Origin of the sequence: Vibrio sp. M260121 (assembly GCF_036533715.1) — a bacterium.
In the GTDB taxonomy this organism is placed as follows: domain Bacteria; phylum Pseudomonadota; class Gammaproteobacteria; order Enterobacterales; family Vibrionaceae; genus Vibrio.
Window position 1 is genome coordinate 115,343 of the sequence record NZ_JATABF010000006.1, and the last position, 47,919, is coordinate 163,261.

Annotated in this window: 47 protein-coding genes and 1 pseudogene (1 of these 48 running past the window's edge); 19 read left to right on the top strand and 29 right to left on the bottom strand. The window is 44.1% G+C overall.

Annotation, left to right across the window (positions count from 1 at the left end):
* The 6 genes from QTO06_RS05845 to QTO06_RS05870 form a co-directional block, all read right to left on the bottom strand.
* Nucleotides 1–110, bottom strand: partial view of a M48 metallopeptidase family protein gene (locus QTO06_RS05845; protein WP_005427832.1) — the start only. 406 nt of this gene lie to the left of the window's left edge; the window shows 110 of its 516 coding nt (coding positions 1–110); it begins with the start codon at nt 108–110; its stop codon lies off the left edge, out of view.
* Nucleotides 111–259: 149 nt separating this feature from the next.
* A complete protein-coding gene (locus QTO06_RS05850; RefSeq protein WP_331407143.1) occupies nt 260–1,069 on the bottom strand; it encodes a LicD family protein in 810 nt (269 codons plus the stop codon).
* Between the two features lie 6 nt (nt 1,070–1,075).
* Nucleotides 1,076–2,110, bottom strand: coding sequence for an NAD-dependent epimerase/dehydratase family protein (locus QTO06_RS05855; RefSeq protein ID WP_331407144.1), 1,035 nt, complete (start codon nt 2,108–2,110; stop codon nt 1,076–1,078).
* Nucleotides 2,111–2,114: 4 nt separating this feature from the next.
* Nucleotides 2,115–2,831, bottom strand: coding sequence for an IspD/TarI family cytidylyltransferase (locus QTO06_RS05860; protein ID WP_331407145.1), 717 nt, complete (start codon nt 2,829–2,831; stop codon nt 2,115–2,117).
* Between the two features lie 9 nt (nt 2,832–2,840).
* A complete protein-coding gene (locus QTO06_RS05865; protein WP_331407146.1) occupies nt 2,841–3,980 on the bottom strand; it encodes a polysaccharide pyruvyl transferase family protein in 1,140 nt (379 codons plus the stop codon).
* Between the two features lie 3 nt (nt 3,981–3,983).
* Nucleotides 3,984–5,474: a hypothetical protein gene (locus QTO06_RS05870; RefSeq protein WP_331407147.1), complete on the bottom strand. Its 1,491-nt coding sequence runs from the start codon at nt 5,472–5,474 to the stop codon at nt 3,984–3,986.
* Nucleotides 5,475–5,779: 305 nt separating this feature from the next.
* Between QTO06_RS05870 and QTO06_RS05875 the strand changes: the two genes are divergently transcribed.
* The 4 genes from QTO06_RS05875 to QTO06_RS05890 all read left to right on the top strand — a co-directional run bounded on the left by QTO06_RS05875 (nt 5,780) and on the right by QTO06_RS05890 (nt 9,542).
* The gene (locus tag QTO06_RS05875) at nt 5,780–6,007 is read left to right on the top strand and encodes a glutaredoxin family protein (RefSeq protein WP_005439862.1); all 228 of its coding nucleotides are present in this window, start codon (nt 5,780–5,782) and stop codon (nt 6,005–6,007) included.
* 284 nt (nt 6,008–6,291) lie between these two features.
* On the top strand, nt 6,292–7,398 hold the full coding sequence (locus QTO06_RS05880; RefSeq protein WP_331407148.1) for an HlyD family secretion protein: 1,107 nt from the start codon (nt 6,292–6,294) through the stop codon (nt 7,396–7,398).
* Nucleotides 7,388–8,389, top strand: coding sequence for a DUF2955 domain-containing protein (locus QTO06_RS05885; protein ID WP_331407149.1), 1,002 nt, complete (start codon nt 7,388–7,390; stop codon nt 8,387–8,389). Before QTO06_RS05880 ends, QTO06_RS05885 begins: the two co-directional genes overlap by 11 nt.
* A 133-nt stretch (nt 8,390–8,522) precedes the next feature.
* Nucleotides 8,523–9,542 carry an FUSC family protein gene (locus QTO06_RS05890; protein ID WP_331407150.1) on the top strand — a complete coding sequence of 340 codons (1,020 nt, stop codon included), beginning with the start codon at nt 8,523–8,525 and terminating at the stop codon, nt 9,540–9,542.
* 66 nt (nt 9,543–9,608) lie between these two features.
* On the opposite strand, the gene QTO06_RS05895 is transcribed toward QTO06_RS05890, so the two are convergent.
* Nucleotides 9,609–10,478 (bottom strand): LysR family transcriptional regulator, encoded by an 870-nt coding sequence (locus tag QTO06_RS05895; RefSeq protein ID WP_331407151.1) that lies wholly within the window; start codon nt 10,476–10,478, stop codon nt 9,609–9,611.
* 112 nt (nt 10,479–10,590) lie between these two features.
* On the opposite strand from QTO06_RS05895, the gene QTO06_RS05900 reads away from it, so the two are divergent.
* From QTO06_RS05900 to QTO06_RS05915, 4 genes are all read left to right on the top strand, one after another.
* The gene (locus QTO06_RS05900) at nt 10,591–11,802 is read left to right on the top strand and encodes an MFS transporter (RefSeq protein ID WP_331407152.1); all 1,212 of its coding nucleotides are present in this window, start codon (nt 10,591–10,593) and stop codon (nt 11,800–11,802) included.
* Between the two features lie 82 nt (nt 11,803–11,884).
* A complete protein-coding gene (locus tag QTO06_RS05905; protein ID WP_331407153.1) occupies nt 11,885–12,466 on the top strand; it encodes a DUF1415 domain-containing protein in 582 nt (193 codons plus the stop codon).
* A 108-nt stretch (nt 12,467–12,574) separates the two neighbouring features.
* Nucleotides 12,575–13,150: a nucleoside triphosphate pyrophosphohydrolase family protein gene (locus QTO06_RS05910; RefSeq protein WP_005445519.1), complete on the top strand. Its 576-nt coding sequence runs from the start codon at nt 12,575–12,577 to the stop codon at nt 13,148–13,150.
* Between the two features lie 235 nt (nt 13,151–13,385).
* Nucleotides 13,386–13,709: a hypothetical protein gene (locus QTO06_RS05915; protein ID WP_331407154.1), complete on the top strand. Its 324-nt coding sequence runs from the start codon at nt 13,386–13,388 to the stop codon at nt 13,707–13,709.
* A gap of 53 nt (nt 13,710–13,762) precedes the next feature.
* Here the strand turns inward: QTO06_RS05915 and btuD are convergent, their stop codons facing one another.
* The 9 genes from btuD to QTO06_RS05960 all read right to left on the bottom strand — a co-directional run bounded on the left by btuD (nt 13,763) and on the right by QTO06_RS05960 (nt 22,400).
* Nucleotides 13,763–14,530 carry a vitamin B12 ABC transporter ATP-binding protein BtuD gene (btuD, locus tag QTO06_RS05920; protein ID WP_331407155.1) on the bottom strand — a complete coding sequence of 256 codons (768 nt, stop codon included), beginning with the start codon at nt 14,528–14,530 and terminating at the stop codon, nt 13,763–13,765.
* On the bottom strand, nt 14,517–15,512 hold the full coding sequence (gene btuC, locus QTO06_RS05925; protein ID WP_020197786.1) for a vitamin B12 ABC transporter permease BtuC: 996 nt from the start codon (nt 15,510–15,512) through the stop codon (nt 14,517–14,519). The genes btuD and btuC overlap by 14 nt, the downstream gene beginning before the upstream one ends.
* Before the next feature lie 102 nt (nt 15,513–15,614).
* Nucleotides 15,615–16,643, bottom strand: a complete 1,029-nt coding sequence (locus QTO06_RS05930) for a succinylglutamate desuccinylase (RefSeq protein WP_105065211.1) — start codon at nt 16,641–16,643, stop codon at nt 15,615–15,617.
* A gap of 238 nt (nt 16,644–16,881) precedes the next feature.
* The gene (locus tag QTO06_RS05935) at nt 16,882–18,681 is read right to left on the bottom strand and encodes a M3 family oligoendopeptidase (protein WP_331407156.1); all 1,800 of its coding nucleotides are present in this window, start codon (nt 18,679–18,681) and stop codon (nt 16,882–16,884) included.
* An 82-nt stretch (nt 18,682–18,763) separates the two neighbouring features.
* Complete coding sequence (gene cobC / locus QTO06_RS05940; RefSeq protein ID WP_069218050.1) at nt 18,764–19,378, bottom strand: alpha-ribazole phosphatase family protein; 615 nt, start codon at nt 19,376–19,378, stop codon at nt 18,764–18,766.
* On the bottom strand, nt 19,375–19,923 hold the full coding sequence (gene cobU, locus QTO06_RS05945) for a bifunctional adenosylcobinamide kinase/adenosylcobinamide-phosphate guanylyltransferase (RefSeq protein WP_331407157.1): 549 nt from the start codon (nt 19,921–19,923) through the stop codon (nt 19,375–19,377). The genes cobC and cobU overlap by 4 nt, the downstream gene beginning before the upstream one ends.
* Nucleotides 19,920–20,726: an adenosylcobinamide-GDP ribazoletransferase gene (locus QTO06_RS05950; protein ID WP_331407158.1), complete on the bottom strand. Its 807-nt coding sequence runs from the start codon at nt 20,724–20,726 to the stop codon at nt 19,920–19,922. Before QTO06_RS05950 ends, cobU begins: the two co-directional genes overlap by 4 nt.
* Nucleotides 20,726–21,769, bottom strand: coding sequence for a nicotinate-nucleotide--dimethylbenzimidazole phosphoribosyltransferase (gene cobT, locus QTO06_RS05955; protein ID WP_331407159.1), 1,044 nt, complete (start codon nt 21,767–21,769; stop codon nt 20,726–20,728). Before cobT ends, QTO06_RS05950 begins: the two co-directional genes overlap by 1 nt.
* Before the next feature lie 19 nt (nt 21,770–21,788).
* Entirely contained in the window at nt 21,789–22,400 is a 612-nt protein-coding gene (locus QTO06_RS05960) for a flavin reductase family protein (protein WP_331407160.1), read from the bottom strand.
* Between the two features lie 646 nt (nt 22,401–23,046).
* Here QTO06_RS05960 and QTO06_RS05965 point away from each other — a divergent pair.
* The 7 genes from QTO06_RS05965 to purT all read left to right on the top strand — a co-directional run bounded on the left by QTO06_RS05965 (nt 23,047) and on the right by purT (nt 30,465).
* The gene (locus QTO06_RS05965; RefSeq protein WP_331407161.1) at nt 23,047–23,742 is read left to right on the top strand and encodes an NAD(P)H-binding protein; all 696 of its coding nucleotides are present in this window, start codon (nt 23,047–23,049) and stop codon (nt 23,740–23,742) included.
* A gap of 192 nt (nt 23,743–23,934) precedes the next feature.
* Entirely contained in the window at nt 23,935–25,308 is a 1,374-nt protein-coding gene (locus tag QTO06_RS05970) for an L-cystine transporter (RefSeq protein ID WP_331407162.1), read from the top strand.
* Between the two features lie 147 nt (nt 25,309–25,455).
* Nucleotides 25,456–26,877 carry an exodeoxyribonuclease I gene (gene sbcB / locus QTO06_RS05975; RefSeq protein WP_020194844.1) on the top strand — a complete coding sequence of 474 codons (1,422 nt, stop codon included), beginning with the start codon at nt 25,456–25,458 and terminating at the stop codon, nt 26,875–26,877.
* A 58-nt stretch (nt 26,878–26,935) separates the two neighbouring features.
* Nucleotides 26,936–27,310, top strand: coding sequence for a CidA/LrgA family protein (locus QTO06_RS05980; RefSeq protein ID WP_005439820.1), 375 nt, complete (start codon nt 26,936–26,938; stop codon nt 27,308–27,310).
* Between the two features lies 1 nt (nt 27,311).
* The gene (locus tag QTO06_RS05985; RefSeq protein ID WP_009705896.1) at nt 27,312–27,989 is read left to right on the top strand and encodes an LrgB family protein; all 678 of its coding nucleotides are present in this window, start codon (nt 27,312–27,314) and stop codon (nt 27,987–27,989) included.
* A gap of 265 nt (nt 27,990–28,254) precedes the next feature.
* Nucleotides 28,255–29,142, top strand: a complete 888-nt coding sequence (gene cdd, locus QTO06_RS05990; protein ID WP_005439818.1) for a cytidine deaminase — start codon at nt 28,255–28,257, stop codon at nt 29,140–29,142.
* A 147-nt stretch (nt 29,143–29,289) separates the two neighbouring features.
* A complete protein-coding gene (gene purT / locus QTO06_RS05995) occupies nt 29,290–30,465 on the top strand; it encodes a formate-dependent phosphoribosylglycinamide formyltransferase (RefSeq protein ID WP_331407163.1) in 1,176 nt (391 codons plus the stop codon).
* A 79-nt stretch (nt 30,466–30,544) separates the two neighbouring features.
* Here the strand turns inward: purT and QTO06_RS06000 are convergent, their stop codons facing one another.
* On the bottom strand, nt 30,545–31,195 hold the full coding sequence (locus QTO06_RS06000) for a thiopurine S-methyltransferase (protein WP_331407164.1): 651 nt from the start codon (nt 31,193–31,195) through the stop codon (nt 30,545–30,547).
* 336 nt (nt 31,196–31,531) lie between these two features.
* Between QTO06_RS06000 and QTO06_RS06005 the strand changes: the two genes are divergently transcribed.
* Nucleotides 31,532–32,308 carry a RelA/SpoT domain-containing protein gene (locus tag QTO06_RS06005; RefSeq protein WP_331407165.1) on the top strand — a complete coding sequence of 259 codons (777 nt, stop codon included), beginning with the start codon at nt 31,532–31,534 and terminating at the stop codon, nt 32,306–32,308.
* 144 nt (nt 32,309–32,452) lie between these two features.
* Here QTO06_RS06005 and ihfA read toward each other — a convergent pair whose 3' ends face one another.
* Nucleotides 32,453–32,749 carry an integration host factor subunit alpha gene (gene ihfA / locus QTO06_RS06010; RefSeq protein ID WP_005427969.1) on the bottom strand — a complete coding sequence of 99 codons (297 nt, stop codon included), beginning with the start codon at nt 32,747–32,749 and terminating at the stop codon, nt 32,453–32,455.
* A 526-nt stretch (nt 32,750–33,275) separates the two neighbouring features.
* Here ihfA and QTO06_RS06015 point away from each other — a divergent pair.
* Nucleotides 33,276–34,154 carry an AEC family transporter gene (locus QTO06_RS06015; protein ID WP_331407166.1) on the top strand — a complete coding sequence of 293 codons (879 nt, stop codon included), beginning with the start codon at nt 33,276–33,278 and terminating at the stop codon, nt 34,152–34,154.
* 11 nt (nt 34,155–34,165) lie between these two features.
* Here the strand turns inward: QTO06_RS06015 and QTO06_RS06020 are convergent, their stop codons facing one another.
* On the bottom strand, nt 34,166–35,161 hold the full coding sequence (locus QTO06_RS06020; protein ID WP_009705891.1) for a LacI family DNA-binding transcriptional regulator: 996 nt from the start codon (nt 35,159–35,161) through the stop codon (nt 34,166–34,168).
* Nucleotides 35,162–35,397: 236 nt separating this feature from the next.
* On the opposite strand from QTO06_RS06020, the gene QTO06_RS06025 reads away from it, so the two are divergent.
* Nucleotides 35,398–36,315 (top strand): aminoimidazole riboside kinase, encoded by a 918-nt coding sequence (locus tag QTO06_RS06025; protein ID WP_331407167.1) that lies wholly within the window; start codon nt 35,398–35,400, stop codon nt 36,313–36,315.
* A gap of 86 nt (nt 36,316–36,401) precedes the next feature.
* Here QTO06_RS06025 and QTO06_RS06030 read toward each other — a convergent pair whose 3' ends face one another.
* The gene (locus QTO06_RS06030; RefSeq protein WP_331407168.1) at nt 36,402–38,033 is read right to left on the bottom strand and encodes a glycoside hydrolase family 32 protein; all 1,632 of its coding nucleotides are present in this window, start codon (nt 38,031–38,033) and stop codon (nt 36,402–36,404) included.
* A gap of 337 nt (nt 38,034–38,370) precedes the next feature.
* On the opposite strand from QTO06_RS06030, the pseudogene QTO06_RS06035 reads away from it, so the two are divergent.
* A pseudogene (locus QTO06_RS06035) lies at nt 38,371–39,094 on the top strand (metallophosphoesterase family protein).
* Between the two features lie 122 nt (nt 39,095–39,216).
* Here the strand turns inward: QTO06_RS06035 and pheT are convergent.
* From pheT to QTO06_RS06080, 9 genes are all read right to left on the bottom strand, one after another.
* A complete protein-coding gene (gene pheT, locus QTO06_RS06040) occupies nt 39,217–41,622 on the bottom strand; it encodes a phenylalanine--tRNA ligase subunit beta (RefSeq protein WP_331407169.1) in 2,406 nt (801 codons plus the stop codon).
* An 18-nt stretch (nt 41,623–41,640) separates the two neighbouring features.
* Complete coding sequence (gene pheS / locus QTO06_RS06045) at nt 41,641–42,624, bottom strand: phenylalanine--tRNA ligase subunit alpha (protein WP_005439802.1); 984 nt, start codon at nt 42,622–42,624, stop codon at nt 41,641–41,643.
* A 234-nt stretch (nt 42,625–42,858) separates the two neighbouring features.
* A complete protein-coding gene (locus QTO06_RS06050) occupies nt 42,859–43,977 on the bottom strand; it encodes a GGDEF domain-containing protein (protein WP_331407170.1) in 1,119 nt (372 codons plus the stop codon).
* A 337-nt stretch (nt 43,978–44,314) separates the two neighbouring features.
* Nucleotides 44,315–45,124, bottom strand: a complete 810-nt coding sequence (locus QTO06_RS06055) for a helix-turn-helix domain-containing protein (RefSeq protein WP_331407171.1) — start codon at nt 45,122–45,124, stop codon at nt 44,315–44,317.
* 551 nt (nt 45,125–45,675) lie between these two features.
* Complete coding sequence (locus QTO06_RS06060; protein WP_005443150.1) at nt 45,676–45,990, bottom strand: heavy metal-binding domain-containing protein; 315 nt, start codon at nt 45,988–45,990, stop codon at nt 45,676–45,678.
* Between the two features lies 1 nt (nt 45,991).
* The gene (locus QTO06_RS06065; RefSeq protein ID WP_331407172.1) at nt 45,992–46,381 is read right to left on the bottom strand and encodes a VOC family protein; all 390 of its coding nucleotides are present in this window, start codon (nt 46,379–46,381) and stop codon (nt 45,992–45,994) included.
* Between the two features lie 10 nt (nt 46,382–46,391).
* Nucleotides 46,392–46,772, bottom strand: a complete 381-nt coding sequence (locus QTO06_RS06070) for a RidA family protein (RefSeq protein ID WP_331407173.1) — start codon at nt 46,770–46,772, stop codon at nt 46,392–46,394.
* A gap of 15 nt (nt 46,773–46,787) precedes the next feature.
* Entirely contained in the window at nt 46,788–47,072 is a 285-nt protein-coding gene (locus tag QTO06_RS06075; RefSeq protein ID WP_050904487.1) for a MazG nucleotide pyrophosphohydrolase domain-containing protein, read from the bottom strand.
* Nucleotides 47,073–47,131: 59 nt separating this feature from the next.
* Entirely contained in the window at nt 47,132–47,677 is a 546-nt protein-coding gene (locus QTO06_RS06080; RefSeq protein WP_331407174.1) for a GNAT family N-acetyltransferase, read from the bottom strand.
* Nucleotides 47,678–47,919: the final 242 nt, after the last annotated feature.

The following is a 47,919-nucleotide window of genomic DNA, read 5'->3' on the forward strand; positions in this document are numbered from 1 at the left end:
GGGTAGCGTTTTTCGAACCAAGGCACCAGTTTACCGCTATCGATGAGTGAACTGACTTGCTCGACAATGTTCTGCGGATAACCTTGAATGTATCGAAGTGACGGATGCATGCGTATTAAGTCTGCTATGACAAAAGAAAGGCGCTAATTCTAGCTTTTATCAATCCGTAATACCAATAACAGCCAACTGTACGCAACTTTAACAAGGATAAATTGTTGTGTTATTGCCTAACCTTGTAGGAAAGTTAGGCATAACAAGACTAAATAGGAAGCAAGTGCTCTTTGATAAAACCTACGTTATCGTGGTTTTCTCTATCCTGTTCTTTTGGCAACTGCATGTAGTCACCATAAATCATAGATAGGTAATCATCATATCTAGCGATGCATCGGTATTGACGGTCTTCAAATGGGCACGACGTATAATCATGATAAAGCGATGACTCCGTAAACTCTTTAGCAAGGTAACTGCTGCCAATGCTCACGGCATAGCCATCATCATTAACTGAGCATGTTGAACACACCCCTTTGATTGCTGATAGAAACCATTTTTTAGGCAAGAGCTTTAAACACTTTTGAAACAACCGGAATGCAATATTTACTATTGGATTTACCCTATCATGTCTAGAGCGTTGAATACGAACGAAAAAATTGATCGCTTTCATTAATGAAAAGCGTAACTTTGCCGCGCCTTTCTCTTTGCCTAAGCTATCAATAGGAAATATATCAATATTGATCCCTACACCTTTAATGCGCCCGTTCGAAATAACCGAATCATTTAGAGATAGTTTGCTGAACAAAAACGGATAAGGGTTGCGCTTGGTATCCAAATTGAAAAACGTGAAATCAGGATACTCTTTGGCAAAATTTTGCAACAGATATTCGTAATCTTCCCTTGGCATCATAATATCGATGTCATCATCCCAAGGAATGTAACCTTGGTGGCGTATAGCCCCTAACAGTGTTCCACCCGCTAGTGAGTACTCCAAATCGTGGCGCTCACAAAACAGATGCACTCTATCTAAAATAGACATCTGTACGCTTCTGAGCTGCTCAAATGTTAGTTTCTTCAATTTAACTTACCTAATAAACTCGATAGTTTTCTCTAGACCAGATTTCAAATCAATCCTCGGTTGCCAGCTCAGAGCTTCAATTTTCTCCGTACACAACTTGGTTCTTTGATATTGGCAATACACATTGTCGTTAGATATTTCATGCTGGACAGAATGCGTGCCACCGCCGAGATCTGAAAGAAGGTTTGCCAGTTGTAATATAGAAACCTCTTCCGTTTCATTGGCAATGTTGTAAGCAGTATTTACCTCACCTTTTAACAACACCAACAGCATTGCTGAGACGGCATCTGTCACATAGCAAAATGAGCGCAACGCACTTCCATCGCTTTTCAGTACTATCGGTTGATTATCTATCACGTAACCAACTAAATCTGACATCACGCGTCCATCATTTAGGAGCATACCAGGCCCGTAAGAATGAGCGATTCGCACTGTAGTAAAAGGGATGTCATGCTGAATGGCGTAGCTTTGCAACAACGTTTCAGCCATTCTTTTGCTCTCTGGGTAACAAGATCTGGAGTCTAATGGGTCAAAGTTGCCAAAGTCGCCTTCTCGGATCAGTTCTTGTCCCTCTGTGTTTCCATACACTTCACGGGTGGACATAAACAAAAAATTTTTTACTCGTTTGTTTTTGACGAGCTCAAGCAAATTCATGGTTCCTACGACATTGGACTGAATAATCCCAACAGGATCATGTTTAATGTAATATGGGCTTGCATTGCTCGCCGCATGAATGACGAAATCGACTTCGTCATCAAACTCAAGCGGCTGGCATACATCTTGGTAATAACATTCAAATTCACAGGTAAGCTCACCAAATAAGTTTTGAACTTTTTGTTCACTGCGGGCTAACAGTAAAACCCTAATGTTAAGTTGCTCCTTTCTATTGAGATAAATAAAAAAGCGAACCATACAAGCAGCCAGCATTCCTGTCGCACCAGTAACGAGTACCGTTTTATTTTGCAACAAATCCCATGACTTTTGGCTCAAGTACAATTGCTCGTTGTCATCACTGATGATATTGTTCTGATCATTTTTCATATAATTAACCAAAAACCTGTAGATTTTCCTGAGTATCAATTATTGCCTTAAAAATAAAGAAATCGATGGGTGAAGTAATTTTGATATTTTCAGAAATGCCAGAGACCAGTCGAACATCGTATCCGTACTTTGTCATCAACGAACATGAATCGATCGCTTCGGTGTAACAGTCCTCACGAGCTTGACGATGTACCTTAAGAATATCACGTAAATAAAAGCTCTGGGGCGCTTTCGCTAATCGAGATAACGAACGATCGTGAACATCTTTCACTACATCTTCGCTGTCAACTAGGACAAAGGTCTCTACTGGAGGACACGTAGTGATAGCACTACCGTGACTTTTGACCGCTTCGATATTTCGGTTGATAATTTCATCATTGATTAAAGGTCGCACTCCATCATGAATCAAAACAACAGAGTTATGATCAAACTCTTCTTCTATCTTACATAAGCCGTTAAATATCGACTCCTGACCAGTTTCACCACCAGGAATAACAAACTTCACTTTCTGAATATCAAATTTGAACAACAGCTTGCTTAAATAATCGATCCAGGGTTCAACACAGACCACAACAATGGCATCAATATTTTTGTTCTCTTCAAACTTCTCAAGTGTATATATAATTACAGGCTTGTTATATAACTCTAAAAACTGCTTTGGTTTGGTGCTGTTTTGCATTCGGGTTCCGACACCGCCAGCAAAAATCAAGGCAACATTCATAACTCACTCCTAAATCATAGATATCATTTTTTTAATGCTCGTGTTCACCGTTTCTCTATATTGCTCATAGTGATTAGGTTCATAACCTTCCGAAATAGACAGGGTTAAGCGATCAATGATCTTATTTGCATCAAAATCTTGATGGGAAAAGAAACGCTCTGGATAACCTATACACTCACCGAACATTTTAACTTTGTTATTCCAAACAAGCCCTACAACAGGGACTAACAAAGAGTAGGAAATAATACAGGCATGAAGTCGAGCAGCGATTGTGCATTTAAATGTTGAAATAAGCTCAACCAACTCTTTTGGCGTTTGTGGCTCAACAACGTTTAGTTGCTTTCCTAAATAGACCTCCAGATCTTCAAGAATCTCTACGTCACTTTTCAAGCCATTAGTAAATAGCTGATAAGATTGCCCACGAGCTTCCAGTTCTGAAATAAGCGAGGCATAAAGCTCGATAACTTGCGATCTATCGAGATCAATACCGTTATCTTTGAAGATCCTTGCACGCACTAATCCAAGGCCGACAAGATCGCTCGATTTTTTCTGTATTCCATAAACTTCTGAGCTGAAAACTGCTGAATCTGCTACTTGAGCGGTTTTGATATGCCCCTTCTCTATGTAACCATCATTAAGTAGGCTCAAATCATCGCGCGTCGTAACCATTTTTATAGCGCTATGATTCAAGCTTTCTTTTAACAACCGACATTTGTAGTTACTTTGGTCATAACCTTCGACACCCACAGCGTTGAAAAAAATTGGACATGGCTTGTTCTCTACCGTATCAACCAAAGCAGAAATATGAGCCCAACAATCTTGGTACTTAAACTTAATCATTCCTCCACCTGCAAATACAATTGCAGACGCATCATTAAATTTATTTTTATAATCTCGTTTATAACAGCCAACTTTATAATTAAATGATAAATCAGAAGGGAGTCTGCTTAATATTTTGTTTATTACTTTTCTTTTTAACCCTTTAATACTCTTAAATTCGTTTGAATAATTTAGATTAAACCTTTTAACAGAAAAATTATTACCTCTAATATTTTTATTTATAAGGTATTCTGCACTGTCTGCTATCACTTGATCTCCAAGGTTTGTATCATGCGTATAGCCAACCATTACCAATTTTTTCACTGCCATGCTTTATACCTTTAGTCTCATTAATTTCTTTTCTTCTACACTTAACATCAGACAATACGTTAAAAAGCTAATCATCCCGAATGAAACCAAAGTGGTAGAAATAAACCTTAGAATACTTTTCTCGAAACTTATCGTTAGTAAAAACAATATGGCTATCGTTGGTATTAGCACTTGAAGCGCTTTATTGATGACAAAAATCATATATTTCTTAATGGATAATCCGGCTTTAGCCTTGAGAAAAGCGAGCCTCATTCCACAACAAACCACCTCCATAAAAATGGAAACAACGATAACCGTGTATGAAGGATATCCTAACGATAGGAAAATATAGGCCAATGGCAGTGTTAGCATCAGCACTGACCCAATAGTTGACTGGTAAGCCTTTACGTCTCCGGTTGCTTGTATGGCCGTTTGAAGACCAACTGTCGTAAGATTTACAAACGCAAGTAACAAAAATAGCTTGATAAAAGTCAGTACACCTTCAGGATAATCACCTAACCATATCGACAACATAAAATCTGTTTCAAAAAATATCGGCAGCGCAATGACTGAATAAAGCAACAAACTAAAACGGCTTGCTAACATGGATAGGTGGATCATTTCCTCCCTGTTACCATTGCTTTCTGCCTTTACGATTCTTGGGTTGAATGCCTTCATAATGTTAATGCTAAATTCCTTTAGTTTTCCGTTTACTTGAACAGCAATCGCATAAACAGCATTGATATAAACACCAAAGAAGTTATTGAGCAAAACAGCTAATCCTTGAACCCTAGCAACGCCGCAAATTGCACCAAACGAGTTCCAACTCGTGAAGCCAATCATTTCTTTAAATAAGGCAAAATCCAATTTGAAGTTTAGAAAGTTACATTCTTCATATTTAATTCGACAGTAAACCACCTTCGCAATAAACATCATCCAAGAAACTGAGATAAACAAAGTCCCCAGAGCGACTAGTTGATTTTCAAATAAAATAATCAGAAATGCCGAAATTAACTTAAATAGTGATTCAAAAACACTAAACATAGCATCAACACCTAAATCTTCATTAGCATTAATTTGTGCATTAAATGGAACGGTTACTACAGATGCTAATACGCCGAAAGCCATAATTTGGTATAACGATTGAGCGGAAGAAAAAAATGGCTCTGGTATTTTGATCAAACCCTTGAAAACAAAACTTTGCAGTAAAAATAAAAGTAAAAAAATAATTAGAGCAACAAAAACATGTAGCGCTTTAGTGGTAGCAAAGACGCTAACTCTTTTTTCTATATTTTGGGTGCTGTAAAAAGACAAATAGCGCTGACTTGATGTTGTCATGGCTCCATTTAAAAACAGCATTAACGCCAAGACACCAGCAATAAGGTTGAAAATACCGTATCCATCAACGCCTAGTTGTTGGAGTAAAACACGAACCATATACAGGTTAACTACGGTCGTAATTAGCATTTTGATGATCTGAAAAAGAGTATTTTTCGCGACCCGTCTACCTGACATTTTTTCTTCCGAACGTAAAATAAAACTCGACGTTTAAGTAAATTAGTCACAAAAATTCATAAAAACGCCATATCAATGCAATAACTAGCATTTGGATACTAAATAAAATAATATTTAAGTTCTATTGCTACACATACCAATCAAAGCGTTTGGTACTTTTTCCCAACCTTACGCCCTTTATTGGCATTACATTTTTATGACTTTCGCTTGTCAAACCTCATTCTTTTACTCAACAAATGAAGCTATGGAGAGTTTACAGAGCATATAGTAAACTTCGCCTCCCTACGATAATGGAGAGAAATTGAATGAAACGTGTCGTTCTTTACGTCAAAGACAAATGCCCGCACTGCAAAGATGCTCAACGTTATCTTGATTCGAAAAATATTAACTACCGCTTGTGCAATGCGAAAATGCAACGCGGACGCAAAGAGCTCGATGCACTGGGGGCTCGCTCTGTACCTGTACTGAAGATTGGCGATCGAGTCATGATTGGCTGGAATCCAAAGAACTTTGAAAAAATGTACAGCAACTAAGTGACATATTAGTCAATTTGTTTGATCACTTAGTCATGTTATCTCTACCCTAAAGAGCTTCTCCAAAGAGAGGCTCTTTTTCTATCCGCCCGCCCTATTTCTTTGTCTGTCGCTCTTATTCAAACCACTACTCTGCAAATTTTCGAATGTCGCATAAAGGCAATTTCCACTTCCTTACACATTGTATTTTAACGCTCAAACGAACTGGTCTCAGTTTAATTCGCGCCTAGCTTGCGTCGATGGAGAACTCTGGCCATCTTTCTTCATCATTAGTGAGTGTTTATATGTCAGAGACAGCAGCAGAAAACCAAGTAAGCCAGACGCCGCAACCGGTTAATAAGGTCAAGCGCACAACCAATGCATTATTGGCACTCACTATGGTGTCCATTGGTACAGCGATAGTGGCAGATCGCATCATTCCGACAACCGATAATGTCCGTGTGGAAGGCAATGCCGTCTCATTGATCCCACAAGTCTCTGGTCAAGTTGACAGCATCAGCATTAAACCAAATACCCAAGTCAAAAAAGGCGATGTGCTACTGCAAATCAATACCATCGATCACCAGATTGCGGTCAAGCAAGCGGAAGTAAAGCTCAAGATCGCAGGACAGAATGTTGGCTCGCAAATGGCAGGTGTGATGTCAGCACAAGCTCAATTGACCACCGCGCTCGTGGCACAAGAAAATGCTAAACGCCAAGGGCAGCGAGTTTTAGCCATGGCAGAAAAAGGCGTGGTTTCAAAATCAGATGCAGACACTACTCGCACAGCTATTGATAAAGCGAATGCCGATGTCGTTAACGCCAAAGCGAACCTCGAAAAAGCAAAAGCTCAGGTGGGAGCGGCAGGTGAAGAGAACGCTCAGATCCAATCGGCTTTACTGGAACTGCAACAAGCGCAACTGAACTTATCACGCACGACAATGCGAGCACCTTCTGATGGCGCTGTGACCAATTTTAATTTGTCGCAAGGCGCTTATGCCACAGCAGGTTCTCCTTTGATGACGTTTGTTGAAAGCGACGGTTTATGGCTTGAAGCCTTCTTCCGCGAAAACAGCATGGGCAATATTAATGCCGGAGATAAAGTTGAAATTGCACTCGATTATGCTCCCGGACAAACCTTCTCTGGCACAGTATCTTCCGTAGATTTAGGGGTTGCGTGGGGTGCGAATAATCAGCCGGGCACTTTAGCCACCGTAAAAAATCAAAATGGTTGGCTACGAGATACACAGCGTATGCCCGTGACCATTAAGCTCGATGATAAACATGCGGCTGATTTCATGCGCATCGGTGGACAAGCAGATGTGGTGATCTACACAGAGAGCAATGCTCTATTTAACTTTCTGGGCAAGATTTGGATCAACCTGGTGAGCGTGTTCTCTTATGTTAGATAGTCTGAGTCAAGCACAAGAACGTCGAATCCTGCGCTATGTTGTCACCGTAGGTTTGGCTACTTTTATCGCGTTATGGTTTAACTGGCCTTTGGCATTTTGTACGCCTCTGTTGACTGCAAAATTCATCGTCGATAAACCGCAGTTTCATATCCTGCATGTCAAACAACTTGGCTATGCGTTGATCTCCACCGCGGTCATTGGCTTTTTGGTATCGAGCGGCTTGCCAGAATACAAAATTGCCTTTCTGACTGTACTCTCGCTAGGCATGTTATGGAGCTATTACCTATTTACCGATCCGAAATGGGTAATGTTTGCCACTTTCTTAATGATTGCCCTGATTTTGATTCCATCGGTTACCATCATCGACAAGCAAGCTGCGTTAGACGTAGGCATCGGTTTTGCGTTTTCTGGTGTCGTTGCTGTAGCGCTTTACGGGGTGTCGCATATTTACTTCCCTGAAGAAGATGCGACTGAGTTTGCTGGCTTTCCACCTTCCCCCTTAAGCAAAGAAGTGCGTTGGAATGCTGCGATTCGAGCTTGGATGATGTCGTTTCCCTTGGTTTGTTTTTATTTCTATTTCCAACTGTCACAAATATTGCTCACCGTTGCGTTTGTCATGCTGCTTTCTCTGATGGCAACCAGCGATAAAGCGGGCAAAACATCACTGTTTTTCGTTATCAGTAATGTGTTAGGAGGACTACTGGCTTTCGCTGCCTTCGTTACTATTTCTCTGGTGCCAAATATGTACATCTACATGCTTGTGATGTTGGTGGTTATTACGTTACTTGGGACCAAGATTTACACCGAGCCCGCCAAAGCCCCAGTCTACGCCACTGCATTTACGGGTTTTATGGTGTTAATGGGCACCTCCATGAGCAGCGGGGCGCTAGACGATAAGTTTTACGTTCGGATATGGCAGTTAGTTTTGGTCGTTGCCTACATGGTATTTGTGACCTATTTCTTCGAATCTCGCGACAAAAAGACCGCGTAGTCACATTAAGCTTGGGCACTTTATGCTGCTCAAGCTTTCATCACTATTGTCGCAAACTGGCAATGAATATTTCATCAAATTGGTAATCTCATACCTTCTATATTGTTATTCACTGAAGGATGGGAAATACGCCATGCTCGATTCACTCGCTCAAAAATTCATCCCTCCAAAGCCTTACCTTGTGCTAGGCAACCGCATGTTTTTGCTTTCTATCGTGCTTCTTATCATCAGCGCGTATTTTTATGATGTCGGAGTAGCTTTTGTGGCGGTGGAAGTGGGAATCATCCACTACCTATACAATCTCAAATTCAGTACGACAAAAGACACCCTGCTAGGTAGCCTTCATCCTTTGGTCATGACATTAACTGCGGTACCACTTTCCATGGTGCCTATCACTTATGCGCCTTTTACTAGTGCGCAGTTTGCCTTCTTACTCGTCATAACAGAGCGCGATAAACACCACCAAGGAGTACCAAAGTACATTCTGCCGCTGACGTTTATGTTGTTATCGATGATGATGCCGGTAGATATCCCAGCCACAGAACTTATGCTTCAACGTTCAGTATCGGTTGTGCTTGGCATCACTGTGGCGATCATTGCTAGTACGCTGGTTTGGAAAAACGCCAACACCCAGAATGGCTCGATGAGCACCACACATAAAATTGGTCGTGTTGATCTCAAGTACTCCAGCCGCAAGGCACTAGGGATTGGCTTGGTGCTGTCGTTAGGTATATGGGGTGGCACAGGAGCCGTTTTAGGTGCTTACCTATTTATGATGATCCACAGCCCGTTCAGCAAAGATTTAGCACCGAAAGCTTGGCAACGTTTGAACGGAACCTTGCTTGGCGCATTAGTTTATTTGCCTGTGGGGTTGCTATTGGGCTCTTTCAACTCCGACATGGCAATGACAATAACCATGTGGGTTTTAGTCATCGCTTCGCTTTACGGCATCCTTGTGTATCTCGAACACAACTACACCATTGCCACGGCTTGTATCATGCTGCTTATTCTTACTGTATCGGTAGGTCCTTTTAATCCGGAAATGGCAGAATTGATCTTTTCGCAGCGAGTATTGTTCACCGTAATCGGTGGCGCTGCCATGGTGGCTCTTGGGGTATTGATACCACTTAATGAGAAAGAGATAACTGCATAAAAAAGAAAAGCCTCCCAATTAAAGGGAGGCTTTCCATTGAACAGTTTGGTTTTAATTGGATGCAAATCAAACATACCGCTTCACAAAATCAATAAAAGTACGGTCGGCAATGGATAGATAGCCTTGTTTTCGCCACGCGAGTGCAAGGTCGAGCTTAACGCTCGGTTCAAATGGAATACCCACCACACCCTGTTCATGTTGTGTCACCAGTTCTAGGAGAGCGGTAATAGCAAATTCTTGTTTAACGATACTCAGAATGAGCGGCAACAAGTTAGTTTCGAATGACGACTTCATCGTAAAGCCATGCTCTTCGCTGACGTGGTCTAAGAATTCTCGGTGGAAGTAGCCATGTTGGAACATCACCAAATCATGCTCGAAAAACTGATCAAATGTGATGGCACTGCGCTGAGCTAAGTCATGTTCCGGAGCCACAACGGCGACCATTTGGCTAGTAAACAAATGGTCAGTTTCTAAGTCTTCTGGTACATCGTCACAACTGATCACGCCAATATCGAGCTGTCCATTAAGTAACATTCGGCGGATAGACTGAGTACCCGCCTCCACCAGCGTCAGCTTTAAATCTGGATACTGGCTCTTAAACGCCATGACAATTCGAGGGAAAAAATAGCTGCCCATCATTGAAGGCGTACCAAGGCGCACTTCCCCTTTGGCTAAACCTTTGAGTTCATCAATTGCTAACTGCGCATCGTGTAACTGCTGAATTACTCGCTTAGCGTGAACCAACAGGGTTTCCCCTTCTTTGGTTAAGCTGATTTTCTTTTCTTCTCGGCGAAACAGCGTCACGCCAAGAGACTGTTCGAACTTCTTAATTGAAATACTTAACGCTGGCTGAGCAATGTGCAAAGCCTTAGCTGCATGAGTAATGTTGCCGTGTTTCGCGACCGCCAAAAAGTGTTTGAGTTGTTTCGATTCCATTAGATCAAAAATATATAGCAACCATATTTTTAATATATTTTTTCAATCCACAACTAACTGATAGATTGATCACAGTTTCTTTATATTTGCTCGCTCACATTAGGCAGGACTCATGGTCAGTTTCGGCACTCCGGAATACAAACGCATTACGCTATCTCTGGCGCTCGGCTCATTTTTGGTTTTCTCGAACCTTTATCTCCTTCAGCCGATGCTGCCAAGCTTTGCGGCGCACTTTCAGATCTCGGAAACGCAGGTCAACTGGCTATTCGCCGCCACCACACTGGCTCTCTCCTTTAGCTTGGTCCCGATGGCTGTGCTCTCTGAATCGATTGGGCGCAAACCTGTAATGATGTTTGGTCTGTTTTCGATCCCTGCTATCTCCGCATTAATGCTGCTTGGCGATTCGTTTTTGTTCTTAGTGGTTTGTCGCGCTTTGATCGGTGTTGCGCTTGCCGCGTTTGCTGCTGTTGCCGTTGCTTATATGGCGGAAGAGCTAGATAAACATGCATTTTCAATGGCGATCGGTACTTATATCGCAGCCAATTCATTGGGAGGAATCGCAGGACGTATCAGTGGAGGGTTGTTGGCAGACAACTTCAGCATCGATGTCGCCATCGAAGTTATGATGCTATTCACCCTTATTGGCGTGGTCAGCGTGCATTACTTGCTGCCAAAGCAGAAAAACTTCACCCCTTCTTCAAGCAGTTTAAGGCACCACAATAAAGCTATAATTGGACACTTCAAAAATCAACGTGTGTGGTTCGCTATGCTAATTGGCGGTTTGAACTTTGCCTTGTTCGTTAATCTTTATTCGGTAATGGGATTCCGCTTAGTCAGTGCGCCCCATAATGTGCCTGTTGGTTTAGCTTCTCTCATCTTTGTTTGCTATCTGGGTGGTACGTTTTCTTCCCGCTGTGCCGGGCATTGGAGTAAGCGCTTTTCGCCGATACTTGGCATGTTTTTGGGCTCTATCGTCAGCATGGCTGGCATGTGGATCGCGGTGATTGAAAGCATACCTGCGATGTTGACAGGTTTGTTATTGATCAGCTTCGGTGCGTTCTTCACTCACACGCTCGCCTACGGTTGGGTTGGACAAAACGCAACACAAGCAAAAGCAACGGCGACCGCATTGTATCTCGTGCATTACTATATTGGCGGCAGTTTAGGTGGATTCCTATTGCTCTATTGCTGGCAAAACGGCGGTTGGTCGAGTGTACTCATCGGCGGTAGCACACTGTACATCGCGATGTTCGCTGCTATCGCATTCTTAAAACACATCACAGAGCGAGTTGACGCTGGTGATAATGCAGACTTACCGGCTTAACGAGACGTTAAGTCCTATTGATTTTATGTTGAGGCGCTGGTCTGCTATGCTTGCGCCACACTCATAAAAGCAAGAAAGTCGTATGCCAACGCGCTCAACACAAGAATCACCAAACACCGATATCAATGCGATCACAGAGCAAGTCGAGCAATGGCTCAATGATGTCGTGATCGGGTTAAATCTCTGCCCGTTCGCCGCTAAGCCACAGCGAAATAAACAAATCAAAATCTTCGTTAGTGAAGCCTCGCAAGAAGAAGCTCTACTTGAAGACATTTTGCTGCAACTGATCGAACTCAGTAATACCGAGCCGGAAAAACTGGAGACAACCTTGGTTGTGGTTCCAAACATGCTGCAAGATTTCTGGGATTACAACTTCTTCATTGATTGGGTTGAAGGCTTGATCAAACAGCAAGATTGGGAAGGCATTTTCCAAGTTGCCACCTTCCATCCTGATTACTGCTTTGGCGGCGCAGAACCAGAAGATGATGAAAACCTGACGAATCGCTCTCCATACCCAGTGTTTCATTTGATCCGTGAAGAGAGTATGGAAAAAGTACTCAAGCACTACCCTGACCCAGAGTCCATTCCAGATACTAACATCGCACGTGTCTCAGCGCTTTCAGAGGAAGAACGTCAGAAGCTCTTCCCTTACCTATTCCGCTAAAACTCACTCCCCAAGAGACAGAATTCTAACCAGTTAGGATGGGATCGCTTGGGGATTAAAGTTCGGTTTGATATGATTGCGACTTCAATCGATTCAATGGACATTAGAATGCAACTGTCAAAGCTAACCCAAGAGATTTTTGATCACCTATACCGTGACATCACCGAGTTCCGTAGCACTTTCGACCTACCAGTGGCGGATGTTGCAAGCCTAGACGCACAAGCAGATACGCTACACACTTCTCTTGCGATCGAAGAGCTTACTGAACTAGCGGAAGCGGATTGCAAAACCGAGCAAGCAGACGCAATCATTGACAGCGTTTACGTTCTAATGGGTCGTCTAGTACACCTTGGTGACAGCAAAGTTGAAGATAACCTAGCGATCAGCTACCTGATCGATCTACTGCTTAACGTAGCGGTGAACCGTGGTATCGACTTTATCCCTTGCTGGGACGAAGTGCACTCAAGCAACATGAGCAAAGTGTGCCGTAACGAGCAAGAATATGCAGAAACAGAAGCGTTCTACGCTGAACAAGGCATCAAGCTGATGGCGGTTCAAAAAGGCGAATACATCATTGCAAAATGTGCAGAAGATTTTGTATCTGAAGGCAAAACGGTACGTAAAGGCAAGGTCCTAAAATCAGTTTACTACCGCCCTGCAGACCTTAAGCCACTTACACAGTAAGTCGTCGATTAGGCACTACAGATAAAATTCAGCGCCCACAATACTCGATATTGTGGGCGCTTTTTTATGTCTGCTCAGAGCCTCATTACTTAAAAGTTCAACCTCATCGAATCGCCGGTCAATGAAGCTAAATCCATGCTTTTAACGCCACTAAACACCTGTTCAGTATTTATTGATATTTCTGAGGTCTACCTCTCTGATAACCTAGCCTTAATTACCATATCGTGGATTACCTATGATTCATATATCTCAGGTGTTGCCGTTAGTCGAAAAGCAACTCAAAGAATTGCAGCCTAAAGAAGCGGTAGAGTTTAAGACTTACAAAAGAGATCGCGGCTTTCTGATTTACTGTCTAGCAGATAGTGAGTTCCAAGTTGTTGAAACGGGGTATCACAATCAAACGATGACAGGAGATTTGGTCAGTACGCGTAAACACGTTAAGAAAGCCCTACGACGAGAGTTTCCGAGAAGTAATAAAGTTTGGGTGGAGTACTTTCAGGGGGTCGATAACCCATTAGATATCAAGAAGTCCCATTCACATCAGATGCCTCTGTTTTAGTCTTTCAACAGACAAACGCTTGGCATCTGGATGCTCTGTATTTCTTTAGGATACTAATCAAAAATCAGATACGGCCTTTCTTCTACTACGACTTTTCGAACTTGAGTTTGGAAAACCTCTGCCAAGCCCTCTTCCGTTAGTACTTCATCGGCGTTACCTAAAGAATGCAATACGCCGTTATTGAGCAGCAGTACCTTGTCAGCATGCCTTAGCGTTCGATTTAAGTCGTGGTTTGCGACCAACACCCCGATGCCTTGCGCAGCGACTGCATTAATGAGCTGATATAGCAGTCCTTCTTGGGCAACATCCAACGGCGCTGCGGGTTCATCCAAAATCAATAGCTGAGAGTAAGGGTTAATTGTACGCCACACTTGCAAACAGACCCCAGCTAAACGGACACGCTGCCATTCACCGCCGGATAGTGTCTGAATGCTTCTATGAAGCTTGTCTTGCAGTTGGACCAGCTCAATAACGATATTGACGGCATCTCGTACTTTCTCATCGCCGATATGGGCGCCTGTTGGCAGTGAGAGCGCTAAGTATTGAAAGACATCAACATTGAATGCTGGCCTTGACTGTTGACACAAATACCCGCGGATATGCGCTTGTTCCGAAAGTGGCATTGTGAGCAGGTCGTCATTGTCGACAAGCACTTCCCCACTTACGCCTTCACGCTGAGTTAAGGTGCCAGATATCGCGCCAAGTAATGTGCTTTTCCCGGAGCCGTTTGGACCAACGACATGGACAACCTCACCCGGCTTACATTCAAAGGAGAGCGGTAGCAGTCGACTTCCAACTGCGATGTGCTTAACGTGCATCATGACTTTTCACCAACATCCAAATGAAGATAGGTGCGCCGATAGAAGTGGTCATCACTCCAAGCGGCAGCTCAGCAGAATCGAGCAACAAACGCGCGCCGATATCAGCAAACACCAATAAAGCTGCGCCAGATATTGCCGATAGAGGCAACAGGTAACGGTTTTCTGTACCAAACGCTAATCGAAGCAGATGCGGCACGACTAAGCCCACAAAGCTAATGATCCCACCCAACGCAACGGAACCACCAACAAGTACAGAGATTGCCAAAATGAGCTTCCAGCGCATCTGATGAACATCAATACCCAGTTGAGTGGCATGGATTTCCCCGAGCATCAACTTATCAAGCGGTTTGCCCTTGCAGCAGAGCCAAATCAATACAGGTAGCATCACCAAAGTGACGGTGTGCTGATACCAACTTGCCCCACCAATGCTGCCCATTAGCCAGTACATTAACTGACGTAAGCTCAAGTCATCGCTAAAGTAGAACGCCCACGTCACAATGGCGCTCGACAAAATACCCAGGGCAACACCGACGAGCAGTAACCGTGCGGTAGTGAGATGCATTGCCCTTGCGATACCAACCAATATGACGGTAAACAACATCGAACCGGCAATGGCAGCCAACATAAAGATCATCGGAGAAGGCAAAACCGGCAAGGCAAACATGACGAGCACCATTGCCAAACTCGCGCCCCCCGAGATCCCGAGAACGCCAGGTTCGGCTAATACGTTGCCAAGCAGAACTTGTAAGGTAGCACCAGAGACCGCCAATGCTGCTCCGATAATGGCGGCAGAAACCAAACGTGGCAGACGTAAATCCAACAAGAGTTTTTGTTCAAATGCAGAAAGAGACTGAAAAGGAGAAAGAAATACCTCTCCGACCATCAAGTGGATAGCAGAGAGCAGCACGAGAATCACTGACATAATCAAAAGATTGCGTTGCCAGCGTCGTTCCTTGTTCAGGATAAGTTGTTGAAAATCCATAGTAGCCGATAAATACAAACGAGGCTTAACCTTACAGTTAAGCCTCGGTAAATTGCAAATGTGTTCTTACGCTTTATTCGCCGAAATTAAAGCGATATGGCATTAATCGTAGACTAACTCGCCATCTTCGTAGCGCGTTTTCACTTCACATACCATTAATGCTGCGCGTTGACCAATCGCGACGTGGCGATTTGGGAAAACAACGGCTTCGTTATCGTTCTTCGCCATCAACGGTTTGTCACCATCGTGACCAAACACTTCGCCGTGAACGAATGAGGTAAAGTTCTCAACGTTGTCATCAAACATGAAATCGAAATCTTCGTGCAAACGCACAATCGTACGGCTAACACGGTACTTGATACATGGTTTAGACAAGTGCTCCGCTTTCGCCTCTGCAATTAGGTTACGCAGTGACAAATCGAACGCAGTCAGTTTGTCTAAGTCGTTTTCACCAATACGAGCCACTCGACCAAGTTCCATCGTCAAAGCTTGAGCGCCGTAGTTCTCTGCACTGAACCAACTAAATGTACTGGTTGGCGAGTTAGAAAGCAGCACTGCTTCAATATGTGCACTGTCGAGAAAATCAATCAAAGCTTTGCTACGAACAGGATGACGCGTTTTCGGACTCACCGCAAAGGTGTAGTGCTTTGAATCACGGATCGCACAGTGCAAATCTAAGTGCCAGCGTGTTTCCGCTGCCGTATCTTGATAGAAATCTCTGACTAACAATTTGAGAGTGTCAGCAATCGCAAGCTCTTTGGTTGGCTCGTGCTCTTTCTCATCAAACAGTCGATTAAGGTTTTCTTCTAAAAATCGCGTGTGCGCCAGAGTCGATTCTGGGTGAGCGATAATGAATAAGCATCGAGACTTGACTTTCTGGAAGCCGGATTCGATGTCTTTGATAATTGAATCCACCAGCTCCATCGGTGCGGTTTCATCCCCGTGGACACCACAAGAGATGATGACGTTCTTGGTTTCCTGAGTGTATTCATCAGGAATCACTTCTAGCACACCACGCTGATAGAGTTTAAGTTTTACACCATTAGACAGCACCTGCTCCGCTGGCGCGACATCAATATGAACATCTAACGTGTCAGTTAAAAACGATTGGCGAAAGAGAGACTTCGTCATGCGTTACTCCTTAATAGCACGGCGGGTATGTTAATAAATTGTACAAAGGATTTTTGTTGTTGCGATCCCACTTATGAGTAGAAGCCACCAAATTTATTTAAAATCCCATACCTTTTCGCGCCATGCACTCAAATCAAGCATTGAGGCGTTTATTTTTTAAACAATTACAAAGTGTTAGGGCTGTGAACTTTACCACAGCCCTAAAGAAGATCATTATGATTTGATCAACTTTTAGCGTTTATTCACCACGTTGTGCGAGTAAACGTTCAAATTCGTCTACTTTGTCACGAACTAGCTCCACACTCTGCTGCCAAAATTCGGGTTGCGTCAGATCCATTGAAAGATGCTTATCTACAACCTCTTCAGCCATCATGTTGCCAGTGTCGCGCAATAGTTCTACGTAATCGTCGTAGAAACGCTCCCCTTTAGCATCACGTTGAGCGTAGATACCTTTACTGAACAAGAAACCGAACAGATATGGGTAGTTGTAGAAGCTCACCCCAGAAATTGAGAAGTGCAGTTTGCTCGCCCAGAAATAAGGGTCAGCTTCGCTCATCACATCGCCATACCAATCTTTCCATGTTTCTGACATCAGCTCACAGAAGTCGTCTGCTGTCAGTTCACCCTCTTGGCGACGCTCGTAGAAGGCTTTTTCGAATTCGTAACGAACGGGAATATTGATCATCAGCGCTAACGCAGAAGAGAGCTCTTCCCACAGCATTTCGAGCTTGTCATCCACACTTTCTGCTTTTGAAATCAGATGATCTCGAACGATGTTTTCAGCGAAAATTGAAGCGGTTTCTGCCAACGTCATCGGGTAGTACGTCTGGCAAAGCGGCAAGTCACGAATCACCCAGTTGTGGAAGGCGTGACCAAGCTCATGAGCAAGCGTCATCAGGTCTGAGCGGCTACCACTCCAAGTCATAAACACAAGCGGCGTACGCGTCGCCGGCAGCTTAGTACAGTATGCGCCAAGGCGTTTGTTGGCATTAGGCGCGGCATCAATCCAGCCGTTTTGTACCATCATGCGAACAAACTCGGACATGTCTGGATTCACGGTTTCGAACGCTTCACAGATGACGTCGATTGCTTCATCGAAAGGGTAAACTTTCGCTTCACCACTCAAAGCAGGCATCGCAGCAAGATGATTCCACGGTTTCATCTCATCCAGACCGTGAACCTTCGCCATTAGCAAACCGGCTTTTTGACCAATCTCACGGCTGTCTTTAGCCACTTTCATCATGGCATCCAACGTTTCCGCTTTAATTCGGCTGCCATGCAAGCTTGGATCAAGGAAATGAACATCCCGTTTGGTAGAACGCTTTTTATTCTCTGTTAAACGCCAACCTGAAAGCGCGTTAAGGATAGAGGCAAAAGACTCTTGGTGTGTCGCCATCGCCTTCTGAACACCACGCCATGCAGCTTCTTGGCGATCAAATTCAGAGCCATAAAGAATGCTTGCTGCTTGCGAGAAGCCAAGCTCTTCACTTTCACCATCAGCATAGTCAAGCTTCACTTTCAAAGAGCCAGTGAGGTTGTTGTATAACTTACCCCACGCAGATTTTCCATCCACGCTCATTGCCGCTAACAGCTTTTCTTCTTCGGTGCTTAAGCGTGTGTCAGCCAGTTTGCGAGAGTTTAGGATTGAAAACGCCTGACCATTGATGTCTGGATTTTCATGATCCAAAACGCGAGTAATGAACTCGTCATCAGCGTGAGTCAATTTAAGCTCAAACGCACTGTAAGCTTGAGAAAGCTCAGAGAAAATACGCGTCATACGACCTAGCAGTGCTTTCGCCTCTGCATTTGTCGCATCCACTGACGCGTAACAGTTAGCGAAGTTCGCAATAGTGCCAGCCAAACGGCTTGCCGCCTCGCTGGTTAAGATTGCGTTTTGCATCACTTCAACAGAGTTACAATCAGCAGACTGTTTATTGAGTAGGTCAATGCATTGCTCTACAAGGGCAATGTCATCTTTAATTCGTGGGTCAGCGAGATCGTTATAAACGATGGATAAATCCCAGCTAGGAGCGGTCATTTATGGTTCCTTTTGATGTAATCGAGCCAGCCCTTTTCTCTGTTAAACTCGGTAGAGATCCAAGCGTTGGCTACTTCCGTGACTAATTTTCAAATAGTGGTACGCCTATCGAACGAACTGAGGCGTAAATCTGATCATCGATGGTAATTGTTATATGTGTTACTGACGCATTTCCTATCGCTAATGTCGAATACCATCGCGGATTGCGCCAATCTACACCCAATACATGGGCAAGAATCATTCTAATTACGCCACCATGCGTGACAATTAGCAAGTTGTCATTGATATCATTAATGATTTGAGACCAAGCACAAGTTACACGACGGGAGAAATCATCCAAGCTTTCAGCATTCGGCAAGGTGTGTAGTGCCGGTGCTTTCCAAAACGCATCGAGCTTATTCCAGTGCTCAGAGAGCATGTCAAATGGGATGCCGTCGAAATCACCAAAATCCAACTCTTGAAGTTGTGGTTCCACACTTAAAGGCAAAAGTTGCTGCTCTGCAAGTATCTCAGCAAGGTCGTGACAACGTGACAAGGGAGAGCTGATGATCCCTTCTACTTCTCGACCCGTTTGTTGCCAGGCTTGAGCAATTTTGCGTTGCTCTGCATCATCCACTTTTAAATCGGCTTGTCCGTGTAAACCTGGGGCTGCGTTCACTTTCCCGTGTCGCAGTAAGTAGATATTCAACGTTTTCATCTCTTCCCTTCTTGTGGTTTGAGCTCAAGTGGCAAGCCCGCGGCGACAAACGTGACTCGCTCACACACGGTCGCCAGTTTTTGATTCATCCGTCCCGCATTATCAACAAAATAACGACTGACGGCGCCAAGCGGCACAATACCCATCCCGACTTCGTTAGAGACAAAAATCAGCGTCGCATCAGATTGCGCTGCCGTATTCACCAACCGCTCAATTTTTTCCTCTAACCGCTCATTACAGCAGTCATCACCGAGTTCAAAGATCCAGTTGTTGAGCCAAAGCGTGAGGCAGTCAACTAACACGACATCTTGAGACGAAAATCCACAAATGAGCTCAGGCAAGTTAAGCGGACATTCATGTTCAATCCACCCAGCCCCTCGCTGCAGTTTATGATGAGCAATGCGCTGCCTCATCTCGTCATCAAAAGGCAATGCCGTCGCAACATAGTGAAGCGTTCCGTTTTTATTTTGTGCCCATTGTTGCGCCCTGCTCTCTGCTAAGCTCGATTTTCCTGAGCGCGCACCACCTAGAATAAGTTGCTTCATAATGAATGACTAAATGCGATAAGAGTGAGATAAACAAGCAACTCTGCAAGCTGCTGCGCGGCACCAAGGCAATCACCAGTAAATCCCCCGATACGTTTGGTCAGCCAGCGTTTAAAGCACACACGAAACAGTGCCAATACCAATACAATCACAACAGCCTGAGTCACACCCAGTAACAACGTTACAACCCCACCAGTTAAGAGCAGTATCGCGACTTCTAAGCTCGATTGCTTATTCGCTAACGGTTTACTTTTCGAGGTATCCGCGTCACTAACGTAAGGCATGTCATATATGAGAGTGGCAGCCAACGCTCGGCTCACGGTAAACGCCACGACGATCATCAGCCAAAACTGAGGTTCATTGGCTAACTCGATCCAAAATACAAACTTCGCTAACAGCGCCATCATTAGTGTTGCCGCTCCGTACGTCCCGATGCGGCTGTCTTTCATGATGGTTAAGCGGCGCTCTAACGTCATACCACCGCCAATGCCATCCGCCATATCCGTTAAACCGTCCTCATGGAACGCGCCGGTAAGCAGAAGGCTAAATGCCATGGTCAACACGATGGCAACTGAGTTTGGGAACAACAAACTTGCCAGTGAAAATACAGCTGCGCACAGTAGTCCTAGCAACACACCGACCAAAGCAAAGTATCGCCCTGCTTGGTTCATGCGCGTTTCACTGTAAGGTAAATCAGAAGGCACTGGTATGCGGCTAAAAAAGCTTACTGCGAGCAAGAAAAGCTCACTCTGATAGCGCAAAGAACGAGTCTCTGAATGGAGTGTATTATCAGAAGCAGACACTAAACGGTCACTCCCGCACTCTCAAAACTTGCCATGTTGTTGTAAAACTGAGCCGCCGCTTTTACCAGTGGCAAAGCAAGCGCAGCTCCGGTTCCTTCACCTAAACGCAAGCCAAGATCCAAAAGAGGTTCCGCTTGCAAACATTCCAGCACAAACTTGTGCCCATTCTCTTCTGAGTTATGGGCGAACAACATGTAATCTCGCGTTTCTTCATCTAATAGAGTCGCCACATAAGCGGCTACAGATACGATAAATCCATCGACCAAGACTGGCGTTTTGTGGCGTTTCGCTTCTAAGAATGCGCCAACCATTTGCACGATTTCGAACCCACCGACTTGAGCCAACGCACCTTTGGTATCAAGGTCACGGCAGCGATTCACACCTTGTGCGACTAGCTTGATTTTACGGTTGAGTTGCTCTTGAGTAATGCCCGTACCATAGCCAACACAATGGTCGACTTCCAATGGACTCAACGCTGTTAACAATGCCGATGCAGAACTGGTATTGCCAATCCCCATCTCACCAAACATCAACAAGTTCGAGCCATTAAGAATCGCCTGCTGCGCGACTTTGGCACCATATTCCAAACCTAGCGCGACTTGTTCTAGTGACATCGCCGTTTGTTTAGCAAAGTTTGCCGTGCCATTTCCCAGACGTTTCTCAATTAAGTTGGGATGATTTTTAAAGTTAGGAACTAAGGTATCGATGGGTGACAGCATGCCACAATCAATGACCTTAAATTCAATTTGGTTGAGATCGCAGAAACAGTTAATAGCAGCGCCACCAGCGAGAAAATTCGCCACCATTTGCTGAGTCACAGCGCTTGGCGCAATGCTCACCCCTTCTTCGGCGATGCCGTGATCACCAGCGAATACCAACATGGTTGGTTTGCGAATTTCTATTGTTTCAACCGCCTGAGGCTTATCTTGGCTATGAATTAACGCCAGTTCTAGCGCCACTTTTTCGAGCAAACCAAGAGCGCCTAACGGTTTGGTTTTGTTATCAATGCGAGCTTGAATTTCTGAGGCAAAAGAGCGATCCATGATGATGATTCCTTATTCTTTATTTTGGACGAGCGACAGAAAAAGTTTTTTCTAACGTGGCGTATTCATTACCGCCTAACCGAGCTAATGGGTCTACAGCTAAGGCATCAACTTTTAAACGGTCACCCTCCATGGATAGGACCCGCTCATCGACATAAATGTGTTCAATCTCTGCAAAGATTAAACTTTGCGGTGTCTCACCCATCTCTATCACTTCGTGCAACTTACAGCCGAATGCAATTGGCGCGCCCTCTAGGCGTGGTAATTCGAAACCTTGGAAATCAACCGTCTCAAGTTGAGTCGTCTCCAGTTCAGATTCCCCGTGTACTAAAGTGGCAGAAGATAAAGTGACTTTATCCGCGAGATCGCTGGGTGCAATATGGATAACCAACTTACCGGTTTCTAATGCATTTCGCGTGGTGTCTTTGATGTCCCCATTGGGCTTTTTTCCCACAGAAATCATCAATAAAGGTGGACGGCTAGAGACCGCAGTAAAGTAGGAAAATGGTGCTAAGTTGAAGTTTTGCTCACCTGAGTCTGTGAGCACCCAAGCGATTGGGCGAGGAATGACAGTTTGAGTCATCAAATGGTACACCTGCGTTGGCGCAAGTGTACTGAAATCTATGTTCATACGACGTCCTTGGTCTTAGAAAACCGCGAGAGAAATGAGACTCCCGACAAATTGAGAGAACAAGTGTACCCCTCTCCCGTGCAATTTCATCTGATTTTCTCTTTTTGACAGCGCTTTTTGTCAATTCGACAGTCATATTGATAAAAATGTTATTTCAACAAGCTTGTTCTACTAAAGAAAGCATTCAACTTAAACCAACTCAGTCTCAGTCATTTATTTTTCAGCGCTCTAATTGATAACGTCTGATGGTCAACATCAATCTAGCCAAACAACTTAAAACATTGATAAATAAAAACTATCCAATAGCACGTCTAACACAGATTAGGCGTAAATGAAACGAGAGCTGATTTCCTCATCGTCTGTATTTTGAAAGTTGGCACGTGTGATGCTTTAAACAAATCGTCCCTAACACAAAAAGCGAGAAATTATGTTTGCCAATCAAAGTCGTCGCCCCGCTAAGAGAGGCAAGCCAAACCCACCACGCCAATCTCGGCGATCCATACCCTTATCATTCTCCTAAGAAAAAAGACCCGTTTGAAGAGCAATCAAACGGGTCGTGCGTCAAACATTGATAGCATGCCTAATGCTTGGCTGAACAATTAAGCTACAATAGCCTAAGCAACTGTTCTCTATGAGGAAGAATACAATGAGTAACGATTCAAATGCATGTGTCATTATCGCTGGCGCAACAGGGCTGGTTGGTAGAGAAGTCTTCCTTCAACTGATCTCACAGCCTAGCATCGAAACTCTGTATTCCCTTTCTCGACGAGCCCTCACTGACATTGCCGACCCTGATAATAAAATCATCCCACTTCTCGATGCTGAGCTCACCATTCATGACTGGGACGAACAACAACCGATCCCTCGTGTTGGTTTTATTTGTCTTGGTACGACATTGAAGCAAGCCGGCAGCAAAGACGGTTTAAGGAAAATCGATGTCGAGTTAGTGTGTAAAGTGGCTCAGCAAATGAAGTTGATTGGCGTAAAACGCCTTGCGGTCGTATCGAGTTTGGGTGCAAAAGCCTCTTCATCATCCCACTATCTTGCTTGCAAAGGCCACATGGAAAAAAATATTGAAAAGATGGGCTTTGAAGAAGTGGTCTTCGCAAGACCGGGGCCTCTAGTCGGGCAACGAGAAAATCCTCGTACAGATGAGAAGGTTGTTCAGACTCTTTCTAAAGTAATTCGTCCGCTTATGCTGGGGAAGCTGGCTAATTTTGTGCCTATTCAAGCTCAAGACGTAGCCAAAGCGATGATTTACCAAGTTTTCAGCTATCAACAAGACCCAATCGTCTATTTGCATAGAAGAGAGATGATGGACCTCATCAAGCATTATGACTAAATAAAATCGGATAAATCTCGTGCTAAAACGTTATTGCACGAGATATGCGTCTCACTTTTATATTCATTTTCGATCTATCTAATACCTGTTTTTCATTTTTAAAGTTATATCCCGATCGGTATCTTACGTTACCAGTATATAGCCCCGTATAAAAAACAGTCAGCATTTGGCGCTGATTAATAAGGTCAGATTATGAATTTCGCAGTGGTTGCCTCTCTGGCGGTGTTTATCGCCATATTATTCTTTCTTTTTAACCAACAACAAAAAAAGAACACGTTATCTCGTCTTGTGTTAATTGGTCTTGTGACTGGTTCACTTTTCGGACTTGCTTTACAGCTGATTCATGGCGAAGGCAGCGATGTGATTGCTCAAACACTTGAGTGGGTTGGTATCGTCGGCAGTGGTTACGTCGGCCTGTTGAAGATGGTCATTATGCCATTGGTACTGGTCTCTATGATTTCTGCGGTTGTTAAGCTGGAAAAAGGCGGCTCTCTGGGTAAGATTTCTGGCCTTACGATTTCTGTTCTTCTCGTTACGACCGCTATCGCTGCCATGATTGGTATTCTGGTTACCACAACGTTTGGTCTTTCTGCAGAAGGCCTCACAGAAGGTGCACGTGAAACTGCCCGTATTGCGGTACTAGAAAGCCGTGTAGGCTCAGTAAGCGACCTAACGATTCCTCAGATGCTAGTTAGCTTTATTCCAAGCAACCCATTTGCTGACCTCACAGGAGCTCGCTCTACATCGATCATTGCTGTGGTTATCTTTGGTGTTTTAGTGGGCATCGCTGCACGTAAAGTAATGGCAGAAAAAGAAGAGCTAGAATCTCCTATTCGCACTTTCGTTGAGGCTGCTCAATCTATCGTTATGCGTTTAGTTAAGATGATCATGGCATTGACGCCTTACGGTATCGCAGCGCTGATGGCAAAAGTCGTTGCAACTTCAAGTGCTGGTGACATCCTTAACCTGTTAGGCTTCATCGTGGCATCGTACGTTGCTATTTTACTTATGTTCCTTGTACACGGACTGCTAGTGTCTTTCGTTGGCGTGAGCCCAGCAGAGTACTTTAAGAAGATCTGGCCTGTACTGACATTTGCATTTACGTCACGCAGCTCAGCAGCAACGATTCCACTTAACGTTGAAGCACAAATCACTAAGCTAAACGTGCCACCAGCGATTGCGAACTTGTCCGCGTCTTTCGGTGCCACTATCGGTCAGAACGGCTGTGCAGGTATTTACCCAGCAATGCTTGCGGTAATGGTAGCGCCAACCATGGGTATTGATCCTCTAGACATCAACTTCATTTTGTCACTGATTGCCATCATCACGATTAGCTCATTCGGTATTGCCGGTGTAGGCGGCGGCGCAACTTTTGCGGCATTGATTGTACTACCTGCAATGGGCTTGCCTGTGACAATTGCTGCGTTGCTTATCTCTATCGAACCATTGATCGATATGGCACGAACTGCACTTAATGTGTCTGGCGCGATGACAGCGGGAACGATTACTAGCCGAGTGTTAAAGTCGACCAATAGCGAAACTGCGTTGGAAGAACAGAAAGCGTAGTCGCTACTCAAAAATCAATTCTTTACAAGAGCCGATGGTTTTCCCATCGGCTTTTCTATTTTCACAACATCACCTTGCATCTTTCGTTGCGAGTCAAGGCGTTGAATGGTCTAATACCCTCAATCGGTTCCGTAAACGGTAAGCAGAATGCACCAAGATAATCAGCCCACTTTTTTCTTTTTTGATTACGAGACTTGGGGAACAAGTCCAGCCAAAGATCGTCCAAGCCAATTCGCAGGCGTTCGCACTGATGAAAACTTCAATATCATCGGTGAACCTTTGGTCATGTACTGTCGCCCACCGGCTGATTATCTCCCTTCACCAGAAGCCGCATTGATCACTGGTATTACGCCACAAAAAGCCATGCAAGAGGGCCTACCTGAGCCTGAGTTTATCGCCAAGATCCACGCTGAGCTTTCTAAACCAAACACAACAAGCCTTGGTTACAACAGCATCCGTTTCGATGATGAAGTCACACGTTACACTTGTTACCGCAACTTTATCGACCCGTATGCGTGGAGCTGGCAAAACGGCAACTCGCGCTGGGATTTGCTCGATGTGATGCGAGCGTGTCATGCCCTTCGTCCTGAAGGTGTGGAATGGCCGGAGAATGATGAAGGCTTTACGAGTTTCAAGCTTGAGCATTTATCCGTGGCTAACGGCATTGAACACAGCAATGCTCACGATGCTATGGCAGATGTAATTGCTACTATTGAGATGGCGAAGAAAGTCAAAGCCGCGCAACCAAAGCTGTTTGATTACTTTTACTCGATGCGTAACAAGCGCAAGCTGAACGAGTTAGTCGATATTGTAAACATGACGCCATTGATGCACGTGTCAGGCATGATGGGACGTGAGTGCCAATACACAAGCTGGATTGTGCCAGTTGCTTGGCATCCAACCAACAATAACGCCGTCATCACGATTGATTTAGCCAAAGATCCTCAGCCTATCCTTGAGCTTTCAGCAGAAGAGTTAAAAGAGCGTTTGTACACCAAACGTGAAGAGCTAGGTGACTTACTGCCTGTACCCGTAAAGCTCGTGCATCTGAACAAGTGCCCTATTCTTGCTCCAGCTAAAACGTTAACGGCAGAGAACGCAGAAGTAATTGGAATCGACCGTCAGAAATGTTTGAGTAATCTAGCGCTGCTGCGTCAACACCCAGAAATCCGTGAGAAGCTAATTAGTCTATTCTCTATTGAGCGTGAGTTCGAAAAGAGCGATGATGTGGATACGCAACTGTACGATGGCTTCTTTTCACCAGCAGATCGCGCAGCGATGGACATCATTCGTGAAACAGATCCAAATAACCTTGCTGCGCTGGATATTGAGTTTGATGACAAACGCATCAAGCCGTTGCTGTTCCGTTACCGTGCCCGTCACTACGCCGGCACACTGGATGAACAAGAACAAAGACGTTGGGCACAACACTGTCGTGAAGTTTTCGAAAGCCAAATTGAAGAGTACATGCTGAATTTAGAAAACTTAGTTCACGAACATGAAAGTGACGAAAAGAAGATAGCGATACTAAAATCCGTCTATCGTTATGTAGAGAGCTTAGCCTCCTAATTTCTTACCTTGTTCAAGCGCACCTTCGGGTGTGCTTGTTGTTTTATATGCTGTCAAAATGATTAAAGATCGATTACTACAGCTGGTCCATTTGCTCATTTCCCTCGCACTCATCATGGGAGCACTTGGCATCGGCAACACTATTCAAAAATTCACTGGCGTTTCTGTTCCTGGAAGTGTCATCGGCATGCTTGTGCTGTTTTTCTCTATGACCCTTGGCTTTGTCAAAGTCGAATGGGTTAAGCCTGGCGCGACGCTTTTCATTCGCTACATGATCTTATTATTCGTCCCAATCAGTGTTGGTTTGATGCAGCACTTTGATATGTTGTTGGCGAATGCACTGCCAATTATTGCGAGTGCAGTAGGCGGTTCACTGATCGTATTGGTCAGCTTAGCGTGGTTCTTAGATTACTTGCTGAAGGAGAAACACTAATATGTGGTTACTTGTCACTATTGTGGTTTTCCTTGCCGCTCGTCAAATCGCAATTAAGGTTAACAACCCAATCGCAAACCCGCTTTTAATCAGCATCGCAGTATTGATCCCTCTACTCACCTTTTTGAAAGTGCCGTTTGAAACCTACTACGCCGACAACGAGTATATTAGCTTCTTGCTTCAGCCCGCTGTTGTTGCGCTAGCGTATCCGCTCTATGAGCAGCTACCTCAAATCAAAGCCAACTGGCGCATTATCGCACTGGCTTGCTCTTTGGGCAGCGTGATGTCGATGCTAACAGCGACACTGATCGCCGTTGCATTCAAAGCAGACATCAGCCTCATCGCAAGCTTAGTGGGCAAATCGGTAACCACCCCTATCGCGATGGAAATCTCTAGTCACTTAGGTGGTGAAGCCGCTGTTGCCGCTATTTTAGTGCTTATTGTGGGTTTATTTGGGGCGATTTTGGCTTACCCAATCTTCAACCTTATCGGCATTAAGCACCCTATCGCTCGCGGCCTTACAATGGGTACTGTCTCTCACGCACTTGGGACAGCAACATGTGCTGAAAAACAGCCTGGCGATGCGGCTTTCTCATCTCTAGCTTTGGTGCTGTGTGGCATCATCACTTCTATTCTTGCGCCAAGCTTCTTTGCTTTGGCTGTTTGGTTATACCAATAAAGACCTCAATGACCTGCTCTACTTTGCTTCCCGATAAAATGGGCAGGTCATAATCTCATCCAGAAAATTCGCAGTATGAATATACGTTGATATAGTTATTAGTGGGACAGAGATAACGTTAAATCGTCGTGAAATCGAATACATGTGTGAGCTCACTCTAATTATGTAACGTAAATCACCATTACACACATTAACGTGATCTAAAGCACAGAACATTTCCATCTTTCACATAGAATAACTGTCCATGCAATAACAAGGATTCAACATGAAAAGTCGCATTGAACAGGCGCTAGCAAGCGCTCCTGAAGCACTTTCAACACATCTTGCTCCTATCGTTCTCGCTGACGATTTTGATGCCACTATTTCTGAGCAACAGTTTGATGAGCTGCTGAACGCTACCAACCTTTCAGACAAAGAGCTTCGTGTTGCTCTACTTCCTTTTGCCGCAGCGTTTTCTTACGCTCCAATTTCTGAATTCTATGTCGGTGCGATTGTTCGCGGTCTATCTGGTCGCCTTTACTTTGGTGCGAACATGGAGTTTTTCGGCGTTCAACTGGGTCAAACCGTTCATGCTGAGCAGTGTGCGATCAGCCACGCTTGGATGAAAGGCGAACATGGTGTGAAAGACATCACCATCAACTACAGCCCTTGTGGTCACTGTCGTCAGTTCATGAATGAGCTAACTACGGCAAAAGAGCTTAAGATCCAGTTGCCAGAACGTGAAGAAAAGTCACTACACCACTACCTTCCAGAAGCTTTTGGTCCTGCAGACTTAGGCATCGAATCTGGTCTAATGGCAGATGTAAAACACGAGTTTGTGTGTGATGAAGATGACGCTCTTATCCAAAAAGCGGTGAGCGCGATGAACATCAGCCACGCGCCTTACACTAACAACTTGAGCGGTATTGCTCTTGAGATGAACAGTGGTCGCGTATTCCAAGGCGCTTACGCAGAAAATGCTGCGTTTAACCCTAGCCTTCCACCACTTCAGGTTGCATTGATTCAAATCCTGATGGCTGGTGAGCAGTTTGAAGACATCAAAGCTGCTGCTCTGGTTGAGAACTCACAAGGCAAGATCAGCCACCTAGCCGATACTCAATCAACGCTAGAAGCGCTAAACCCTGATATTCCAGTGAGTTTTGTGAACGTTTAATTTATCCAGACGCTAAGCGAGAAGCTCTACCCAGTGTAGGGCTTTTTTATTATCAAAAAACCCTGCGCAAACGTTTGCTTCATGCATAAAAATCAGTATGATCCCCTGCAAATTCGGTTTCATCACTTTATTTTGTAAGGGAACACTATGTTCGGTACTGCTACAAGCACTCATGCTACCCGTGTATTACTTTTAGGCTCTGGTGAGCTTGGTAAAGAAGTGGCAATTGAATGCCAACGTCTTGGTTTAGAAGTGATCGCGTGCGACCGTTACGCCAATGCGCCTGCGATGCAAGTGGCCCATCGTAGCTACGTCATCGACATGCTTGATGGTCAGGCACTGGAAGAGATCATTAATAAAGAACAACCTGCTTACGTGGTTCCTGAAATTGAAGCTATCGCGACCGATAAATTGGTCGAGTTAGAAGAGAAAGGCTTGAACGTTGTTCCTACAGCGAAAGCAACTAAGCTGACAATGAACCGTGAAGGCATTCGTCGCCTTGCAGCTGAAGAGTTAGCCCTAAACACTTCCCCTTATCAATTTTCTGACAGCTTTGAGGACTTTAAAGCAGCAGTAGAACACGTTGGTATCCCATGTGTTGTTAAGCCAGTGATGAGCTCTTCTGGTAAAGGCCAAAGCGTTATCAAATCAGAAGAAGATGTTCAAACGGCTTGGGATTACGCACAAGAAGGTGGTCGTACAGGTGCTGGGCGTGTGATTGTTGAAGGCTTTATTGACTTTGATTACGAAATCACACTGCTAACCGTGCGCGCAGCTGATGGAGTGCACTTCTGTGCTCCGATTGGGCATCGTCAAGAAGATGGTGACTACCGTGAATCATGGCAGCCACAAGCAATGTCAGACAACGCCATCAAAGCGGCTGAATACACGGCAGAGAAAGTCGTTAATGCACTGGGTGGCTACGGTCTCTTTGGTGTAGAGCTGTTCGTTAAAGGCGATAAGGTTATTTTTAACGAAGTGTCCCCTCGCCCACACGATACTGGCATGGTAACCATGATCTCTCAAGAAATGTCTGAGTTCGCACTGCATGTTCGAGCGTTCACTGGAATGCCGATCAACAACATAGTTCAGTATGGACCATCAGCATCAGCGGTTATTTTAGGGCAAGGTACATCAACTGATATCCGCTTTGACAATGTTGCCAAAGCACTGGCTCAGCCACAAACCCAAGTACGTTTGTTTGGCAAACCTGAAATAGACGGTCGTCGTCGCTTAGGCGTTGTTTTAACGCGTCGTAAGACTATTGAAGATTCGATTGAAGATGCAGTGAATAACGCATCTAAAGTGCAGATCGTTTACTGATTTCATTAATCAGCTAAAGATAGACAAAAGCGCAGCTCAATTGGCTGCGCTTTTTCTTTCTGTGGGTTCGAAAAGTCCTTTATTCGCTCTCTATTAAGTAGACTTCTTCAGAGAAGCGACTTAGACCTTTCTTCGCAATTTTTGGATGGTTTTCGTCGGCTTGATCGACATTCAAACAACTCACCTTATAACCCGAAAACAGCTGTTCAATCTCTTCGACTGGCACGCTAAATGGAGGGCCTGACATCTCATCCTGTGGGTAGTTAAGAGTCACAAGTAAAATACGTCCGCCAGGGCTCAACAGTTGCTTAAGACGAGCTACGTATTCTTCTCGCATTTCTTGCGGCAAAGCCACAAGCGCAGCACGGTCGTAAATGATATCGGCTTTAGAAACAGGTGCAGTAAAGAAGTCGCCAGTGTAAATCGACAGCTCATCGAACTGATACAACTCATGCATGCCGTTTAGTGATGTGACCGTCGGAGTGTAGAAGTGTTCAGCAAAAAACGCACGCACGGCGATAAGGCTGAGTTCGACACCCTGCACATCATCATGCTTCGTCGCAAGCCATACCAAATCTTCTGACTTTCCGCACAAAGGAACTAACACGGTGTCTTCACGTTTAGGGTTGGTATGCTGCCAGAATGCAGGTAACAGTGGATTCACGTCATCTAGGTGGAAACCAATTTGGTTACTCGCCCATTTACTGTGCCAAAATTCTTGATCTCTCATTTTACTTCTACTTGTCGGCTGATTGTGGATTCGAGCTTTGCGCTTCGCTTTTGTGGGGTAAGACTAATGATTTTTTCAAATTTGTCTATGCCGTTCATCTTTGGTTAATACTGCAATGGTAGTATGGCTATCGTTCAAGAATGAACCCTTCCTTTATCTGGTTGTCAGAACAAAGGAAAGCAAAATGGTGATCTAGAACACGATTCCACCATAAGGCTAAAAAACGGCCTTGGAATCTATCGTAGAGCCCCCATTAACTAGGTAGTACCTGATTTGCGAATCTTAGTGACCTTTTCGTTACCCATTTTCTAAGTGCAAGCAAGTTAAGGAGAGTGAATGAGCTTATTTTTACGTACTACAGCATTGATGCTTTTAGTACTAAGCCGTGCGCCGGCGTTCGCCGCACTTCCAAATGTCCCGAGTAACGAGCAACAAAACCGTTCTGCTAGCCAAAACGAAGTTTGCTCAAAATTGTTTAAGCATAGCCTTAGTGGTTTGTATGGCATTCAGTCAATCGACTCCAAACCAACTCAGCCTTATTCAGATTTCGACGTACTTTACAGCAAAGCTCACCAAGCACAATTCGAGTTAGAAACCATCTGTAAAAGTACTGCCCTTCTTACTGACGCCCAACCTTACTTCGCAGGCGTTAAATCTCAACATCGTGCCGAAGAAAAGATTGCTCACGAATTGGATGGTCAAGTAGAGCGAATTACAGACTTAGCACGAGCAACTATCGTAGCGGATGACGTAGCAAGCCTTGTATCCGTATATGAAGCACTAGAACGTGAAACAACTATCGTTAAAGTGAAAAACCGCTTTAAGAAACCAACCGCATCTGGTTACCGTGACTTAAACTTACTGGTACGTCTTCCTAAAACGAATTTGATTGCTGAAGTTCAACTGCACCTTAAAGCCATTGCTGATGTTAAGAATGGCCCGGAGCATGATTTGTACGAACAAATTCAGAAGCTGGAGCGTCAAGCTCTGGTAGAAGGCCGAAACTTAAATGATATCGAGACAGCTTCGATTTGCAGCATGCGCACTCAATCGAAAAACTTGTATCAAGAAGCTTGGCATCCGTACCTGACGACACACCTAGAAGCTGCATAAACAAGCTGTCTTTTAGAAACTGATTTCCTCCATACTGAAAAACCACCGCAATTGCGGTGGTTTTTTATTTGTTCTTTAGTAAGTAACGAAGCGTACAGACAAAAAGACCACGACAAAGCGTGGTCTCATTCCATGTTACATGGCTTACTGGTCTGCCTTTAGGTTCTCTACGCGAGCTTTCAACTTTTGACCCGGGCGGAACGTAACGACACGTCGAGCAGTAATAGGAATATCTTCACCAGTTTTCGGGTTACGACCAGGTCGTTCGTTTTTGTCACGAAGGTCAAAGTTACCAAAACCTGACAGTTTTACCTGTTCGCCACTTTCTAGTGCCTTACGAATTTCTTCAAAGAACACTTCCACCGTTTCCTTGGCGTCCCGTTTACTAAATCCCAATTTATCAAACAGGTTTTCTGCAAGTTCGGCTTTTGTGAGCGCCATAAAACTTTCCTCAAAGCTATGTTAAACAATGCTACCTAGTGTAGCGCCAGAGCAGTTTTACCCTACCAATTCAACAACATATCGGGGTTACATCAGGAAGTGTATGCCAAGCTTATGATTTTCGCCAACTTTTTTCTTTGCTAATATACCGAATGTTTTACCACTGCGGTACTTTACCTACCATCATTTCCAGATTTTACTTTAATTCCCTCTCTATCGAGAAAAATATCCAGTTTAAATAACTAGTTTAAAACCTTAAAACAACATTAATCACTATTTAATAAAAATGTCAGACACTGGCTATTTTACAAACAATTGACACAAAACTTCTCTGTTTTTCAGTAGTTTGAGTCACTTCAAAAATAGATCTAACCAGTCACATTCAGCATACTTTTTTTACCTATTCTGCTAGGTGAATTGAAAAACGAAAGCCTGAACGAAGGCAAAATTCTGCATGTTACTCCATGACGGTAACTGGAAACATTGATACTGTTTTCACATACCGCCCTCTTACTAGCGAGCCAACATGTTTCACCAAGTCGTCAGCATTCTCTTCCCTGTATTCGCTTTGGTTTTTGTTGGCTATCTCGTTGGCCGCTACATCAGACCAGATTTTCGCCCCATCAATCGCATTAATATGGATGTGTTCACGCCAGCACTCGTCTTTTCATCGCTGGTAAGCATGCCTCTCGACATGGATCAAGCCCCTCTCTTGATTGCTGCTGTTATTGCTGTCGTCGTTCCCGGCATTGTGATGCTACCAATTGCTAAACTGACCAGTCTTTCATTTAAAGCATGGGCACCACCACACATGTTCCGAAATAGCGGCAACTTAGCGATCCCGCTGTTCACGTATACGTTCGGTGAACTCGCTTTACCCTCGGCAGTGCTGTTGTTCGTTGTCTCTGCTTGTTTACACATCAGTTTGGGTGTAATGCTGCTCAGTAGCGGCAATCCCTTCAAACAGATCATTAAGATGCCGATTTTCTTATCTGCTTCACTCGCTTTGTTTATTAATCTTTCAGGAACTGGCATTTGGAACCCATTATATGAGGCGATTGCATTACTCGGACAAGCAGCGGTACCAGTGATGTTACTTTCATTGGGTGCCCAGATGTTGAACCTGAGATTAGGAGGTTTAAAGGTAGGTCTTATGTGTACCGTGCAATCGCTTGGGACTGGTGCGATCGCATTTGCATTAATCTATTGGTTTATCCCACTGCCGACAATGCAACTGCAAATGATGGTGTTGTTCACTATGCTGCCACCAGCCGTCATGAACTATTTGTTTGCAGAGCGACTGAACATTGAGCCAATGACAGTCGCTTCAATGGTGTTGTTTGGTAATTTCTTCAGCATAATCACGTTGCCGCTACTGCTGTTGTTTACCCTTTCACTCTCTTGAGCAAATCAGCCCTAGCGATAGTGGATCTTCGCAGGAAGCACCACTTGCTGCGGGGTGTGTTTTGGATCGGTTAGCAGTGCTTTGCCAGCTTCATATAAGCTTTGCGCAATCAAATCACAATCCTGTTCAATCGAATCTATCTTAATTGGTAAGCAATCCAAAATAGCGTAGTTGTCGAACGTCGCAATTTTCATCTCTTCATTTAGCAGTTGCTGCTCTGAAAGGAAACGCAAAACCCCTTCAAGTATGGAGTAAGAAGCAACGAACAAACGTTCTGGAAGGCGACCTAACTCTTGATAGGTTTCCTGCATCATTTGATAACCTGACTCGGGTTGGTAATCCTTATGTTTAACTAAAGCCGCTTCAAATTTCACTCCGGCTTGCTCCAACCCTGCTTGGTAACCAGCAAAACGGTCTTTACTTGGAGACAGCTCTAACTGACCGCCAAAGTAAGCGCACTCTTTTGCTTCCTTACCTAACTTCTCTACGACTTGTTTAGCGGCGTTGTGAGCATCGGTTTTGATTGTCGTCATCTGTTGCTGCTCAATAACACGGTCAAACAAGATCACAGGCGTAGACTGTCTGACTTCTTGATAAAAGCTATCGTCAGACATAGACGTTGCGACCATCAGTAAATCAACTTGTCTTTCTAATAGGCTCTTTACTGCTTCTTGTTCTTGCTCAGGTTCATCCTCAGAAGAGGCGATCAACAACTGATAACCACTGCTTCGAGCGAGCTTCTCGAGTTGCTTAGCGGTTGTAGCAAAACCCATGTTGGCCAAATCAGGAATAACCAAGCCCAAGGTATACGTTTTTTTCGCTTTTAAAGCGCGGGCATAAAGGCTTGGTGCATAATTGTGTTCCGCGACGACAGCTTGGACACGTTTTACAGTGTCTTCATTGATTCGGTGTTTCTTGGCGTGTCCATTTAAGACAAAGCTGACTGTGGATTTAGACACTCCGGCCAGTTCTGCAATGTCCGCTAGCTTTAATTTTTTGTTCTTCACCTGGTCATTCCGTGGTTATTTTAAGCTTGGGCTTTTTTATTATCCCGCCAATGATACTCAGGTTAATTATGAAAGCCATCACAATCCCCTACTTTGCGCTTGGGCAAACACTCTAGATCATGGTTAAGATCACAATTAACGTCATGTTGACCTTTTTGGTTCAAATAAATATTGATTAGCTAAAACGATTTAGCAAAAATGTAGTTAGTGATTAGATTCTATTTTAGGTAGTAGTTATGAGTAAGATTTGGGTGACTGGCGATGCCGTTGTTGATTTGATTCCAGATACAGAAAGCACGTATTTGAAATGCCCCGGTGGCGCGCCAGCCAACGTTTCAGTCGCTATTTCTCGATTAGGCGGTAACAGTGCTTTCTTTGGCCGTGTTGGTCAAGATCCTTTGGGCCGCTTCATGAAAGCAACGCTGGCACAAGAACAAGTCAACACAGATTACATGCTGTTGGATGAAGCACAGCGTACATCAACTGTGATTGTAGATTTAGATGACTCAGGTGAACGCAGTTTTACTTTTATGGTGAAGCCAAGTGCAGACCAATTCCTAGTCCCTGCTGACATCCCAGAATTTGCTCAGGGTGAATGGCTGCATGTATGTTCAATCGCACTAGCAAACGAACCGAGCCGCAGCAGCACATTAAAAGCGATGCAAGATATTAAAGCAGCCGGTGGTTTCGTCAGCTTTGATCCAAACCTGCGTGAAGAAGTTTGGGCGAACCCAGAAGAGTTAAAGCCTGTGGTTCGCCAAGCAATTGAGCTGGCTGATGTGGTGAAATTCTCTGACGATGAGCTGCTATTCCTAACCGACACGGACTCACTCGAAACGGGTCTTGAAGCCATAAAAGCATTCAATAATACGCTTGTCCTTATTACTCAAGGTGCAAAAGGCGCGTTGGTTGTATTCAAAGGTGGACAAGAACTGATTGCGGGCCAAGCCGTCAAGCCTGTAGATACAACAGGCGCTGGCGACGCATTTGTGGGTGGTTTGCTGGCTCGTTTAGCTCAACACAATGAGTGGGCGAACAAAGAAGCGATCCATTCAGCAGTTAACTGGGCAAATGGTTGTGGTGCTCTAGCGACGACGCAAAAAGGCGCGATGACAGCATTACCAACTCAAGATGCTTTGTTGGCTTACATCTAAAACAACATTGCTATAGCTTGAAGCTTAGGTAATAAAATAGAAATCCCCGCAATCGCGGGGATTTTTTTAATTTGTCGTTTTTAGAATTAAACGTTTTGGAAAGGCGCTGTTGCCGCTTTCAAATAATGCAGAGTTGCTTTTCGCTCTCCACCTTGTAGCGACATTCGTGTCGCATCGACATCAGTAAACACACGCGACGTCATCACCGCTTCACCACCGTTAACAAACACTTCAACAGAAGAAGTATCCGCTAAGATACGCAGTTCAATCTTGCCAGACTCTAGAGGCAATTCGCGAACCGTGTCTTGTGCTCGATTCAATGTTTTAGAACGATCTAAGATCAATCGACGCTCAACGTCATCCGCTTTTATCGTCAGTTTTTGCGTTGTATTTTCGAAGAGGCATAACTCGTCTCCCCACTCCAACGTGATAGTTAAATCGAAAGACTTCGCTCCGATATCCATACCATCGGAGTTCAACACAAATTCGTTTGTGGATTCAATTAGCGATTCAAGCTCATGAATTGGATATTGATACAGCTTACCATCACGGAAGCTCATTTCACGCATTGTCGTCAATTGATGTACCCAGCCATTGTCTGAACTCGGTTGATCGATTTCATCTGGTAATCCCATCCAGCCACACATAACACGGCGGCCATCTGGCGTAAGCATGGTTTGTGGCGCGTAAAAATCAAAACCAAAATCGAGGTGTTGGAACTCGCTCAACTGAAGGCCATCTTTATCATTCCAATTTGCCTTCACGATGCCATTATGGTGAGGAATTGAGTTGTGTTCAGAAAACGAAGGAATGCCTTGCGGGCCAATTACAACAAAGCTCTGCTCAGACAAATTGAACATGTCCGGACATTCCCACATATATCCGAAGTCACCAAACTCATCGCCATACAAACCATCAAACGTCCATTGATACAAGTCATCAGATTTGTAAATCGCTAAGCGCCCTTTTAGCTCTTCCGTCTGCGCACCCAATAGCATTAGCCACTGGTTATCGTGATGAATCACCTTAGGATCACGGATGTGTGGTGTTACATCAGGAGGTAGTTCACCAATCACCGGACCATGCTTAACGAAGTTCACACCATCAGTTGAAGTCGCTAAGCACTGAGTTGTATGACGATCTCGTTGCGGTCCAATTCGTGTATTGCCTGTGTAGAACAACATCAACTCGTTTTCTTGGCTAAGTGCATGACCAGAAAATACACCATGACTATCGAACCAATCTGAAGGCGTGAGCGCAACGGGTTGCCATTCCCAGTTGATCAAGTCAGTACTGGTTAAATGTGCCCAATGCTTATCTTTGTGTTCGCACCCATACGGATACCATTGGTAAAACATGTGGTATTGGCCATTGTGGAACACAAAACCATTTGGGTCGTTAAGCAAACCTTGTGGTGGCGTTATATGCCATAAAGGACGGTGCTCACATTCAACAGGCTCTTGAAGTGATTCAAAACGTTTCGCTTGTTCTTTGGCGATAGCCTCTCCTAGCTGAAGTAATGCTTCCGCACTGACAGAATCTGAGCGCACAAATCTCACTTGCATTTTTCCCTGAACTTCTTGTAGCTGCTCAATCAGCTCAGAGTCTTGAATTAGCGTGTGTTCACGCACTTCAAAAATAAGGTCTGAATCAGGAATCAAAACGCGAGAGATGTTTTCAACTCCCCCACAAACGGCAATGTATGGTGCTAACGACATTTACTTTAACCTAAAACTCAAATTGGGAACGTTTGCAAAAAATAACATATCAAATAACGAATTCATAGATAACAGCGGATCATAGACAGCAAAAACCGTGATCAACCCAACACTCTAAAGCATCTTTAAATTTATGGCTTAGTACTTAAGTTCTCGTTAGCTGCTACGCTGTTCTTCACGATTGAGAACGTTCCCTAAAAATCCAATTAACCAGTGGAAGATTTAGATCTAGCTTTCTTACAAAGCGGTAATAAGCAACGTAGAGGTTTACTATTAAAACCAAGAGGTTAAGTGTTACACTGAAACCATTCAACCAAACGTTACATTGCGAAATTCCATGAAGTCGATTTTCCAGATCAGCGATTGTCACTTAAGCGATCCATCTAGCTTTGAAAACCTGCGTAAAGCGCTGTTGTGTGCTCAAAATGATTCATCCTGCGATGCTCTTTTTCTCACTGGCGATCTGTGTTGCAACCCTCACCTGGCGCTTACCTCAGTCTAGTCAACTTCATAGAACAACACACCCGAGATAAGCGTATCTTCGCCATCGCTGGTAATCATGATGACCATGAACTGATGAAACAAGAACTGCGTGGAAGTTGTATCGCCGTTGTCGATAAAGCCAAGCTCCATGGACGAGAGGTTATATTTTTGAACTCAAGTGCAAAACCATTGGATAAGCGACATCCTTTAGGCTCTGGCCGAGTTGATAACCGTGGTTTAGCAGTCTTAACTAAACAGCTTCGCCATTTCGCCAACCCGATCGTCGTTTCCACCATCCCATTATTCCTGTTGGCTCAGACTGGATGAAAGCGATTTGCTTGGAGAACGATGCAAGCTTACTTGCACTTTTGGCAAAGCATCGAGTTCAAGATGTAATTTGCGGGCATGGACATGATGCACTGACTATATCGCAGCAAGGTGTGACTCAACATATGGCACCCGCGACCGCTTATGGCTTTGACCACAGTATTGACGAATACAACCGAAGTGAAAGGATTGGTGTGAATAAGATTTGCTTCGGAGGTGAGAGGATAAAAGTGGAGACAATTTGGCTCTAGCTATTCCCTATTCCCTATTCCCTATTCCCTATTCCCTATTCCCTATTCCCTATTCCCAAAATACAAAAAACCCTGCCGAGCTGGCAGGGTTTTCATTTCTTAAGAAGATACGTTACGCGAGATTAGTCACGTAGAGACGCACCAAACTTCTCAGAAACGTGAGCAACGATAGCGTCAACCGCACCAGCGATATCTGCATCTTCAAGCGTACGCTCAAGTGACTGTAGAGTCAGAGCGATTGCTAGGCTCTTCTTACCTTCTTCAACGCCTTTGCCTACGTAAACGTCGAACAGTTTCGCATCTTTAAGGAACTCGCCACCTTGTTCTAGACAAGCGTTAACGATGTCACCAGATGCAACAGCTTCATCCACTACTACCGCGATATCACGACGGTTTGAAGGGAATTTAGAAAGTGCTACCGCTTCTGGGATCACTTTGTTGTTGATTGCAGACCATTCGATTTCGAATACAATAGTGCGACCGTTTAGACCGAACTTACGCTCAAGCTCAGGGTGAACTGTACCGATCACGCCCACTTCTTTGCCATCTACGATGATTGCCGCAGATTGACCTAGGTGGAGTGCTGGGTTAGCTTTTTTGCTTTCAGGTGACAATGCAGCGAAAGAGTACGCTTTTTCGTTCGCAGATAGCTCTAGAATTGCTTCTAGATCGCCCTTAAGGTCGAAGAAATCAACAGTGTTAGTTTCGATATCCCAGTGCTCTTCACCGCGAGTACCAGCAATGACACCTGCAAGCATAGGCTCTTGACGCATGCCGTTTTCTGCAGATTCACATGGGATGAAACGTAGGCCATATTCGAATAGACGAACGCGTGGCTGTTGACGCTTCTGGTTGTGAACAACCGTGTTCAGCAGACCTTGGATAAGACCAAGACGCATTGCTGACATGTCTGCAGAAATTGGGTTTGGAAGCACTAGAGGCTCAACTCCAGGTACAACTAGTTTTTGTTGCTCAGGCTCAACGAAGCTGTATGTAATTGCTTCGTGGTAACCACGGTCAACAAGAAGATCACGAACGCGTTTCAGTGGAAGATCCGCTTCAACGTGGTTGTGCATCTTAAGTGCTGCTGCTGGGTGTTGGTTAGGAATGTTGTCGTAACCGTAGATACGGCCAACTTCTTCAATCAGGTCTTGTTCGATAGCGATATCGAAACGCCATGTTGGCGCTACTGCCACCCAACCTTCTTCTGAAGCTTCAACAGTCAGACCTAGGCGCTCTAGGATCTCTACTACGTCTGCATCAGCGATGTGGTGACCTAGTAGGTTGTCTAGCTTAGTGCGACGTAGAGCAACTTTGTTTGGCTTAGGTAGGTCTACTTCAGACTCAACAGCCACAACAGGTGCAACTTCACCACCACAGATCTCAACAAGAAGCTGAGTTGCACGCTCCATTGCGCTCACTTGCAGTGCGTAATCCACACCACGTTCGAAACGCATTGAAGAGTCAGTGTGAAGGCCGTAGCTACGTGCGCGACCACGGATGTGATCAGGAGCAAAGAATGCACACTCTAGTAGAACGTCTTTAGTCTCAGTTGTTACACCAGACTCTTCACCACCAAAGATACCTGCGATTGCAAGTGCTTTATTGTGGTCTGCTACTACTAGTGTATCTGCGTTTAGTTCTGCTTCGCTGCCGTCAAGAAGTGTTAGCTTCTCACCTTGCTCAGCCATACGAACTACAATGCCACCTTCGATCTTCGCTAGATCGAACGCGTGCATTGGTTGACCTTGCTCTAGAAGAACGTAGTTAGTGATGTCTACTACAGGGTCGATAGAGCGAATACCACAACGACGCAGTTTCTCTTGCATCCATAGTGGTGTTTCAGCTTGAACGTTTACGTTCTTAACAACACGACCTAGGTAACGTGGACACGCAGCTGGGGCTTTCACTTCGATAGACACTTTGTCTTCGATTGAAGCGGCTACTGCTTCTACTGATGGCTCAGTCACGTCAGCGCGGTTTAGTACGCCAACTTCACGAGCTAGACCACGAATGCTGAAACAGTCAGCGCGGTTTGCTGTTAGGTCTACGTCTACCGTTACGTCATCTAGACCTAGGAATTCACGGAAATCGGTACCGATTACTGCGTCTTCTGCTAGTTCCATGATGCCGTCTGACTCAACGTCGATACCTAGTTCAGTGAATGAACAAAGCATGCCGTGAGATGGCTGGCCACGTAGTTTCGCTTTTTTGATTTTGAAATCGCCAGGAAGAACAGCACCAACGGTTGCTACTGCTACTTTCAGACCTTGGCGACAGTTGTGTGCGCCACAAACAATGTCTAGAAGCTCTTCTTCACCCACGTCAACTTTAGTTACGCGCAGTTTATCTGCATCTGGGTGTTGACCACATTCAACAACGTGACCAACTTTAACGCCGTTGAACGAACCTGCTACAGGTAGCACGTCATCAACTTCTAGACCCGCCATTGTAATTTGGTGAGTTAGTTCATCAGTGGTAATCGAAGGACTAACCCACTCACGAAGCCATGATTCGCTGAATTTCATAGTGATTTATCCCCTGGATTACTTGAACTGTTTTAGGAAACGAAGATCGTTCTCGAAGAACGCACGTAGGTCGTTTACGCCGTAACGAAGCATTGTTAGACGCTCAACACCCATACCGAATGCGAAACCAGAGTATTTTTCAGGATCAATGCCCACGCTACGTAGTACGTTCGGGTGAACCATACCGCAGCCTAGTACTTCTAGCCATTTACCGTTTTTGCCTTTCACGTCAACTTCTGCTGAAGGCTCAGTGAACGGGAAGTATGATGGACGGAAACGTACTTCTACTTCCTCTTCGAAGAAGTTACATAGGAAGTCGTGCAGGATGCCTTTCAGCTGTGCGAAGTTTACGTTCTCATCAACCAGCATGCCTTCCACTTGGTGGAACATTGGCGTGTGCGTTTGGTCGTAGTCATTACGGTATACACGACCTGGTGCGATGAAACGGAATGGTGGTTTACCATTTTCCATCGTACGGATCTGTACGCCTGACGTGTGAGTACGAAGCATCAAATCTGGGTTGAAGAAGAAAGTATCGTGGTCAGTACGCGCTGGGTGATCAGCGGCGATGTTTAGTGCATCAAAGTTGTGGAATGCATCTTCGATTTCTGGACCAGACTCTGTGTTAAAGCCAAGTTCGCCGAAGAACTTCTCAATACGCTCAACAGTACGAGTAACTGGGTGTAGACCACCGTTCTCAATACGACGACCAGGTAGTGTTACGTCGATCGTTTCTGCTGCTAGCTTCGCTTCTAGTTCTGCACGTTGTAGTGCGTCTTTACGAGCTGCGATAGCTTGCTGAACTACGCCTTTCGCTTTGTTGATCTCTTGACCAGCTTCACGGCGTTCTTCCGGTGGTAGTTTACCTAGGCTTTGAAGTTGAGCAGTTAGCTCACCTTTTTTACCTAGATACTGAACACGCACTTCATCAAGTACGACTAGCGATTCTGCAGCTTCAATTGCTGCACTCGCGTTAGCAATGATCTCTTCTAGATGTTGCATCGTTTCCTCATCTACCTATTGGTAGTGTCCATAAAGGAGTGATTGGTTTTTTGATAGCTGTACATAGTAGCCAAACCAGCCACCAATGCCAAATTGAATTACGAAAAGAAGAGGTTATTGAATAAAAAGAAGGCAAAAACGCAAAAAAACAACTAACCATACAAACCTTCATACCGCACTCAATAAACTCAAGTGCGGTTTAGATACACTATAGTTGTGTTTTTACTTACTTAATCACAGCGATGGCTCTTGGACTGAACACACGGTATTTTTACCATTTTGTTTGGCTAAATAGACAGACTCATCGGCAGCTTTGATGAGATCAGTATACGTTTTCATTTCGTTGCGACGCTCAGCAACACCGACGCTTATACTGCCTCGCCAAGGCTCAAGACCTGTTGGTATGAGGATATGAGAAATTTGCTTTCTTACCGCTTCAGCGACATGTAAACCGCCTTTTAGCTGTGTTTCTGAACAAATTACTAAGAATTCATCACCACCTAGACGACAGACAATATCATCACTTCTGAAATAATGTCTTAACGCCTTGGCCAACTCACAGAGCACAATATCTCCAGCATCATGGCCACAGGTGTCATTCACCTGTTTAAAATAATCAGCATCAATCATGATACAAACTAAAGGCTCTAGCTCCATATCCTGCTCTTGCCAACAATCTTTAAGCGTACGAATTGCTGAGCGACGATTAGGTAACCCAGTCAACGAGTCAGTGAGTGATAGTTCTTCCAGTTGCTTATTGGCTTGAGATAGCTGTTTAGTTCGCTCGGCTACTTTTTCTTCTAGTACCAAGTTAAGCTTCAATAACTCACGATTTCGCTCTGACACTTGGAGAAAGAGTGCGCTTAATGCCTCAAGCAAAGGCTCTGTAGAGTCGTCAGCTTTACGCTCTTCGGCTTCATAAGCTTCCAACGCTGAGCTACCATTTTTGATCGCTTCAACTTGACGAGCCATATTTTGGTCAATGCCCAGAATATGGTATGCCAACCAATGAATTAGAAAATCAAGAAGTTGCTCCGCTGCTTTTTTGTTCTCATCACTAATAAAGCTTTGCATACTGACAATGTCTGTCATGAAAGAACGATGAACCTGTATATGCTTTTGAATGTGATCGTAGTGAACGCCAACTTCTCGCATCAGATTCTCTTCTTCTTTGAAGTGGAACTCTGCATAGCGAGAAAGCTCAAATAAAGCTAATTGAATATCTTGCAGTGATATATTGTTGTGCGCTAGAAGCTCACCATATTTATTTATGAATTCAACTAGGTACTGGTGTTGCTCATCGACTAGCTCTATCCCAGTTTCAAAATACCTATCCCAACGAAATGAATTCACCGTTACAACTCCTAACCAACGAGCTGGCATATTCAGTTGCTTATGTGCAGCAACCAATACCACAATTAATATAAGGAATAGTAACGATAAACATCACTAATTGCTTTAATAGTCAGTCCAAATAATGACGTAGATCTCTATACCGTACGACTTTTGACTTAGCCTTCTAATTTAATCTAAAGTCGTATTGAATAGAGCTAAATAAACTCACCCCCATGAACAAGATGCTACAAGCCGATAAGCATTTCCTTCATGAGAAGCTAAGTGTCAACACCAACTGTGTATGGTTGAGTTAAAAACTTAGCATTCAAACTCTCCCTAACACTCCGGAAAACTCCTATATAGATAAGCTAGGTTTATCACCTGCCGATGCTATTGCATAGCGAATGTCATCAATAAAATGCTGCTGAGTCTCGATTATACCGTCTGAAAAGGTAACAGGTTCATGAGGTCCGGCAATCAAAAGTACGTTGGTAAAATCTGATACATTAAAGTTCTCTGCCACCACGTTCTTTGAATGAAAATCTAATACGATTTTGGCAACTTTCTCTTCAAGTACGAGTAGTTGCTCCTCTGTTATTTTCATTCTCGATAATGCAACACGAACACACTTTTCCTGTTTCGTTGTTTGTTCCTTTATGAGCTCTGTATATTTGTCATTAAGCTTTGAGTTGTCGGCATAACTATAATAGAGAGGACCATGCAACGTGATGTTGTTTTCCTCGTCGACATAAACCAGATCGAGCAGTTCAAGCGCTCCCAGATAATCTGACATGCTTTGTTTTGAAAGATCATACTTTTTCATTAGGATGGTATAGCCGTCTTTCCCACGAAGCATCCGTAACTCTCGATAAAAATCGTAAAGATGAGGAAATTGGAAAAAGACTTCGTCTTGCGTGTGGCTAAAGTAATCTTGATCCTCAGCTTGAAGTTGATTTGCCAGCTTCTGCAATTCATCGAGGGTGCAGTCGACCGCGCGGCAATATTCAAGCAACTTATCTAGAGCAAGGTTAGTACTAGTTAAATGACGTTTAAAAGTGGACAACGGCATGCCCATTTTCTCAGATAACTCTCGATATGTTAGCCCTTTGGTTTTTATCGCTTGTCGTAACGCGGCTAACAAGTACTCGGGAGTGAGTTCTCTCATCTACAATTCCTTATGGCAATGTTACAGCTGTATAGTATTTGTAACAATTTAGAATCACTTCGCAAGGCATAAGTTCATATTTTTATAAGAAAACTTTGAATTAATATACTTTAATTCACATTTATGACATTAATAATGGCATTTAAAATGCATTCAGTTTCATTATGAGTTGTTATTAGAATAGATTATAAACATGTTAATCAGCATGCTGTTCGTCGCATTAACTGCTAACTCGAGTGATTTTTCAGAGTATTTCCGACTTAAAGCATTACAAATAATTAGAATATTTACCCTATAAAACATGCAAACAAAAATGAATACTTATTCAACCTAGGTATACTAACTCTAATCTGTTATTTTTTGCGAACACTACGATCAGGATCAATAAGTTGAGTACTTAGGAGAGGGGTATTAAGCAGGCGGTAGAAATGCAAACGCAAAACATCACGGTCGAGATTCTGCGTTTCACTTGAAATGGGTAGTCGAGTTGGTGCTTACTAACGCATTCTATTGATCATGAGTTAGCAACACATCGTGCTGGCCTGTCGCTCTTAAACAAGCTTTACTGCAGTGCCAAATGCTAGAATCTCTGAAGAGCCATCGACAATCGAACTGGTGGTAAAACGGATGCCGACGACGGCATCTGCTCCTAGGTTCGCTGCATCTTCAACCATTCTTTGAATAGCAATATTACGGGCTTCAGTCATCATTTCGGTATAGCCTCGAATCTCTCCGCCAACAATGCTTTTTAAACCGGCCATGAAGTCACGCCCAATGTGCTTTGACTGAACCACATTGCCCGTCACGACACCTTTTATCTCGGCAATCTCTCGCCCAGGAATCGTCTCGGTTGTTGAATAAATCATGTTATACCTCAGTAAGATAGTTAGATAACTCAATTAAGTTACCATCTGGGTCTCTAATGTAAACCGATAGGATGTTACCAATTGCACCTGTCCGTTGAACGGGGCCATCAATAACCTCGATAGAATGGGAGTCTAAGTGGGAGAGCACGTTTGCAATTGGCGTATCACACACAAAACATAAATCAGCGCTCCCAGAGGCTACTTGACTCGCCTTAGGTTCAAATTCACTGCCAAGCTGATGAAGGTTGATTTTCTGTCGCCCATATACCAAAGCGACACGCCCTTCCCCAAAAGTAACACTTTCCATACCGAGAACCTGTTTATAGAAATCCAGTGTGGTTTGAATGTCTTTAACTGTCAGTACAAGGTGGTCCAAGCGGTTTATTTTCATTAAAGCCTCTCTACAATGCTTCAGATGAGATGACTGCCTCAATCTCAATAGATAGGTCAGGATGAATCAAACGGCTTACCTCAACTAATGAACAAGCTGGCAAATACCCTTCATAGAAGTCGAATAATACCGACCGGATCTCTGACAATTGGTTCATGTCGGTTACAAATATCGTCAGCTTGACGAGATCGCGTTTCTCTCTTTGTTCTTCAGTGAGTATCTGCGACAAATAAGACAGAATCGTTTTCGTTTGCTCGATTAGGCTCTCACTTTGACTTGGTGAACCCATAGCTGTCAGCCCTGACACATACAAGGTCTCACAATGTCTTGTCGCATGAACATAAGGACCAGAAATTTGCGGCAAAAATTCGTAACTGATTCGTTGAACCATGTAGTTTCCCCTTCCCTAGCGGTTGTATTTTCGTTTGTTCAGTATCTCTTTCACTTGGTGCGTTTTTTCTAAATCTATCTCATAAACATTGGCTAAAGCACAGATATAATAGAGTGTGTCATAGAGTTCTTCCGCGATTGTTCCTTTAATTGTGTCCTCTGTCGGCTGACCTGTAGCACCTTTCCTAATCGATTCAGACAACTCACCCACTTCTTCAATCAGTTTGAGAAAGTAATGGTGCTTCTGTTCCGGGTCGTGATCAAACTCTTTTATATGCGCTTGTAGTTGTCGAATGTCCATTTCTAATCCTTTTGTTTGCAGCTCTAGTAAACCCTACCATCAATAGATAACAGAATGATTTAACGCGATATTCCTTTACTGAGGACAATGCAATGATACTCGCGCCCTAACTCATACTCAGTATCATCAAGTTGTTCTATCTGATTGAAGCCTTGCTTAAACCAAAAGCGAAAAGCGTCAGTATTCTCAACATACACGTTTAGCATGGCTTTATCGAAAGGCGCATACTCAAGAACGATGTCCAATACGCTATCGACGATTTCCTTTCCTAAGCCTCTACTTTGGTAGTCAGGAATAAGACACAGCATAGGGATCCATAAACACCCTTTGTACGGAAAATTCAGTTCGAGTTGGATATAACCTATCGCCTCCCCCTCCTTTGTAGATATTTTTCTGAGGTAAAAAGCTTCGAGGTCATCGGGATGTTTTGGTAAAGTGCTCTTTGAAATCAGCGCTTGATATTCTGCAATTGGCCAATCACGAAAAGTGTGGTCATAAGCCACTTTTTGATGATTGGAATCGAATAGAGATTTGGCTAACTCAGCCTGTGTTGCATCAAAAGTAGAAAAGATTAAACGCTTTGATTCCCAATAGCTCGGTAACACAGATGCTCCTTATCCATGACGTGACGAGTAGAAGCAAAATAACAAATGCTGCCATTAGAGCAACTGATTTAGTCAGAGTTGGGATATGAACGGGAAACGGGAAACGGGAAACGGGAAACGGGAAACGGGAAATTTTAAAGTGGAATGACCCCTTAAAAGTAGACACAGGGGGTTAATTCATTAGCTCAAAGTCTATGGGGCTCACTCCACCTAGAGTCCCATGTCTTCTTACCGGATTGTAA

What these genes read in the sequence shown, in the direction of transcription:
- QTO06_RS05855 (WP_331407144.1), bottom strand. Translation starts at nt 2,110, where the DNA reads ATGAAAAATGATCAGAACAATATCATCAGTGATGACAACGAGCAATTG.
- QTO06_RS05860 (WP_331407145.1), bottom strand. Translation starts at nt 2,831, where the DNA reads ATGAATGTTGCCTTGATTTTTGCTGGCGGTGTCGGAACCCGAATGCAA.
- QTO06_RS05865 (WP_331407146.1), bottom strand. Translation starts at nt 3,980, where the DNA reads ATGGCAGTGAAAAAATTGGTAATGGTTGGCTATACGCATGATACAAAC.
- QTO06_RS05870 (WP_331407147.1), bottom strand. Translation starts at nt 5,474, where the DNA reads ATGTCAGGTAGACGGGTCGCGAAAAATACTCTTTTTCAGATCATCAAA.
- QTO06_RS05875 (WP_005439862.1), top strand. Translation starts at nt 5,780, where the DNA reads ATGAAACGTGTCGTTCTTTACGTCAAAGACAAATGCCCGCACTGCAAA.
- QTO06_RS05880 (WP_331407148.1), top strand. Translation starts at nt 6,292, where the DNA reads ATGTCAGAGACAGCAGCAGAAAACCAAGTAAGCCAGACGCCGCAACCG.
- QTO06_RS05885 (WP_331407149.1), top strand. Translation starts at nt 7,388, where the DNA reads ATGTTAGATAGTCTGAGTCAAGCACAAGAACGTCGAATCCTGCGCTAT.
- QTO06_RS05890 (WP_331407150.1), top strand. Translation starts at nt 8,523, where the DNA reads ATGCTCGATTCACTCGCTCAAAAATTCATCCCTCCAAAGCCTTACCTT.
- QTO06_RS05895 (WP_331407151.1), bottom strand. Translation starts at nt 10,478, where the DNA reads ATGGAATCGAAACAACTCAAACACTTTTTGGCGGTCGCGAAACACGGC.
- QTO06_RS05900 (WP_331407152.1), top strand. Translation starts at nt 10,591, where the DNA reads ATGGTCAGTTTCGGCACTCCGGAATACAAACGCATTACGCTATCTCTG.
- QTO06_RS05905 (WP_331407153.1), top strand. Translation starts at nt 11,885, where the DNA reads ATGCCAACGCGCTCAACACAAGAATCACCAAACACCGATATCAATGCG.
- QTO06_RS05910 (WP_005445519.1), top strand. Translation starts at nt 12,575, where the DNA reads ATGCAACTGTCAAAGCTAACCCAAGAGATTTTTGATCACCTATACCGT.
- QTO06_RS05915 (WP_331407154.1), top strand. Translation starts at nt 13,386, where the DNA reads ATGATTCATATATCTCAGGTGTTGCCGTTAGTCGAAAAGCAACTCAAA.
- btuD (WP_331407155.1), bottom strand. Translation starts at nt 14,530, where the DNA reads ATGATGCACGTTAAGCACATCGCAGTTGGAAGTCGACTGCTACCGCTC.
- btuC (WP_020197786.1), bottom strand. Translation starts at nt 15,512, where the DNA reads ATGGATTTTCAACAACTTATCCTGAACAAGGAACGACGCTGGCAACGC.
- QTO06_RS05930 (WP_105065211.1), bottom strand. Translation starts at nt 16,643, where the DNA reads ATGACGAAGTCTCTCTTTCGCCAATCGTTTTTAACTGACACGTTAGAT.
- QTO06_RS05935 (WP_331407156.1), bottom strand. Translation starts at nt 18,681, where the DNA reads ATGACCGCTCCTAGCTGGGATTTATCCATCGTTTATAACGATCTCGCT.
- cobC (WP_069218050.1), bottom strand. Translation starts at nt 19,378, where the DNA reads ATGAAAACGTTGAATATCTACTTACTGCGACACGGGAAAGTGAACGCA.
- cobU (WP_331407157.1), bottom strand. Translation starts at nt 19,923, where the DNA reads ATGAAGCAACTTATTCTAGGTGGTGCGCGCTCAGGAAAATCGAGCTTA.
- cobT (WP_331407159.1), bottom strand. Translation starts at nt 21,769, where the DNA reads ATGGATCGCTCTTTTGCCTCAGAAATTCAAGCTCGCATTGATAACAAA.
- QTO06_RS05960 (WP_331407160.1), bottom strand. Translation starts at nt 22,400, where the DNA reads ATGAACATAGATTTCAGTACACTTGCGCCAACGCAGGTGTACCATTTG.
- QTO06_RS05965 (WP_331407161.1), top strand. Translation starts at nt 23,047, where the DNA reads ATGAGTAACGATTCAAATGCATGTGTCATTATCGCTGGCGCAACAGGG.
- QTO06_RS05970 (WP_331407162.1), top strand. Translation starts at nt 23,935, where the DNA reads ATGAATTTCGCAGTGGTTGCCTCTCTGGCGGTGTTTATCGCCATATTA.
- sbcB (WP_020194844.1), top strand. Translation starts at nt 25,456, where the DNA reads ATGCACCAAGATAATCAGCCCACTTTTTTCTTTTTTGATTACGAGACT.
- QTO06_RS05980 (WP_005439820.1), top strand. Translation starts at nt 26,936, where the DNA reads ATGATTAAAGATCGATTACTACAGCTGGTCCATTTGCTCATTTCCCTC.
- QTO06_RS05985 (WP_009705896.1), top strand. Translation starts at nt 27,312, where the DNA reads ATGTGGTTACTTGTCACTATTGTGGTTTTCCTTGCCGCTCGTCAAATC.
- cdd (WP_005439818.1), top strand. Translation starts at nt 28,255, where the DNA reads ATGAAAAGTCGCATTGAACAGGCGCTAGCAAGCGCTCCTGAAGCACTT.
- purT (WP_331407163.1), top strand. Translation starts at nt 29,290, where the DNA reads ATGTTCGGTACTGCTACAAGCACTCATGCTACCCGTGTATTACTTTTA.
- QTO06_RS06000 (WP_331407164.1), bottom strand. Translation starts at nt 31,195, where the DNA reads ATGAGAGATCAAGAATTTTGGCACAGTAAATGGGCGAGTAACCAAATT.
- QTO06_RS06005 (WP_331407165.1), top strand. Translation starts at nt 31,532, where the DNA reads ATGAGCTTATTTTTACGTACTACAGCATTGATGCTTTTAGTACTAAGC.
- ihfA (WP_005427969.1), bottom strand. Translation starts at nt 32,749, where the DNA reads ATGGCGCTCACAAAAGCCGAACTTGCAGAAAACCTGTTTGATAAATTG.
- QTO06_RS06015 (WP_331407166.1), top strand. Translation starts at nt 33,276, where the DNA reads ATGTTTCACCAAGTCGTCAGCATTCTCTTCCCTGTATTCGCTTTGGTT.
- QTO06_RS06025 (WP_331407167.1), top strand. Translation starts at nt 35,398, where the DNA reads ATGAGTAAGATTTGGGTGACTGGCGATGCCGTTGTTGATTTGATTCCA.
- QTO06_RS06030 (WP_331407168.1), bottom strand. Translation starts at nt 38,033, where the DNA reads ATGTCGTTAGCACCATACATTGCCGTTTGTGGGGGAGTTGAAAACATC.
- pheT (WP_331407169.1), bottom strand. Translation starts at nt 41,622, where the DNA reads ATGAAATTCAGCGAATCATGGCTTCGTGAGTGGGTTAGTCCTTCGATT.
- pheS (WP_005439802.1), bottom strand. Translation starts at nt 42,624, where the DNA reads ATGCAACATCTAGAAGAGATCATTGCTAACGCGAGTGCAGCAATTGAA.
- QTO06_RS06055 (WP_331407171.1), bottom strand. Translation starts at nt 45,124, where the DNA reads ATGAGAGAACTCACTCCCGAGTACTTGTTAGCCGCGTTACGACAAGCG.
- QTO06_RS06060 (WP_005443150.1), bottom strand. Translation starts at nt 45,990, where the DNA reads ATGATTTATTCAACAACCGAGACGATTCCTGGGCGAGAGATTGCCGAG.
- QTO06_RS06065 (WP_331407172.1), bottom strand. Translation starts at nt 46,381, where the DNA reads ATGAAAATAAACCGCTTGGACCACCTTGTACTGACAGTTAAAGACATT.
- QTO06_RS06070 (WP_331407173.1), bottom strand. Translation starts at nt 46,772, where the DNA reads ATGGTTCAACGAATCAGTTACGAATTTTTGCCGCAAATTTCTGGTCCT.
- QTO06_RS06075 (WP_050904487.1), bottom strand. Translation starts at nt 47,072, where the DNA reads ATGGACATTCGACAACTACAAGCGCATATAAAAGAGTTTGATCACGAC.